General features: G+C 64.2%; 54 protein-coding genes and 2 pseudogenes (1 of these 56 running past the window's edge). 16 read left to right on the top strand and 40 right to left on the bottom strand.

What is annotated here, in order from left to right; all coding sequences use genetic code 11:
• Window positions 1-51: 51 nt before the first annotated feature.
• The 17 genes and pseudogenes from ACSFA3_RS02180 to dapC form a co-directional block, all read right to left on the bottom strand.
• Entirely contained in the window at window positions 52-249 is a 198-nt protein-coding gene (locus ACSFA3_RS02180; protein WP_435503764.1) for a DUF1508 domain-containing protein, read from the bottom strand.
• Window positions 250-382: 133 nt separating this feature from the next.
• Window positions 383-580 carry a hypothetical protein gene (locus ACSFA3_RS02175; RefSeq protein ID WP_435503763.1) on the bottom strand — a complete coding sequence of 66 codons (198 nt, stop codon included), beginning with the start codon at window positions 578-580 and terminating at the stop codon, window positions 383-385.
• 128 nt (window positions 581-708) lie between these two features.
• A complete protein-coding gene (locus ACSFA3_RS02170) occupies window positions 709-1,065 on the bottom strand; it encodes a VanZ family protein (RefSeq protein ID WP_435503762.1) in 357 nt (118 codons plus the stop codon).
• 161 nt (window positions 1,066-1,226) lie between these two features.
• Window positions 1,227-2,279 (bottom strand): acyltransferase family protein, encoded by a 1,053-nt coding sequence (locus ACSFA3_RS02165; protein WP_435503761.1) that lies wholly within the window; start codon window positions 2,277-2,279, stop codon window positions 1,227-1,229.
• A 678-nt stretch (window positions 2,280-2,957) separates the two neighbouring features.
• A complete protein-coding gene (locus tag ACSFA3_RS02160; protein WP_435503760.1) occupies window positions 2,958-3,173 on the bottom strand; it encodes a hypothetical protein in 216 nt (71 codons plus the stop codon).
• A gap of 254 nt (window positions 3,174-3,427) precedes the next feature.
• Window positions 3,428-3,916 (bottom strand): annotated as a pseudogene (locus tag ACSFA3_RS02155) (hypothetical protein); the annotation flags it as partial.
• Window positions 3,917-3,930: 14 nt separating this feature from the next.
• Window positions 3,931-5,964 (bottom strand): ABC-F family ATP-binding cassette domain-containing protein, encoded by a 2,034-nt coding sequence (locus ACSFA3_RS02150; protein WP_435503759.1) that lies wholly within the window; start codon window positions 5,962-5,964, stop codon window positions 3,931-3,933.
• A complete protein-coding gene (locus ACSFA3_RS02145; protein WP_435503758.1) occupies window positions 5,961-7,715 on the bottom strand; it encodes a M14 family zinc carboxypeptidase in 1,755 nt (584 codons plus the stop codon). Before ACSFA3_RS02145 ends, ACSFA3_RS02150 begins: the two co-directional genes overlap by 4 nt.
• A 2-nt stretch (window positions 7,716-7,717) precedes the next feature.
• Complete coding sequence (locus tag ACSFA3_RS02140; RefSeq protein WP_435503757.1) at window positions 7,718-8,566, bottom strand: ABC transporter permease; 849 nt, start codon at window positions 8,564-8,566, stop codon at window positions 7,718-7,720.
• A gap of 12 nt (window positions 8,567-8,578) precedes the next feature.
• Window positions 8,579-9,502 carry an ABC transporter permease gene (locus ACSFA3_RS02135; RefSeq protein WP_435503756.1) on the bottom strand — a complete coding sequence of 308 codons (924 nt, stop codon included), beginning with the start codon at window positions 9,500-9,502 and terminating at the stop codon, window positions 8,579-8,581.
• Window positions 9,503-9,505: 3 nt separating this feature from the next.
• On the bottom strand, window positions 9,506-11,038 hold the full coding sequence (locus tag ACSFA3_RS02130) for an ABC transporter substrate-binding protein (protein WP_435503755.1): 1,533 nt from the start codon (window positions 11,036-11,038) through the stop codon (window positions 9,506-9,508).
• A 44-nt stretch (window positions 11,039-11,082) separates the two neighbouring features.
• A complete protein-coding gene (locus ACSFA3_RS02125; RefSeq protein ID WP_435504931.1) occupies window positions 11,083-12,996 on the bottom strand; it encodes an ABC transporter ATP-binding protein in 1,914 nt (637 codons plus the stop codon).
• A 61-nt stretch (window positions 12,997-13,057) separates the two neighbouring features.
• Entirely contained in the window at window positions 13,058-13,957 is a 900-nt protein-coding gene (gene prmB / locus ACSFA3_RS02120; RefSeq protein WP_435503754.1) for a 50S ribosomal protein L3 N(5)-glutamine methyltransferase, read from the bottom strand.
• The gene (gene dapE / locus ACSFA3_RS02115; protein ID WP_435504930.1) at window positions 13,954-15,150 is read right to left on the bottom strand and encodes a succinyl-diaminopimelate desuccinylase; all 1,197 of its coding nucleotides are present in this window, start codon (window positions 15,148-15,150) and stop codon (window positions 13,954-13,956) included. Before dapE ends, prmB begins: the two co-directional genes overlap by 4 nt.
• A gap of 26 nt (window positions 15,151-15,176) precedes the next feature.
• Window positions 15,177-16,331 (bottom strand): PilT/PilU family type 4a pilus ATPase, encoded by a 1,155-nt coding sequence (locus ACSFA3_RS02110; protein WP_435503753.1) that lies wholly within the window; start codon window positions 16,329-16,331, stop codon window positions 15,177-15,179.
• A gap of 25 nt (window positions 16,332-16,356) precedes the next feature.
• Window positions 16,357-17,181: a 2,3,4,5-tetrahydropyridine-2,6-dicarboxylate N-succinyltransferase gene (gene dapD / locus ACSFA3_RS02105; RefSeq protein WP_435503752.1), complete on the bottom strand. Its 825-nt coding sequence runs from the start codon at window positions 17,179-17,181 to the stop codon at window positions 16,357-16,359.
• 31 nt (window positions 17,182-17,212) lie between these two features.
• Window positions 17,213-18,406, bottom strand: a complete 1,194-nt coding sequence (dapC, locus tag ACSFA3_RS02100; RefSeq protein WP_435503751.1) for a succinyldiaminopimelate transaminase — start codon at window positions 18,404-18,406, stop codon at window positions 17,213-17,215.
• Window positions 18,407-18,478: 72 nt separating this feature from the next.
• Between dapC and ACSFA3_RS02095 the strand changes: the two genes are divergently transcribed.
• Entirely contained in the window at window positions 18,479-19,294 is an 816-nt protein-coding gene (locus tag ACSFA3_RS02095) for a hypothetical protein (RefSeq protein WP_435503750.1), read from the top strand.
• Window positions 19,295-19,307: 13 nt separating this feature from the next.
• Here the strand turns inward: ACSFA3_RS02095 and ACSFA3_RS02090 are convergent, their stop codons facing one another.
• Complete coding sequence (locus tag ACSFA3_RS02090) at window positions 19,308-19,502, bottom strand: hypothetical protein (RefSeq protein WP_435503749.1); 195 nt, start codon at window positions 19,500-19,502, stop codon at window positions 19,308-19,310.
• A 188-nt stretch (window positions 19,503-19,690) separates the two neighbouring features.
• On the opposite strand from ACSFA3_RS02090, the gene ACSFA3_RS02085 reads away from it, so the two are divergent.
• Together ACSFA3_RS02085 and ACSFA3_RS02080 are read left to right on the top strand one after the other, a co-directional pair.
• Entirely contained in the window at window positions 19,691-19,846 is a 156-nt protein-coding gene (locus tag ACSFA3_RS02085) for a hypothetical protein (protein WP_435503748.1), read from the top strand.
• Complete coding sequence (locus tag ACSFA3_RS02080) at window positions 19,843-20,859, top strand: hypothetical protein (RefSeq protein WP_435503747.1); 1,017 nt, start codon at window positions 19,843-19,845, stop codon at window positions 20,857-20,859. The genes ACSFA3_RS02085 and ACSFA3_RS02080 overlap by 4 nt, the downstream gene beginning before the upstream one ends.
• A gap of 55 nt (window positions 20,860-20,914) precedes the next feature.
• Here ACSFA3_RS02080 and ACSFA3_RS02075 read toward each other — a convergent pair whose 3' ends face one another.
• Both ACSFA3_RS02075 and ACSFA3_RS02070 read right to left on the bottom strand, forming a co-directional pair.
• Window positions 20,915-22,204, bottom strand: coding sequence for an amidohydrolase family protein (locus ACSFA3_RS02075; RefSeq protein ID WP_435503746.1), 1,290 nt, complete (start codon window positions 22,202-22,204; stop codon window positions 20,915-20,917).
• A 64-nt stretch (window positions 22,205-22,268) separates the two neighbouring features.
• Window positions 22,269-23,177: a LysR family transcriptional regulator gene (locus tag ACSFA3_RS02070; RefSeq protein WP_435503745.1), complete on the bottom strand. Its 909-nt coding sequence runs from the start codon at window positions 23,175-23,177 to the stop codon at window positions 22,269-22,271.
• A gap of 86 nt (window positions 23,178-23,263) precedes the next feature.
• Here ACSFA3_RS02070 and ACSFA3_RS02065 point away from each other — a divergent pair, with 86 nt between their 5' ends.
• The 4 genes and pseudogenes from ACSFA3_RS02065 to ACSFA3_RS02050 all read left to right on the top strand — a co-directional run bounded on the left by ACSFA3_RS02065 (window position 23,264) and on the right by ACSFA3_RS02050 (window position 28,272).
• Entirely contained in the window at window positions 23,264-24,667 is a 1,404-nt protein-coding gene (locus tag ACSFA3_RS02065; RefSeq protein WP_435503744.1) for an acyclic terpene utilization AtuA family protein, read from the top strand.
• Window positions 24,664-25,026, top strand: a complete 363-nt coding sequence (locus ACSFA3_RS02060) for an AtuA-related protein (RefSeq protein WP_435503743.1) — start codon at window positions 24,664-24,666, stop codon at window positions 25,024-25,026. The genes ACSFA3_RS02065 and ACSFA3_RS02060 overlap by 4 nt, the downstream gene beginning before the upstream one ends.
• 45 nt (window positions 25,027-25,071) lie before the next feature.
• Window positions 25,072-26,055 (top strand): Bug family tripartite tricarboxylate transporter substrate binding protein, encoded by a 984-nt coding sequence (locus ACSFA3_RS02055; protein ID WP_435503742.1) that lies wholly within the window; start codon window positions 25,072-25,074, stop codon window positions 26,053-26,055.
• A gap of 59 nt (window positions 26,056-26,114) precedes the next feature.
• A pseudogene (locus tag ACSFA3_RS02050) lies at window positions 26,115-28,272 on the top strand (alpha/beta hydrolase domain-containing protein).
• Between the two features lie 110 nt (window positions 28,273-28,382).
• Here ACSFA3_RS02050 and ACSFA3_RS02045 read toward each other — a convergent pair.
• Entirely contained in the window at window positions 28,383-29,729 is a 1,347-nt protein-coding gene (locus tag ACSFA3_RS02045) for an MFS transporter (protein ID WP_435503741.1), read from the bottom strand.
• A 156-nt stretch (window positions 29,730-29,885) separates the two neighbouring features.
• Here ACSFA3_RS02045 and cyoA point away from each other — a divergent pair, with 156 nt between their 5' ends.
• The 7 genes from cyoA to ACSFA3_RS02010 are packed head-to-tail and all read left to right on the top strand — an operon-like array spanning window position 29,886 to window position 36,750.
• Window positions 29,886-30,911 (top strand): ubiquinol oxidase subunit II, encoded by a 1,026-nt coding sequence (cyoA, locus tag ACSFA3_RS02040; protein ID WP_435503740.1) that lies wholly within the window; start codon window positions 29,886-29,888, stop codon window positions 30,909-30,911.
• Between the two features lie 2 nt (window positions 30,912-30,913).
• Window positions 30,914-32,917: a cytochrome o ubiquinol oxidase subunit I gene (cyoB, locus tag ACSFA3_RS02035; protein WP_435503739.1), complete on the top strand. Its 2,004-nt coding sequence runs from the start codon at window positions 30,914-30,916 to the stop codon at window positions 32,915-32,917.
• Window positions 32,910-33,578 (top strand): cytochrome o ubiquinol oxidase subunit III, encoded by a 669-nt coding sequence (gene cyoC, locus ACSFA3_RS02030; RefSeq protein ID WP_435503738.1) that lies wholly within the window; start codon window positions 32,910-32,912, stop codon window positions 33,576-33,578. The genes cyoB and cyoC overlap by 8 nt, the downstream gene beginning before the upstream one ends.
• Window positions 33,575-34,015, top strand: a complete 441-nt coding sequence (gene cyoD, locus ACSFA3_RS02025; protein ID WP_435503737.1) for a cytochrome o ubiquinol oxidase subunit IV — start codon at window positions 33,575-33,577, stop codon at window positions 34,013-34,015. The genes cyoC and cyoD overlap by 4 nt, the downstream gene beginning before the upstream one ends.
• Before the next feature lie 26 nt (window positions 34,016-34,041).
• The gene (locus tag ACSFA3_RS02020; RefSeq protein WP_435503736.1) at window positions 34,042-34,872 is read left to right on the top strand and encodes an SURF1 family protein; all 831 of its coding nucleotides are present in this window, start codon (window positions 34,042-34,044) and stop codon (window positions 34,870-34,872) included.
• Window positions 34,856-36,172, top strand: a complete 1,317-nt coding sequence (locus tag ACSFA3_RS02015; protein ID WP_435504929.1) for an ATP-binding protein — start codon at window positions 34,856-34,858, stop codon at window positions 36,170-36,172. Before ACSFA3_RS02020 ends, ACSFA3_RS02015 begins: the two co-directional genes overlap by 17 nt.
• A gap of 38 nt (window positions 36,173-36,210) precedes the next feature.
• The gene (locus ACSFA3_RS02010) at window positions 36,211-36,750 is read left to right on the top strand and encodes a response regulator transcription factor (RefSeq protein WP_435503735.1); all 540 of its coding nucleotides are present in this window, start codon (window positions 36,211-36,213) and stop codon (window positions 36,748-36,750) included.
• A gap of 16 nt (window positions 36,751-36,766) precedes the next feature.
• Here ACSFA3_RS02010 and ACSFA3_RS02005 read toward each other — a convergent pair whose 3' ends face one another.
• From ACSFA3_RS02005 to lexA, 13 genes are all read right to left on the bottom strand, one after another.
• Window positions 36,767-37,468: a glutathione binding-like protein gene (locus ACSFA3_RS02005; protein WP_435503734.1), complete on the bottom strand. Its 702-nt coding sequence runs from the start codon at window positions 37,466-37,468 to the stop codon at window positions 36,767-36,769.
• A gap of 36 nt (window positions 37,469-37,504) precedes the next feature.
• On the bottom strand, window positions 37,505-37,861 hold the full coding sequence (locus ACSFA3_RS02000; RefSeq protein ID WP_435503733.1) for a chaperone modulator CbpM: 357 nt from the start codon (window positions 37,859-37,861) through the stop codon (window positions 37,505-37,507).
• Between the two features lie 4 nt (window positions 37,862-37,865).
• Window positions 37,866-38,855, bottom strand: a complete 990-nt coding sequence (locus ACSFA3_RS01995) for a DnaJ C-terminal domain-containing protein (protein ID WP_435503732.1) — start codon at window positions 38,853-38,855, stop codon at window positions 37,866-37,868.
• A 4-nt stretch (window positions 38,856-38,859) separates the two neighbouring features.
• The gene (locus ACSFA3_RS01990) at window positions 38,860-39,531 is read right to left on the bottom strand and encodes a histidine phosphatase family protein (protein ID WP_435503731.1); all 672 of its coding nucleotides are present in this window, start codon (window positions 39,529-39,531) and stop codon (window positions 38,860-38,862) included.
• A 2-nt stretch (window positions 39,532-39,533) separates the two neighbouring features.
• The gene (locus ACSFA3_RS01985; RefSeq protein WP_435503730.1) at window positions 39,534-40,175 is read right to left on the bottom strand and encodes a CDP-alcohol phosphatidyltransferase family protein; all 642 of its coding nucleotides are present in this window, start codon (window positions 40,173-40,175) and stop codon (window positions 39,534-39,536) included.
• An 86-nt stretch (window positions 40,176-40,261) separates the two neighbouring features.
• Entirely contained in the window at window positions 40,262-41,683 is a 1,422-nt protein-coding gene (locus tag ACSFA3_RS01980) for a diguanylate cyclase domain-containing protein (protein ID WP_435503729.1), read from the bottom strand.
• A complete protein-coding gene (locus ACSFA3_RS01975; protein WP_435503728.1) occupies window positions 41,680-43,074 on the bottom strand; it encodes a GTPase/DUF3482 domain-containing protein in 1,395 nt (464 codons plus the stop codon). Before ACSFA3_RS01975 ends, ACSFA3_RS01980 begins: the two co-directional genes overlap by 4 nt.
• Complete coding sequence (locus ACSFA3_RS01970; RefSeq protein ID WP_435503727.1) at window positions 43,071-44,513, bottom strand: DUF2868 domain-containing protein; 1,443 nt, start codon at window positions 44,511-44,513, stop codon at window positions 43,071-43,073. The genes ACSFA3_RS01975 and ACSFA3_RS01970 overlap by 4 nt, the downstream gene beginning before the upstream one ends.
• Window positions 44,514-44,661: 148 nt before the next feature.
• Window positions 44,662-44,841, bottom strand: a complete 180-nt coding sequence (locus tag ACSFA3_RS01965) for a hypothetical protein (RefSeq protein ID WP_435503726.1) — start codon at window positions 44,839-44,841, stop codon at window positions 44,662-44,664.
• Between the two features lie 12 nt (window positions 44,842-44,853).
• Window positions 44,854-46,539 carry an ABC transporter ATP-binding protein gene (locus tag ACSFA3_RS01960; RefSeq protein WP_435503725.1) on the bottom strand — a complete coding sequence of 562 codons (1,686 nt, stop codon included), beginning with the start codon at window positions 46,537-46,539 and terminating at the stop codon, window positions 44,854-44,856.
• Between the two features lie 169 nt (window positions 46,540-46,708).
• Window positions 46,709-47,716, bottom strand: a complete 1,008-nt coding sequence (locus ACSFA3_RS01955) for a D-2-hydroxyacid dehydrogenase family protein (RefSeq protein WP_435503724.1) — start codon at window positions 47,714-47,716, stop codon at window positions 46,709-46,711.
• A gap of 70 nt (window positions 47,717-47,786) precedes the next feature.
• Window positions 47,787-48,185, bottom strand: coding sequence for a hypothetical protein (locus ACSFA3_RS01950; protein ID WP_435503723.1), 399 nt, complete (start codon window positions 48,183-48,185; stop codon window positions 47,787-47,789).
• 112 nt (window positions 48,186-48,297) lie between these two features.
• A complete protein-coding gene (lexA, locus tag ACSFA3_RS01945) occupies window positions 48,298-48,972 on the bottom strand; it encodes a transcriptional repressor LexA (RefSeq protein WP_435503722.1) in 675 nt (224 codons plus the stop codon).
• 72 nt (window positions 48,973-49,044) lie between these two features.
• On the opposite strand from lexA, the gene ACSFA3_RS01940 reads away from it, so the two are divergent.
• A complete protein-coding gene (locus ACSFA3_RS01940; RefSeq protein ID WP_435503721.1) occupies window positions 49,045-50,046 on the top strand; it encodes an asparaginase in 1,002 nt (333 codons plus the stop codon).
• Window positions 50,047-50,050: 4 nt separating this feature from the next.
• On the opposite strand, the gene adk is transcribed toward ACSFA3_RS01940, so the two are convergent.
• From adk to ACSFA3_RS01910, 6 genes are all read right to left on the bottom strand, one after another.
• Window positions 50,051-50,707, bottom strand: a complete 657-nt coding sequence (gene adk / locus ACSFA3_RS01935; protein WP_435503720.1) for an adenylate kinase — start codon at window positions 50,705-50,707, stop codon at window positions 50,051-50,053.
• A 118-nt stretch (window positions 50,708-50,825) separates the two neighbouring features.
• Window positions 50,826-51,617: a 3-deoxy-manno-octulosonate cytidylyltransferase gene (gene kdsB / locus ACSFA3_RS01930; RefSeq protein ID WP_435503719.1), complete on the bottom strand. Its 792-nt coding sequence runs from the start codon at window positions 51,615-51,617 to the stop codon at window positions 50,826-50,828.
• Window positions 51,618-51,800 carry a Trm112 family protein gene (locus ACSFA3_RS01925; protein ID WP_435503718.1) on the bottom strand — a complete coding sequence of 61 codons (183 nt, stop codon included), beginning with the start codon at window positions 51,798-51,800 and terminating at the stop codon, window positions 51,618-51,620.
• Complete coding sequence (gene lpxK, locus ACSFA3_RS01920) at window positions 51,781-52,791, bottom strand: tetraacyldisaccharide 4'-kinase (protein WP_435503717.1); 1,011 nt, start codon at window positions 52,789-52,791, stop codon at window positions 51,781-51,783. The genes ACSFA3_RS01925 and lpxK overlap by 20 nt, the downstream gene beginning before the upstream one ends.
• 7 nt (window positions 52,792-52,798) lie before the next feature.
• Complete coding sequence (locus ACSFA3_RS01915; RefSeq protein ID WP_435503716.1) at window positions 52,799-53,263, bottom strand: ExbD/TolR family protein; 465 nt, start codon at window positions 53,261-53,263, stop codon at window positions 52,799-52,801.
• Window positions 53,264-53,300: 37 nt separating this feature from the next.
• The gene (locus tag ACSFA3_RS01910) at window positions 53,301-53,933 is read right to left on the bottom strand and encodes a MotA/TolQ/ExbB proton channel family protein (protein WP_435503715.1); all 633 of its coding nucleotides are present in this window, start codon (window positions 53,931-53,933) and stop codon (window positions 53,301-53,303) included.
• 308 nt (window positions 53,934-54,241) lie between these two features.
• On the opposite strand from ACSFA3_RS01910, the gene xseA reads away from it, so the two are divergent.
• Window positions 54,242-55,464: the 5' portion of an exodeoxyribonuclease VII large subunit gene (gene xseA / locus ACSFA3_RS01905; protein ID WP_435503714.1), read on the top strand. The gene runs 88 nt beyond the window's last position; the window shows 1,223 of its 1,311 coding nt (coding positions 1-1,223); the start codon lies at window positions 54,242-54,244; the stop codon falls past the right edge of the window.

Raw genomic sequence — 55,464 nt, 5'->3', positions numbered from 1 at the left:
CTGCAAGTTTGCTGTCGCGGAAAAGCACCGGAGCGGTTCGGCTGGCGCGCGTCAGTCGTCTTGAAGATAGTTGCCAGCTCGGTCCATGACTGGCGCATGGCTAAAGACGATTCTCAAGTCTCGAATCGCTTCCAGCACTTCGAACTTCGAGTTGTAGCCTACCGAAGTGATCGCCATGGCGCGCCCGTTGGCGCCTTGCAATTCCCAGTACCAGAACCCAGTAGCATCGATGGAGATGAGTATTTTCATCCGTGTAGCTATTCGTCTGAAGGGTTGCTCGCTCGATCGCAGACGCCAACCATTGATCGAGAGACCGCCATCTTGGACGCGACCGGGAGATGCCGCAAATTGACTGGATTCAGGTTGAGCCTGTCTAGCGAAATCACCATCGCTCCTTTCTGGTTGTCCAGCCTTTCGGCCGGGGGGGGCGAAGCTTATCGTCATGGCTCAAGATCCAAACCTCCTGCTCCTGCGCCGGCCATTCATCATCAACACGCTCGATAAAAGCTACTACGATCTTCTTCTCCCCGCTATAGATGATGCGCGCGTTGAAGACGGCTGCAAGCTGGTTTTCACCCATGCGCATGCGCGTAGTGGTGACGATAGTCCCAGGTCTTCCCAGGCCGAACTTTTCTCCTCCGCCTTCAGGCGGACACCTGCCCATACAAGTAGCTCTGTAAGCGGGTGGTCAAAATAAGGACGAGCCTGTCAACTCTCCAGCTTCGCAAGAACTGCCAACACTCTGGCTATACCTGCGCCTATCGCCAAGCCGACGCCGTCGGCGACTACGTCGGCCAGGTCTGCGCTGCGATCTGGCGTAAATGACTGAAGCACCTCGATCAGACATCCGTAGACGAGCAGCACGACCAGCGCTTTTACGGTTCGTCCGGGCCAAGCCCAGTGCGACAGAAAGGCGAGTGCCGAAAAGCCGAGCATGTGATTGCTCTTGTCCCATCCTGTGGAGGGCAATGGTTGCGATAACGGAAGCAAGGAGAGCACCGTGATTGCCGCCATGCAGATGGCAAGTGCAAGGCGCCACAACGTGAGTTTTGGGTTGCGCGTCATGTCTCTGTATTTGATCGGATTAGCAGGATCTTCAAGTTCTATAACGGGCAATTGGCGCACCCCGTTGGCGGGCGAGTACGAAGATGAAAAGTGACGCGAGGTGCGGCGGTACAGCTGGTGTGTTCAGCAAGCACGCAGGAATCCGTGACAGTAAATAGCTGTCAGCGCCTCCCGCGCCCTATCTTCACAAACGGCTTTTCAATCAGGACGTAGCTGATCACGGCCAGCAGCATGATCAATGCGATCGATACTGCGACCCCAGTCAAGCTAGTCAAACCCATCTGGTCGCGCACCCACAGCAGCACTGGAAAGTGACAGAGGTAGATCGCATAAGAGGTCTCGGAGATCAGAAAAACGAGCCGGCTGCGGATTGGCTGGCTGTTGAGTGCGGTCACAAGCAGCAGGGCGATGCTGATACCTGTGATGAACATCGGATTGAAAAGCAGGTAGTAAGGCTGAGCCAGGAAAACGAGAAGTGCCAGAACGAGCGCCAGAACCGGATTGATGTGGGCAACCGCGCGCCTGTTGAAATAGATCCAGGCGCCGAAGACGAAGAAGATGGCCTGGGCGAAAAAGTGATTGACCACGAAGAGATACGCGTAGCCGGGATTCGCGTCGCTGACGCCGGGATAGATGAAGTCGAGCGCGCCGGTGCTCGCCGTGTAGGCCCACGCTGTGGACACGAGGAGCGTGACCGCGACCGTCGGCCATCGCAGTACCCGGTTCCCGATGAGCAGCAGCGGGGCAAGCACGTACCAGAGCACCTCGATGGTCAACGTCCAGCTCACGTGCAGCACGTCGAACTTCAGCAGCGCCGATGGGAACAGATGCTGCATGAAAATGAGGTTGACCGCGAAGGCCCACGGGTCCGCGGCAATCGAGCCGACCGTGATCACCTTGTCTCCAATCCCGATCACCAGAAAGAACAAGAGATACGCCGGGGCAATTCGCAGGACCCGATGGATCACATAGTCCCGGAGGCCGTGCTTCTCGCAGCTCGCGCTGATCAGGTAGCCGCTGATGACGAAAAACAGCTGGACACCGAACCAGCCGCCGTTGGCACCGAAAAACGGGATGTTTCCGCCGAATACATGCTGACCGTGGTGAGCGCACACCGCCACGATCGCAAGTGCCCGCAGCAGATCGATGTTGTTCTGGCGAGTGTTGTCACCAAGGGCGTGCAGGTTCGCACGTAGATCAAACGGCGAAGCCATCGTGGCGCCTTGTGCGTTCCGGTTCGAGAGGCACGGATTGTCGGGGGAAAGTGTCAGGAGACCACTGACTATTGAGATCGAAAAATCTGCGCGTTGCGTGCGGATCGAAGATGCAAGGGCTGAGGCATATCCAGACTGTCAGATGTGGACATAACGCGCGGTCATACTGAAACTTTCAACGAAAGCAAATGACGATGACTGCGACAAATGTGAACAGTGAGCTGTACGTGGACGCCTGGAATGCAGCGCTGAGCGATGACCCGGGATGCGCCGGACTTTCTGTCGTCGCTGTCCCTCCGACTTCTGAGTGCCCATCGGGTGTGGCTTTCGATCCACCAACGGGACGTGAAGCAGACTTTCTGCGCGCAAAGGCAAAGATTGACGAGCACTTCGCTCAGGATTGAGAAGAGGCGATTTGAGATATTTGCTCTTGGTTCACGCGCGCACACATGCGCGCGTACTGGGGTTCCCCCTGTTTCCCGGACACATCGAATGACATGATGTGTTCAGGAGTGACGTCACGATCGGACTTTTAATCAGTTTGTCGTGTGTTCGACCCCCGCACAGTCCACCACCATTTGCCTTCGAGGCATGAAAAAAGCCTGCCGTCTCAATGACGGCAGGCTTTTTTGTATTGCTTTGCACATGCATGCGGGAACGCGTTGGCAACCCGGTTTCTCACTCGCCGAGCCCTGCGCGCGCCACGGCAGTCGCCGAGCTGACCAGCCCGATAGCGCTCGCGCGCAATATCTCCCGCTTAATCGCGATCTCGAGCTGCATGCGCGCCATGTCTGGTCGCTCATGCTCGTAATCGCCGTCAAGCTCGCAATGCAGGTAGTAATCGACCTTTTCCATCACGCGCTCGGTTGCGGTGGCAAGATCCGCATCGTTCATACGTGTGCTCCGACTTCAGTGGGTCCCAGGATCCAATTACTCATGGGTCCAGGGTAGCATGACAAATTTTGACGATCTAAAACAATTGTCAAGAATCGGGTTAAAAAGTCATCAACCAGCCCGTTCTGTCCAATGAATGTCCGTTATCTGGCTCGGCGATGCGTCAGTCGGGCAAAGAGACCCGGTTGCTCCCGGTCACTTGATGCAGGAATCGCATCGGCCGGCGTTTGGACCCTCTCGACGAGTTGAATCTCAGGTGCCGGCAGCAGATGCTGTGCGGCCTGTGCAACATTCACGCAATCCTTGATGTGCTGTTCGCCGAGCGCGCGAAGGGCAGCGTATCCCAGTGCCGCGGAAATCGCCTGTCCGGCAAGAGGCACGTACTTCGTCGCCTGCTTTGCACTGAGGCGCATGCCGGCATGTTTAGCCAGGGTGATGAGCAGATCGCGCGTGACCAGACGACCGACCAGCAGCGCGCCGACCGTGGTTGCAGCTTTCTGTATTCGCTCGCGCTTTTGCGGTGCCAGTTGATCGATCTGCGTCACCGACAGGCCGAACTCGCTGCTGATCTGCGGCACCAGCCGGGACAGCAGGGCCGCGTCCGCAGCCCAATCGATGCCCGGCAGCGGCACGGCGCTGGCGGCAGCAGCCAGCATCGCCTTGCGCGCAATCAGCTTGCGACTTCGCAACACGGCGGCGATCAGCGCGGGATCGCCTTTGGCTAATTCGATGGCTGACGGCATCGGCGGGAACTCCTTCAGGCTGCGAGCGACTCCAGTTGACTCGACACCGCCATCCAGCGTTCCTCGAGCCGCTCGATTTCATCATTCAGGGACTTCAGGCGCTTGCCGGCATCGGCAATCTCGGCGGCCGGGAGTGGTTTTGCGAGCCGCGCTTCGAGCGCTGCTTTCTCGACAGCGGCCGCAGCCAGTTTTTCATCGATCTGGACGATCTCGCGCTTGAGCGGTTTCTGCTGATCGCTGCGCTGCTGGCGACCTTGTGCGTCCTGCTTGCGCTGATCCGCTGAAGCGGGCGCAGGCGCGGCCACGGCAGGCGCAGGCGCAGCGACAACGGCTGCAACCACAACCGGCGCGGGCGCTTTCTTAAAAGCCTCCTTGGCTTCCTCCCGCTGACGCTTGGCTTCTTCCAGCAGGTAACGCTGGTAGTCGTCCAGGTCGCCGTCGAAATCGGTGACGGCGCCGCGACCGACCATCCAGAACTCGTCGCAGACCGAGCGCAGCAGCGCACGGTCGTGGCTGACCAGCATCAGCGTGCCTTCGAACTCGTTGAGCGCCATGGCCAGTGCTTCGCGGGTGGCGAGGTCCAGGTGATTGGTTGGCTCGTCCAGCAGCAGCAGGTTGGGGCGTTGCCAGACCATCATCGCCAGCACCAGCCGCGCCTTTTCGCCGCCGCTCATGGTGCCGACCGGCTGCTTGACCATGTCGCCGTTGAAATTGAAGCTGCCCAGGTAGCTGCGCAGATTCTGTTCGCCGGTGGGTTCCTTGGCGGCGGTGCCCATTTCCCGGGCCATGCGCACCATGTGTTCGAGCGGCGTGTCCTGCGGGCGCAGAACGTCGAGTTCCTGCTGCGCGAAGTAGCCGATGTTCAGGCCCTTGCCTTCGGTCACGGTGCCGGCGGTTGCGCCCATCTCGCGCGCGATCGTCTTCACCAGCGTCGATTTGCCCTGGCCGTTCGCGCCCAGGATGCCGATGCGCTGGCCGCCCTGCACCGAGCGGTTCACGCCTTGCAGGATCGTCCGCGTCACGGGTTCGGCCGCGCTGCCTTCTTCGGGCTGCATGACGTACCCGAAGCTCGCATTGCTGATCGACAGCATCGGGTTCGGGATGTTGCCTGGCTCCTTGAACTCGAAGGTGAAATCGGCTTCGGCCAGCAGCGGCGCGACCTTTTCCATGCGTTCCAGCGCCTTGACCCGGCTCTGCGCCTGCTTGGCCTTGCTGGCCTTCGCCTTGAAGCGATCGATGAACTTCTGCAGATGGGCGATCTTTTCCTGCTGCTTGCCGAAAGCGGCCTGTTGCTGCTCCATGTGCAGCGCGCGCATTTCCTCGAACTTGCTGTAGTTGCCGCCGTAGCGCGTGAGTTGCGCATTGACGATGTGCAGCGTGACGGTCGTCACCGCATCCAGGAATTCGCGGTCATGGCTGATGACGATCATCGTGCCGGCATAGCGCTGCAGCCATGCTTCGAGCCAGACCAGGGCGTCCAGGTCCAGGTGATTGGTGGGTTCGTCAAGCAGCAGCAGATCGCTCGGGCACATCAGCGCGCGCGCGAGCTGCAGGCGCATGCGCCAGCCGCCGGAGAAGCTGTTGACCGGCAGATCGAGCTCGTGCGTCTTGAAGCCCAGGCCGAGGATCAGCGCCTGCGCGCGCGGCACGGCGTCGTGTTCGCCGGCATCCGCCAGGTCGGTGTAGGCATGCGCCAGCGCCATGCCGATGTCGGCATCGTCGGGCGTGGCTTCGTAGCTGGCTTCGGTGACGGCCAATGCTTCGCGCAACTCGACCAGCTTGGTGTCGCCGCCGACCACGAAATCGGTGGCCGAATCGCTGGTCTCGGGCATGTTCTGCTCGACCTGCGCCATGCGCCACTGTTTTGGCTTGTAGAAGTCGCCGCCGTCCTCGTGCAGCGTGCCGTTGAAGAGCGCGAAGAGCGTCGATTTGCCGGCGCCATTGCGGCCGACCAGGCCGACGCGCTCGCCGGGGTTGATGGTGACGTTGGCGCCGTCCAGCAGGACTTTGGCGCTACGGCGCAGGACGACGTTCTTCAGATTGATCATGGGCTCGGCGGTAGGAAACTCAAGGCTTCGACCGCAGCCAGCACCGTCGCGGTCTGCGTGTCGTGGGCCAGGATGAAAGGATCACCGTGGACAGTCTCGTCGGGAAACTCGGTGATCAGGGTCAGGGCGGGTCCGGGGCGGTCGACCTCGCTGATGGTGCAGGCCGTGCCGTGGATCACTTCGAAAGGAAGCTCGCCGGCATGCCGATTGTAAGTGGCGAGCTGCGCGGCGTTGAAAGCCATGAGATCGGCCCTCTCGGCAAGCCGTCGGCAGACGTGTTCGGCAAGCTGTCGTGCCGGCCCGGACCAGCCGGGAAGATGCCGCAGGATCAGGAAAAAGCCCTTCGGCACGGTCCAGAGATCGAATCCGCGCGGAATGTAGCCGCTCAGCGGCCGCGTCCATTCATGCGCCGGATAGCCGTGCAGGTTGACGTGCAGCGTCGCACGCGAGAGTGCAAATGCCTGGTGACGCGCCTCGCGCTCGTAGAACGGCGGCTGTTCGCGGTATTCGAGGTCGTCGCCGAGCGCCGTGTATCGGGCGGCATGCTGCATGTGCTCCCGCTGCGCCGGGCCGTGCGCGCAGAGTTCGTGGCGCAGGGCGTAGCCGTCGGGGTTCTCGAGCGCGATCAGCGCGAAATTGGCATCCGCACGCGCAGCCAGCGTGTGCGCCGCACGCAGCGCGCCGACGACGCCGGACGTCTCGTTGGCATGCTGGCCTCCGCTGACGATCACCGCAGGAAGCGGCTTGCCGGTCGCGCGGTGGACGCCGAGCACCTGCCGACCTTGCCGGGTGAGCGCTTCGAAACGCACACCGCCGATCGCCGCCATCTCGCGTGCGATGCGTGCCGGCGACAGCGGCGAAACCACATCGGCGAGCGATGTGACGTCGATTCTTTCGATCGATTCGGTTTCTACGGCCGGTTTCGGATACGCACGCAGCGCTATCCGCACCGACACTCCGCCGTCGATGCTCGCCCGAACGTCCGGCACGATCTGGCCCGGCTGCAATCGTCGGTCTCCCAGCGGCCGTCCGCTGCGCTGCTGAAAGGTTTCGAGCAGCGAGAAGTAGAGGTCTTCGTGCATCGCCTCATGCAGATCGATCCAGGCGCTGCCGGGCGGACGCGGCGAATCCGGCAGGTCGACGCGGATGTCGAGCCGTTCGAAGTAGGGCTCGATTTTGGGCCAGTCGTGGTGGTGCAACGTGTGCATCGCAAGCTGGAAGATTTCTTCGTAATCGGTGCTTTTCTGCGCACCGTCGAACCAGCCGCAGGGCGACAGCATCGCGTTGCCGAGCAGGTCTTCATGGAAACGGTTCGGCGCGAAGACGGTGTCGATGCGATGCGCACCGTTGCGCCAGCGCAATTCGACTTCGTAGCGCGGCACGGCGTCGGATTCAGGCTTCGCTTGGAGTTGCAGCGTGACGCCGGCCAGCATGTCGGCCAGCGGATAGCTTTCGAGCGCGAAACGGCGCGGCGATGCGCCCGGATGCACGGGATATCGCACGACGACGCTGGCAAGCCCGTCGATGTCGACTTCTTCCTCGAAGTGGTGGACAAGCGGCTTGTAGGCGCTGCGAAAGCGAGCGCGGATGCCGGCGGCGGCAAGTCGCTTTTCGGCTGCCCGGCGGGCGATGGCGCCGTCGAACAGCCAGGCTTCGACCGATGGAGCGCCGGCGCCTTGCGCCGATAGTTCGGCCACCCACGCGTCCAGCGTGCGCGGCAGCTTCTTGTCCAGCAGCAGCGTCATCGTCATCGTCAAACCTTTCCGAGCGGGTCGAGCCGATCGCGCAGCCAGTCGCCGAGCAGGTTCAGCCCAAGCACCGTCAGCATGATCGCCAATCCCGGAAACACGCTGACCCACCACGCCGTCTGCAGATAGTTGCGCCCGTCGGCCAGCATGCCGCCCCAGGTCGGGATCTGCGGATCGACGCCGAGCCCGAGGAAGGTCAGGCTGCTTTCGAGCAGGATGTTTTCGGCGACGTTGAGCGTCATCAGGATCACCACCGGACCGAGCACGTTCGGCAGGATGTGGTGCCGCACCATCGACAGATCTCGCACGCCGAAAGCCCGCGCGGCCTGCACGAACTCGCGTTCGCGCAGCGACAGCACCAGCCCGCGAACGAGTCGCGCGTACTGCACCCACTGCGACAGGATCATGAACAGGATGATGTTGCCCAGCCCGCCGCCGAGGATCGAGATGAAGGTCAGCGCGATCAGGATGAAGGGCAGGGCGAGTTGCACGTCGACGCAGCGCATCAGGAACATGTCCCAGAAGCCGCGGTAGTAACCGGCGATCAGGCCGACGATGACGCCGACCGTCACCGATCCCGCCACCGAGACGAAGCCGACGAACAACGACACGCGCCCGCCGAGCAGCACGCGCTCGAGCACGTCGCGACCCAGCGGATCGGTGCCGAGCAGATGACGCCATTCGGTGAATGGCGCGGTAAGGCGCGCGGCCAGGTCCATGCGGGTGCCGAGGTCCGGGAAGAGCAGCGGCGAGATGATCGCCAGCGTCAGCATCGTGCCGACGAGCAGCACGCCGAGGATGAATTCGAGCGAGCGCAGATGGCGCCAGCGGTCTGGGAGGGTCGCGGTAGACATGGCGGTGCTTCCTCAACCGTTTCGAATTCGCGGATCGACCAGCCCATAGGCCACATCGACCAACAGGTTGGCGAACACCACCAGCAGCGCCAAAACTGTCACCGATCCTTGCAACACCGGATAGTCGCGTGCCGAGATCGCGTCGAAGGCCAGCGTGCCCATTCCTGGCCAGTTGAAGACCTTCTCGACCACCACCAGCCCGCCGATCATCTTTCCGAATTGCAGCCCGATGTAGGTGATCAGCGGAATCGCGCAGTTGCGCAGCGCGTGCTTGTAGAGCACGACGCTGTTCTTCAGCCCCTTGGCGCGCGCGACCATGATGTATTGCGCGCCGAGCGTTTCGAGCATCGAGGTGCGGACCAGCCGCACGTTGGTGGCCGAGAAGATGATCGCCATCGTCAGCGTCGGCATGATCAGGCTCATCGGTCCGTCCCAGCCCGACGGTGGGAGCAGCGGGAAGGTGATCGACAGCAGCAGCACCAGCATGATCGCCAGCCAGAAATTCGGGAACGACAGTCCGACCAGCGACCCGATGCGGATCGCCTGATCGATGCCGCGTCCCTGGTGCACGGCCGCCTGGATGCCGAGCGGAATCGAGATCAGCAACGAAAGCAGCAGCGAGGCGCCGGCCAGCGCCAGCGTCGCCGGCAGCGCATCGCCGATCAGCTGTGACACGGGCGTGCCGCCCAGGAAGCTGCGACCGAAATCGCCCACGACCATCCCCTTGAGAAATTCCGCGTACTGCACCGGGAAGGGCCGGTCCAGCCCGAGACCGGTGCGGATGTTTTGCAGGTCTTCCTCGGTCACGCTGCCGGCGCCTTGGGCCAGCATGATGGCCGGGTCGCCCGATAGCCGCACCGCATAGGACACGAACAGCGTGACCACCAGGATCACGAACGCGGCCTGCAGCAGCCGCTTGAACAGGAAACCCAGCATCGATCAGTCGACCGTGGCTTCGACGAAGCGGAAGCGTCCATCGGCCGGCAGCGCCAGGTTCTTCGCGCGCTTGTTGATGCCGTACACCGTGTTCAGGCTGTAGAGCGGCATTTCGAGCGCCTGGTCTGCCACATAACGGCCGATTTCCTGCAGCGTGACCTTGCGCGCCGCCTGGTCCCAGGTATTGCGCTGCGTGTGCAGCAGCGCGTTGAGCTTGGCATCGTCGTCGAACGGATTCCAGCGCTGCTTCGTGTAGTACATCGAATAGGCGGTGTTGTCGTAGTCGAATGTCCAGCCGCCCCACTGGTTCTGCCACATCTCGCCGGTCTTGCCGTTCGGGATGATGTCGTTGAGCAGCACGTTGGTCTCATACGGCTTCAGCGACACCTGCAGGCCCACGGCCGACAGATAAGCCGCCACGGCTTGCGACACCTCGCGGAAGTTGCTGTCCGGCCCACGGAAGTCGAGCTGGATCTGCGTGCCCGGCTTGACGCCGGCCTTCGCCAGCATCGCCTTGGCCTGCGTCGGGTTGAAGGGCAGCGGCTTCAGCGCCGGGTCGTAGCCGAAGGACAGTTCGCCCTGGAAGCTGGCGATCGGCTTGGCCTGGCCGAGCAGGATCGTCTTGATGATCGCGTCGCGGTCGACCGCCATCGTTAGCGCCTTGCGCACCTGCACGTCTTTCATGATGCCGCGCTGGGTGTTGTAGCGCAGCGCGAGCGCCACCGGGCCGCCCATGCTGACGACGTCCAGCTTGGTGTCTTTCTTCAACGTGTCGATCAGCGCCAGCGGCACCTGATTGGCGACGTCGATGCGGCCGGCCTGCAACTCGGCGGCCTGCGTGGCCGGCTCTGCGATAAAGCGGTAGACCAGCGCATCCACCTTCGGTGCGCCGCCCCAGTATTCGGCGTTCTTCGCGAACGTCAGGCTGACCTTCGGCTTGTAGTCGGTGAACCTGAACGGGCCGGTGCCGACCGGGTTCATGCCGAAGAACTGACTGCCTTTTTCCTTGATGTACTTCGGCGGCACGATCATCGCGCCGTAGCCGGCCAGCTTGGTCAGCAGCACCGGGTCTGGCGACTTCAGGAACATGTCGACGGTCAGCGGATTCACCACGACGATCTTGTCGATGGAAGCGTAGTTCGACTGCTGCGGTCCCTTCTTGCCTTCTTCGCCCAGCAGGCGGTCGAAGGTGAACTTGACGGCTTCGGCGTCGAACGGCTCGCCGTTGTGGAACTTGACGTTCGGGCGCAGCGTGAAGCGGATCTTGGTGTTGTTCTCCATGAACTCCCACTTGGTGGCGAGTCCCGGAACCAGCTTCATGTCCGGCGTCCGCATGATCAGGCCATCGAACACCTGGCCGCCGACCGCGCCCCAGGCGACGAGGAAGGTCGCGATCGGGTCCCAGTTGCCCGGGTCCTGGTGCAGGGCGACGGTCAGCGTGCCAGCGGCTTGCGCGTGTGTCATGGCCAGCGGACTGCAGAGTGCGGCCAGCGCGAGGCTGGAGGCGAGCAGGGTGCGCTTGAAGGTTCGGGTCATGTCGGCTCTTTCGGTGAGAAAAAAAGGATTGGAGAGATGTGGGCTCAGGCGACTTGCGCCGCGCGGTGATCGCGCGAAATCTCGATCAGTTCGAGGATTGCCGGCTCGTCACCGACAGCGCGCATGGGGCTCGGAATCTCGCCTTCGATCAGCGACAGGTCCTTGTGGCGCCCGGGCTCGGCCACCGGCACTGCAGCCAGCAGCTTGCGCGTGTACGGATGGGCCGGCGTCTCGAACACCGCCTGTCGCGTGCCGATCTCGACGATCTGCCCGAGGTACATCACCGCGACGCGATGGCTGATCTTCTCGACCACCGCCATGTCGTGCGTGATGAACAGGTAAGACAGCCCGCGCTCGGCCTGCAGCGCCATCAGCAGATCGATGATCTGCGCCTGGATCGACACGTCCAGCGCCGAAACCGATTCGTCCGCGATGATCAGTTTCGGGTTGCACGAAAGCGCACGCGCGATGCACACGCGCTGGCGCTGCCCGCCCGAGAACTCGTGCGGGAAGCGGTTCGCGTGCTCGGGCTTGAGGCCGACATCGACGAGCAGTTCGGCGACGCGGCGATCGATTTCCTTGTCGTCGGTCAGCAGGTTGTGCGTCCGTATCGGTTCCGCGATGCTGAAGCCGACGCGCTTGCGCGGATCGAGCGACGCGTACGGATCCTGGAAGATGTACTGGATGTCCTGCCGCAGCTTGCGGCGGCCGGCTGTGTCGAGCGTGTCGATGTCCTGCCCGTCGAAACGGATCGTGCCGCTGGTCGGTTCAACCAGCTGTTGCAGCGTCTTGCCGATGGTCGATTTGCCGCTGCCCGATTCGCCGACCAGCGCCAGCGTCTCGCCGGGATAGATCTCCAGGCTCACGCTTTCGACCGCATGCACGCGGTGCGTCGCGCGGCCGAGCCAGTTGCGCCTGACGTCGAAGCGCGTCGTCAGCTTCTCGACCTGCAGCAGCGGCGCGTCATAGCGCGCGGTCGACTGCACCTGCGTCGTGCCGACCGTGCGCCGCACGTCGCCGTCCAGCACTTCGAGCGGCATGCGCAACGGATGAGGCTGGCCGGTCAGGCTGCCGAGGCGCGGCACTGCAGCCAGCAATGTCTGCGTGTACGGATGCGCCGGCGCGTTGAAGATCTGCTCCACCGGCCCCTGCTCGACCTTGCGTCCGCGCCACATCACGACCACGTCGTCGGCCATCTCGGCGACGACGCCCATGTCGTGCGTGATGAAAACGACGGCCGTGCCGAAATCCCGCTGCAGTTCGCGGATGGTGTTCAGGATCTGCGCCTGGATCGTGACGTCCAGCGCGGTCGTCGGCTCGTCGGCGATCAGCAGCGTCGGCCGGCACGAGAGCGCCATCGCGATCATCGCGCGCTGGCGCATGCCGCCGGAAAGCTGGTGGGGATAGGCGTCGAGCAGGCGCTCGGCATCGGGCAGGCGCACCTTGCGCAGCAGCGCCAGCGCCTCGGCACGTGCTTCGCGCGCGCTCATTCCACGATGAAGCAGCAGCGCTTCGACGATCTGGTTGCCGACGGTGAACACCGGGTTCAGCGACGTCATCGGCTCCTGAAAGATCATCGATATCTCGTTGCCGCGCATGCGCAGCAGCGTCGCCGGCGCGGCCTGCGTCATGTCGAGCACGGTGCCGTCGCGCGACCGGAACATCACCTGTCCGCCGGCGATGCGGCCCCGGTTGTAGTCGGTGAGCCGCATGATCGCCATCGAGGTGACCGACTTGCCGGAACCCGATTCGCCGACGATGGCCAGCGTACGGCCGGCAGCCACGTCGAAGCTCAGGTCGTCGACCGCGCGGAAGACGCCTTGCGGCGTGTCGAATTCGACGCTGAGATTGCGGACGGACAACAGCGGGGCAGCCAGCGCATCGGAAGTGCCTGGGCTTTGAGGAAAACTGGATGGCAAAAAAGTGGTTCCTGTTTCGGTGCGCACATGTGTGCGCATGCGCGCGGATGCACGAATAGCGTGCAAGTCGCGTGCCATGGCACGCGAATCCGCCCGGACCTCAGACGCTTTCGGCTGCAGTCAGCGCTTCGCGCGTCACCAGTAAAACCTGATCTTCGCCCGCCGAGGTTTCCAGCCAGACGACCTCGAGCGTCGGAAACGCAGCCTCGAAATAATCGCGCTCGTTGCCGATTTCCAGCACCAGCACGCCGCGTTCGCTCATGGCGGCCGGCGCATCGCGAAGCAGCGCGCGGATGAAATCCATGCCGTCGCTGCCGCCGGCCAATGCCAGTTCGGGTTCGGCGCGGTATTCGGCAGGCAGCGCGGACATGCTCTGCGAATTCACATACGGCGGATTGCAGAGGATCAGGTCGTACGGGCCGCGAACATCTTTCAGGCCGTCGGAAGTCAGGAGCGTGATGCGCGCATCGAGTTCGTGGCGCGTCACGTTGATGGCCGCGACTTCCAGCGCCGTCGTCGACAGGTCCGCCGCATCGATGGCGATGTCCGGATACGTCATCGCTGCCAGCACGGCCAGGCTGCCGTTGCCGGTGCATAGATCGAGCACGCGCTGGGTGTGTTCGCCGAGCCAGTAGTCGACGCTGCCGTCGATCAGCAGTTCGGCGATGAAACTGCGCGGCACGATGGCGCGCTCGTCGACGTAGAAGGGCACGCCCTGCAGCCACGCTTCTTTCGTGAGGTACGCAGCGGGCTTGCGGCTGGCGATTCGCTCGGCGATCAGCGCATCGACGCGGGAAGCGTCGGCCGGCGAAACCGCCCGCTCGGCGACTTCGTCGATCGCGTCGATCGGCAGCTTGAGTTGCCATAGCACCAGCCACGCCGCTTCGTCGAAGGCGTTTTCCGTTCCGTGACCGAAGGCGACACCGGCTTCGGTCAGCCGTGCGGCGCCGGTCTCGATCAGTTCGATGACGGTGCGTTTCGGAGCGTCGACCGCGTTCATGCGCCTGCCTGCGCTGCCGGCTGGATCGCTTCCAACCGCTCCAGCGTGCGCCGATACAGGTTCTTCAGCGTCTCGATGTCGGCTACCGCGATGTGCTCGTCGATCTTGTGGATGCTGGCGTTGACCGGTCCGAGCTCGATGGTCTGCTTGCAGATCTTCGAGATGAAGCGCGCATCGCTGGTGCCGCCGCTGGTCGACAGCGTCGTTTCGATGCTGGTTTCGTCGCGGATCGCCTGCTGTACGGCGGCGACCAGCTCGCCCGGTTGCGTGAGGAAAGGCAGGCCGCCGACGGTCCAGGCGAGCGTGTACTCGACGCCGTGCGAATCGAGCACCTGCCGCACGCGCTGCTGCAGCGATTCGGGCGTCGATTCGGTGCAGAAGCGGAAATTGAAATCGACCACCGCCGCGCCGGGAATCACGTTGCCGGCGCCGGTGCCGGCGTGGATGTTGCTGATCTGCCAGCTGGTCGGCTGGAAGTGTTCGTTGCCCGCATCCCAGCCGCCGGCCGCATTGATGGCGACCATCTCGGCCAGCGCAGGCGCGAACGCATGGACCGGGTTTTTGGCGAGGTGCGGATAGGCGATGTGGCCCTGCACGCCGACGACAGTGAGTTTGCCGCTCATGGTGCCGCGTCGGCCGTTCTTGATCATGTCGCCGCAACGCTCGACCGATGTGGGTTCGCCGACGATGCAGTAGTCGATCGCCTCGCCGCGCGCGGCCAGCTTGTCGCAAACGACGACCGTGCCGTCGACGCCGGGACCTTCCTCGTCGCTGGTGAGCAGGAGCGCGAGCGTCAGGCTCGGATCGGGGTTCTGTGCGACGAATTCCTCGATCGCCACGACGAACGCGGCAATCGACGTCTTCATGTCGCAGGCGCCGCGTCCGTACAGATTGCCGTCGCGGTGCGTCGGCGAGAACGGATGGCTGGTCCATTGCGCGACCGGGCCGGTCGGCACCACGTCGGTGTGGCCGGCAAAGGCGATGGTTCGGGAGGCATTGCCGGAGCTGCCGTTGCCTGCGCGCACGGCCCAGAGATTGGTGACGCGGAAATCATCCGGTCCGCTTTCGATGGTTTCCAGCGTGAAGCCGAGCGGCGTCAGGCGTTCGCCGAGAAGTTGCTGGCAGCCGGCGTCGTCGGGCGTGACGGAGGGGCGGGAAATCAGTTGCTCTGCGAGCTGCAGCGTGCGGGACATCGGAAGCATCGGAAACTGGGGCTTTCTCAGAATTTCACGTCGAGCGTGATATCGGTGAACGTGGGTATGTCGTCGAGCAGGTTTTGGCGCATTTCGTCGGTGGCGCTCGCGCTCGGCGGCGCCTGGCGGTTCTGCAGCCGCCACATCAGGTTGGTCGGCGAATCGGCGTTGGCGAGACCTTCCTCGCGCGTCACGACGTCGTCGCTGATCATGCGGGCGATGTCTTCCTCGAAGGTCTGCGAGCCTTCGGCCATCGACTGCACCATCGCCTCCTTGACGGCGGTGAAGTCCGACTTCTCGATCATCTCCGCGATCAGCGCGGTGTTGAGCATGACTTCGACCGCCGGAATCCGCGCGCCCTGCGGCGTGCGCAACAGGCGCTGCGCCACGATGGCGCGCAGCGCGCTGGCCAGGTCGCCGAGCAATGTCGGCCGCACTTCGACCGGATAGAAACTCAGGATGCGGTTGAGCGCGCGGTAGCTGTTGTTCGCATGCAGCGTGGCGACGCAGAGATGACCCGACTGCGCATAGGCGATGGCCGCCGTCATGGTTTCGCGGTCGCGGATTTCGCCGATCTGGATCACGTCCGGTGCCTGGCGAAGCGCGTTCTTGAGCGCGATCTGCAGCGACTGCGTGTCGCTGCCGACATCGCGCTGGTTCACCATCGACTTCTTGTTCGTGTAGGTGAACTCGATCGGCTCCTCGACCGTGAGGATGTGGCCGGACGCGTTCTCGTTGCGGTAATCGAGCATCGATGCCAGCGTGGTCGACTTGCCGGCGCCGGTCGCGCCGACCATCAGGATCAGCCCGCGCTTCTCCATGATCAGCGTTTTGAGCACGTCCGGCAGCTGCAGGTCGGCGAACGACGGAATCCTGAGCGCGATGTGCCGCACCACCACGGCGTAGCTACCGCGCTGGCGCATGGCGCTGATTCGGTAGTTGCCGGCGCCCGGCAACTGGATCGCCATGTTCAGCTCGCCGGTGCGCTGGAGCTCCTCGATGCGGGTCGAATGGACGACTTCGCTCAGCAGCTTCAGCGGCGCCTCCGCCGGCAGGACCTGCGCATTGATCGGCACGCAGGTGCCGTTGATGCGGATCAGCGCCGGAGAATCGGCCGAGAGGTAGATGTCGGAGCCCTTGCGCTCCGCCATCATGCGAAGGATGCGTTCCATCGTGTTCATCGGCTTGCTCCGGTGAGGCGGTGGATCAGTCGCGCAGCAGGTCGTTCAGGCTGGTGGTCGAACGGGTCTTTGCGTCGACCTTCTTCACGATGATCGCGGCGTACATGCTGTAGCGGCCGTTGTCCTTCGGCAGGCTGCCGCTGACGACGACCGAGCCGGCGGGCACGCGGCCATAAGTGGTTTCGCCGGTGGCGCGGTCGTAGATCGGCGTGCTCTGGCCGATGTAGACGCCCATCGACAGCACCGAGTTCTCCTCGACGATCACGCCTTCGACGACTTCCGAACGGGCGCCGATGAAGCAGTTGTCTTCGATGATGGTCGGGCCGGCCTGCAGCGGCTCCAGCACGCCGCCGATGCCGACGCCGCCTGACAGGTGGACGTTGGCGCCGATCTGCGCGCACGAACCGACGGTGGCCCAGGTATCGACCATCGTGCCTTCGCCGACGTAGGCGCCGATGTTCACATACGACGGCATCAGGATCGCGCCCCTGGCGATGTAGCTGCCGCGACGCGCGACGGCCGGCGGCACGATGCGGACACCGGCTTCCTTGAGTTCGGCAGCCGACAGGTGCGAGAACTTGGTCTGAACCTTGTCGTAGAAGCCGAGCGAGCCGGCCTGCATCTGCTCGTTGTCCTTCAGGCGGAACGACAGCAGCACGGCCTTCTTGATCCACTGGTGCACGGTCCACTGGCCGACCGATTCGCGGGTCGCGACACGCAGTTTGCCGTTGTTCAGTTCGGAAATCACGTGCTCGACGGCTTCGCGGACTTCGGCTGGCGCCTGGGCAGGCGAAAGGTTGGCGCGGTCTTCCCACGCTGCGTCGATGGTCTGCTGGAGTTGTTGGGTCATTTGATTGGCTGAATTTCGGGAGGACTTTGAATCAGTTCTTGATGAAATCGACGATGCGTTGAGCGGCTTCCACGCATTCCTGGGTGTCGGCGACCAGCGCCATGCGGATGCGGCCCTTGCCGGGATTCACGCCGTCGACTTCGCGCGCCAGGAAGCTTCCCGGCAGCACGGTCACATTGTATTGAGCGTAAAGCGAGCGGGCGAAGGCCGCGTCGTCGCCTTTCCAGGATTCGGGTATGCCGGCCCAGAGATAGAAACCGGCGTCGGGCAACTGAACGTCGAGCACCTTGGCCAGCATCGGCGTCACCGTCGCGAACTTGGCCCGGTACATCGCCCGGTTCTCTACCACATGCGATTCGTCGCCCCACGCGGCAATGCTTGCGGCCGCAACCGCGCCGCCCATCGCGCTGCCGTGGTACGTGCGGTAGAGCAGGAACGCCTTCACGATGGCCGCATCGCCGGCCACGAAGCCGCTTCGCAGGCCCGGCACGTTGCTGCGCTTGGACAGCGACGTGAGCGCGATCAGGTTGCGGAAGTCGGTGCGGCCGAGGCGCTGCGCCGCTTCGAGCCCGCCCAGCGGCGGCTCGTCGCGGAAATAGATCTCGCTGTAGCACTCGTCGGCCGCGATCGTGAAACCGTAGCGGTCCGACAGCGCGAACAGCATCTGCCATTCGTCGAGCGACATCACCGCGCCTGTCGGATTGCCGGGCGAGCAGACGAAGACGAGTTGCGTGCGCGCCCAGACCTCGTCCGGCACGCTGGCCCAGTCGACCGCGAAGTTGCGGTCCGCCATGCTCGGCACGTAATGGACCTGCGCGCCGGCCAGCAGTGCCGCGCCTTCGTAGATTTGATAGAACGGATTCGGCGAAAGAACGACCGGTTTGCGCGCCGGATCGATCACCGTTTGCGTCAGCGCGAAGAGCGCCTCGCGCGACCCGTTCACCGGCAGCACCTGCGTCGCGGGATCGAGCGACAGCCGGTAGCGCTTCTGCATCCAGGCCGTGAAGGACTGCCGCAGCTTCAGGTCGCCGGCGGTCGACGGGTAGGCGGCCAGTCCGTCAAGACCGGCGGTGAGCGCGTCGCGGATGAATTGCGGCGTCGGATGCTTGGGTTCGCCGATGCCCAGGCTGATCGGGCGATGGGCGGGCGAGGGCGTGATGCCGGCAAAAAGTTGTCGCAGCCGTTCGAAGGGGTAGGGCTGGAGCTTCGAGAGCAATGGATTCATAGGTCGAAATTATCCGCCACGCGCCAGTGTGGTGCAGTGTGAATCTAGGAATAGTCTGAACGCCAGCACGGCGTGCCGAATTTACGCTTCTCGCTTACCGCCTCGGTCAATCGACTTCGCGGTCAATTCACAGGCGAAAAGATGAGAAATATAGATTCCTCGCTGAGTTCGAGGCCCATCGGGCTTCTGCCAAGGGATGGTGCGCGGCCGAAAGGATATTCGGCAAACCCGGCACCCTATGCGCCCGCAGGCATGGTTCCTGAATACCGTCCTTCGTGGCTGGCGCCAAGAGACTGGCATGAGAATTCGCTGGCGGTGCTCAATATGCAGGAATTCGAGCAGCGGGTCCAATTGCGAAATCGAATCGAGCAGAATTGGCAATCGCATCAACAGATGAATGCGCCCTGGCAATCGCCACCATTGCACCAGCCACATAATTTGCAGTGGCAGCAGGCCTATCAAGCGCCTGAGCCAATGCTTCCCAATCCAGTCCGGCAACCGTTGAAACGTGCCGAACCCGACGTGGTGCATTACGTTTCCAATTTGCTGCGAATCTCGACCGCCGATGCCCGGCTGAGCGTCAATTTCGACGAGCACGCGGAAGGCTTTCCCATGGATGGAAGAACGCTGAACGTCGATTTGTCCAGTTCGGAGGAATTGAGTCGCGCATATGCATCACTTGCGAATTTGAGGCAGTCGATGACGCTGCGAAATGGCGAGACGGTCAGGATCGAATCCCGCGTGCCGAGAGCGCTGATGCCTGGAGGTTCTCACGCCGAGATCGATCTGTACGTTCTCCGTGACAACGATTTGCCCGGATGCCTCACCGTTTCGCTGAGGAACCAAAATCCTCTGGCTCGCCGTGACCCGGGTGTTTTCTACCGCTGAATCAGCAATAAGCTCAAAAAAATCGTGGATGGCATGCGCGCAAGTCGCGTGCAGCGTTCCACTTCTTCATCGAACCAAAATCCGGGAAACAAATGAAATTCAATTCAGTGCAACCAATGGAGCAGGTCAGTGCCGCAAAGGCGCGGATTTCTGCGTCTGCGTGCCCGCCAGCCAGAATGGGCGGGATGTCGCCGAATGCTCCGGCCATCGATCGGCAATTTGTTCGCGAACATCTGCCTCAGAACGTAATGCACCATATGTTTCACCATGCGCAGCAATTGCACGCGCATCAGATGATCCAAATGAATCGGCGACAGCCGCAAATGCAGTGGGTGCAGCAACCTCAGCAAGTCGCGCGAATGCCCGTGTATCAATTCCATCCGGCACCCGTGCAACATGGGCAACATCGGCATAAGCCTGTTGCTGCGCAGCCAGGCCTACCGCATCGGCATCAGCCGCACCGACATCAGCCGCAGCAAATCCGGCCGCAGCGGTTTCTACCGCAACAGCAACAGCAGCACCATCAGCCCGCATTGTTTCCTGCTCCCATGACGCCGAACCAGATCCAGAGGCAATTGGCAAGACAGCAGCAGCTGGAGCAGTATCAGTTTCAACAGTTTCAACAGCTTCAATTGCAGCAGCAGCAGCAGCAGCAAATGATGCAGCAGCAATTCAATATGCAGCAGCAGACTCCGGTGCTTCAAAGTCAGCAACCGCTGCAACTCCAGCCGCAACAGCCGTATCCGCGTCAGATGTCGGTCCCCGCACGGACGGAGTTCCCGGCACAAAACAACGGCTTCGCACCACAACCCCTGCCACCTCATCCGCAGATGCCATCGGTCATGCAGCGTGGACCGCAACAGCAGGCAGTTCAGCAGAATCGCTTTGCTCGGTCACCTATTGCCTCACATCAATTCGGGCCGCAAAACCCTCCCGCTCCGGCATTGCTTCCATCGCAAATGGAACGTAGCGTTACTCGCGTCCAGCCGAATGGAATCGCGTGGCCATTGGAGATCAATGGCGAAGCTGAAGCGGCAGACCATATCGTCGACAAGCTGAACGCTATTGGGGTCGATGCATACATCAGAGGGAACGTCAATGAACAAGTCGGCGGTCCAGCAAGTTTCCCAAAACGGCTTGACATCCACGTTGGTTCACCGGAAGACATGGCCATGGCTTACGCGTCTCTGGCTGCGATGAACAAGCCGGTAAAGCTGCGCGGCGGCGAAGTTGCCAATCTCAGAACTGTTTCTGCAACGCCTCTAACGCCTGGTCAAACTGCCCAAATCAATCTTCAGTTGATGGTTGCCAACGGTTCATATCGCGAGATCGCAGTGGCACTGTCGAACGCTGGGGCGATGTCTTCACAAGCTGGGCAGTCCGGTTTCGGGCCGAACCCAGTTCCGCAGGGCAACGGGCCCCGGTCGATCCTCACGCGTGGTACGACCGGAGCATCGGGCGTCGCGGCGCAAAGCAACCAGCACGTTCAATGGACTCCCTATGTGCATACCCAGACGCCTCTCCCGCGCGAATACGTCGTCGCTTCGGAACCCATGAGCAGATGACCTGACTCAAAAACAATCAGGCGCAATCCTGCGGACTCTCATTTGCGGACTCTGATTACCCAGGCGCAGCGCGCCAGTCGCACGCTGAAGGTCGCCCGTTCAGATGCAGCCTCGCGGTCGCCGGCGGCGTTTCTGCGAGCAGAACGCCTCGGCGTAACACCTTGAGCCGCGTCGCGCGCAGACGTATCGCCTCGATCGGGTCTTTCGCCTGCAGCAGCACGAAGCTCGCATCGCAGCCCGGCTCTAGCCCGTAGCTGTCCAGCCCGAAAACCTTCGCCGCATTCGTCGTCACCGCATCGAAGCAGCGCCGGATGCCGGCCTGGCTCGTCATCTGCGCGACATGCAGGCCCATGTGCGCGACTTCCAGCATGTCGCCCGAACCCATGCCGTACCACGGGTCCATCACGCAGTCGTGGCCGAAGGCGACGTTCACGCCGGCGGCCATCAGCTCCGGCACGCGCGTCATGCCACGGCGTTTGGGGTAGGTGTCGTGCCGGCCCTGCAGCGTGATGTTGATCAGCGGATTGGCGATCACGCTGACGCCGCTTTCGGCAATCAGTGGAAGCAGCTTGCTGACGTAATAGTTGTCCATCGAATGCATCGACGTGCAGTGCGATCCGGTCACGCGGCCGTGCAGCCCGAGTCGTTGCGACTCGGCGGCCAGCGTCTCGATGTGCCGCGACATCGGGTCGTCCGATTCGTCGCAATGCATGTCGACGCGTTTTCCTCGTTCGGCCGCGATTTCGCAAAGCAGCTTCACGCTCGCCGCACCGTCGGCCATCGTGCGTTCGAAATGCGGAATGCCACCGACGACGTCGACGCCCCGGTCGAGCGCGCGCTTCAGGTTCTCGACACCGCCGGGCGAGCGCAGCACGCCGTCCTGCGGAAACGCAACCAGTTGCAGATCGATGTACGGCGCGACCAGGCGCTTGACTTCCAGCAACGCATCGACCGCCAGCATGCTCGGGTCGCTGGTGTCGACATGCGTGCGGATCGCGAGCAGTCCCTTCGCCACGGCCCAGTCGCAATAGGCGAGCGCGCGCTCGATCAGCGCTTCCTGCTTCAGCAGCGGCTTCAGCTCGCCCCACAGCGCGATGCCTTCGAGCAGCGTGCCGCTCTGGTTGACGCGCGGCAGGCCGTAGCTCAGCGTGGCGTCCATGTGGAAATGCGAATCGATGAAATGCGGCGCAACGAGCTGGCCTTGCGCGTCGAGCGTCTCGAGCGCCGGCGCATGCGCTTCGGAAAGGCCGGCCGTGACTTCGACGATCCGGCCGTCCTGAACGGCGATCGACATGCCGGTCCGGCCGTCGGGGAGGGTGGCGTTGCGCACGAGAAGGTTGAGCATGGCGTGGGCTGTCCGGGATGATCGTGTGAAGTGAAATTATGTGGTTTGACTGCGCGATTGCAGATCAGTCGAGGTTCAGATTGCCCAGACGCGCCACCACCAGGTCATGCAAGGTCTGCGCCGCCACCGACAGGCTGCCCTCCCGCCGCTGCACGATGTTGACGGTGCGCGTGAGCCCGGCCACCGGCAACGGCCGCGTCACCAGCGTGTCGCGCCTGAAATGGAACAGCGTCAGCGCCGGCACCACGCTGATGCCCAGTCCGGCTTCGACCAGGCCCATGACCGTCGCCAGATGCTCGACCTCGAACACGGCGTTCATCCGCAGCGGATGCAGCGCGGCATCCAGCGACTGCCGCACGCTGCTGTGTCGCGCCATCTGGATGAACGGCCACGGCGCCAGCTTGCGGGCGGTCAGCTTCGGCTCGCTCGCCAATGGATGGTCTGCGCGGCAAACGAGGTGAAAGCGGTCGCTGCACAGTTTCCGGCTCAGCAGGTCGGCGTCGGCGGCCGTGCCGTCGCCGGACGATGCAAGCGCGAAATCCGCCGCGCCGCTGCGCACGCGCGCGATGCAGGCGTCGGAGAGCGCGTCGTCCAGATCGACGCGGATACCGGGCCAGGTCGCCATGAATTCCGCCAGCACCGTCGGCAGCCAGCCCGCGGCCAGCGAGGGCAGCGCGGCTATGCGCACACGGCCTTTTCTCCGCTCGACGTGATCTGCCAGATCGGCGATGGCGCCGTTCATGTCGTCGAGCAGCCGCTGCGCCGCCGTCTCGAACAGCCGGCCCTCCGGCGTGAGCTGCACGCTGCGGGTGTCGCGGTCGAACAGCCGGGTGCCAAGCGCGTCCTCGAGCGTGCGGATGACGGCGCTGAAGGCCGGTTGCGATAGATGAGAGAGGTTGGCCGCGCGCGTGAAATTGCGTTGTTCGGCCAGTGTCAGGAATGCGCGCAGTTGGCGGGAAGAGAGTTCGGTCATCTGGAATTCCGATCAATCGATCTGGACTTTCGATTTTACGGATGGTCGAAGGCACCCTACATTGCCTCCACAAAGAGAAAAGAGACATGACGAAACCTGCCGGAATTCCCTCGTCCCTGCTGATCGGCTGCGCCGCCGGCTTTTCCGGCGACCGCACCGACGCCGCCGGACCGGTGGTCGATACGCTCATCGCGCGCCTTGCCCGAGACGGTTCGGGCCCTTCGAGCCAGCGCGCCTTCCTGATCTTCGAAACCCTGGCCGAGCGCACGCTGGCCCTGGCGCAGCTTCGCCGCCGTGCCGATCCGGAATCCGGCTACGAGCCGCTGCTCGACGACATGCTGCGGCCGGTGCTGGCGCGCTGCCTGCAGCACGGCATCCGCATCGTCAGCAATTTCGGCGCCGCGAATCCGCGTGCGGCGGCGCGGCACATCGCCCGGATGGCACGCGAGCTTGGGCTGGCTGTGCCGGCGATCGCGGTGGTGGAGGGCGACGATCTCTCCTCGCCGGAGCACATGGCGCTCTTGCGCGCCGAACTCGGCGCTGCGCTCGACGGTCTGCGCATCGTCAGCGCCAACGCCTACATCGGCGCCGAGCCGATCGCTGCCGCGCTCGATGCCGGCGCGCAGATCGTGGTCTGCGGACGCGTGGCCGATCCCTCGCTCGCGGTCGGGCCGGCGATGTCGCACTTCGGCTGGGCGCAGGACGACTGGGACACGCTGGGCCGCGCGACGATGGCAGGGCATCTGCTGGAATGCGGCGCGCAGGTCTGCGGCGGCTACTTCGCCGATCCGGGCTACAAGGATGTGCCGGGTCTGGAGAACGTCGGCTTCCCCATCGCGGAAATCGAGGCCGACGGGCGCTGCACGATCGGCAAGTCGGAGGGCACCGGCGGCTACGTGAGCGTGGCGACGGTCAAGGAACAACTGCTCTACGAAGTCCACGATCCTGCGGCTTACCTGACGCCGGACGTGGTGGCCGACATTTCCGAAGCAGAGGTCGGCGTGGTGAGCGGCGCTGGCCCCGACCGCGTCGCGCTCTCGGGCGTGCGCGGTCATGCGAGGCCGACGCACTACAAGGTCAACGTCTGCCACGAAGGCGGCTGGCTGGCCGAGGGCGAGATTTCCTATGCCGGTCCGCGTGCCGAGGCGCGCGCGCGGCTGGCGGCCGATGTGCTGCGCAAGCGTCTGCCGGAGTTGACGTTGCGTGTCGACCTGATCGGCGCGATCAGCATCCTCGCGGACGACGATGGCCGGGCGCTGGCCGCAACCGCCGACACGGGTGCGCGAGATGTCCGGCTGCGTGTCGCTGCGACCCATGCCGACCGCTCCATCGCCGAGCGTCTGGGTCGCGAAGTCACCGCGCTCTACACCTGCGGGCCGGCCGGCGGCGGCGGCGTTCGGACGACGCTCACGCCGCGGCTCAACACGCTCTCCTGCCTGCTGCCGCGCGACGCGGTGCCGGTGCGTTTCGAAATGGTGGAGGGCGCATGAACACTTCGACATTCCCGCTCTACCGCGCTGCCCATGGCCGAACCGGCGACAAGGGCGACCGCTCCAACATCAGCGTGATCGCGTGGCATCCGGCGCTATGGCCGCTGCTTGTCGATCAGGTGACGCCAGAAGCGGTCGCGGCGCAATTCGTTCACCGCGCGCCGAGCGGCGTCCAGCGCTTCCTGCTGCCGAAGCTGCAGGCGATGAATTTTGTGCTCGACGCGGTGCTCGACGGTGGCGTCAACGACGCGCTGAACCTCGACACGCACGGCAAATCGCTTTCTTTCCTGCTGCTGGACATGCGCATCGAAGTGCCGGTCGAGTTGCAGCAATTTCTGAACGGCCCGTCCGAAGGCTGAACTTTTCCCCGGCCACCGGCCGACTTCCATCTGGAGACAACAACCATGCAGCGCTTCCGTTTCTTTGTCCTTTCCGCCGCAGCGGCAACTGTCGCATCCGCATCGATGATGCCGATGCTGGCACAGGCCCAGGTCTTTCCGGAGAAGGCCATCACCTTCGTCGTCCCTTTCGCGGCCGGAACGGCGACCGACCAGATCGCCCGCGCCATCGGCAACGCCATCACGGCCGAAACCAAGCAGCCGGTGATCATTGACAACAAGGCCGGCGCCAGCGGTTTCATCGCCTCGCAGAACGTGGCCAAGGCGCCGGCCGACGGCTACACCGTGCTCATCACGACCAATACCACGCACGCCGCGAACGAGCATCTGTTCAAGAAACTGCCGTACGACCCGGTGAAGGATTACGTGCCGATCACCGCGCTCGGCAAGGGTGGCCAGATCATGGTCGTGAGCCCGACGTTTCCGGCCAAGACGGTGATGGAATTCGTCGCGCTGGCGAAGCAGCAACCGGGCAAGTACAGCTTCGGCAGCGGCAGCTCCTCCAGCCGCATGGCCGGCGAATTGCTGCAGCAGATGGCGGACATCAAGCTGCTGCACGTTCCGTACAAGAGCAACACGCTGGCCGTCACCGACCTGCTCGGCAACCAGATCGACATGATGATCACCGACACCGCGACCGGTCTGCCGCAGGTGAAGGCCGGCAAGCTGCGGGCCATCGGCGTGTCGGGCGCCACGCGTTCGCCGCTTGCGCCCGAGGTGCCGACGATCGCGGAAGCCGGCGTGAAGGGCTACGAGATGGGGTACTGGTTCGCGGCCTATGCGCCTGCGAAGACGCCGCCTGCCGTCGTCAAACGTCTCAACGAATTGATGGTGAAAGCCGCGCGTAGCGAGACGGCCAGGGTGGCCTTCTACGAGCCGACCGGCACCGAAGTCTTCACGACGTCGCCCGAGGAAATGGCGATATTCCAGGGCGGCGAGTCTTTGAAATGGGGCCGCATCGTGAAGGCAGCGGGGATCGAGGCGGAGTAACCGCTTTCGAATCCAGACAGATCAATAAGCAGGAGACAGAAATGAAGAATTGCAATGAAATGCGCGCATCGCGCAGGTGGAGCCGCGCGAGTCTTGCGGCTGGGTTCGCGGCAGTCGCACTGACCGCGTGCGGCGGAAGCGATCACGACGATGCAGCCACTCCCGTTCCGACGACGCCCGTCGCCGTGACGCCGCAGCTGAAGCTCACGATCACGGCGACGACCGATTTTCCCGGCACCTTCGGCGCCGTCGGTGCGTACGAGCAGGTCAGCGGCACGCTGTCCGGCGAGGTCGATCCGAAAGACGCGCACAACGCGATCATCCAGGACCTCGAACTCGCTCCGGTGAACGCGCGCGGCATGGTCGAGTACAGCGCCGATTTCACAATGCTCAAGCCCAAGGACATGAGCAAGGCGAGCGGCGTGCTGCGCTATGACGCGCCGAATCGCGGCAACATCCTCACCGCGCCCAACCTCGCTGCCAATCCCGGCGACGCGGTCTATTTCGAGCGCGGTTTCGTCTGGCTGTTTTCGGCGTGGCAAGGCGATGTGCCCAAGAGTTCGGCGCAGCGCCTGACGGTGACCGTACCGGTCGCGAAGAACAGGGACGGTTCGTCGATCACCGGCCCGTACACGGCCGAGCTGCTGACCGGTGCCGCATCGCCGTCGCTCACGCTGCCGGGCGGCGTGTTCAACGCGACCATGATTCCCTACGCACCCGAAAGTCTCGACAACACCAAGTCCGGCTACCTGCTGACGCGCAGGGTCAACGAGTCCGATCCTCGCATCCCGATCGCTCCGTCCGACTGGAAGTTCGCCAGCTGCAACGCGACCGACAAGCCGTTTCCCGGCACCGCCGATCCGGCGTCCGTATGCCTGAAAGGCGGATTCCAGCCCAACACGCTCTACGAAGTGAGCTACGTCGCGAAGGATCCCCGCGTGATGGGCGTCGGCCTCGCCGCGCTTCGCGACACGGTCGACTTCTTCAGGAACGCGAAGGCCGATACGGCCGGCACACCGAATCCTTTGGCGGGACGGATCACCGCGACGATCGGGCAGGGCACTTCCCAATCGGGCAATGCGCTCAAGACTTTCCTGCATCTGGGCTTCAACCAGACCTTGGCCGGCGGAAAGGTGTTCGACGGCATGTACCACCCACGTGGCCGCACGCCAGACAAACATCAACACGCGCTTCGCCGTGCCGGGCGGCGGCGGTGGACTGCGTACCGATCACCGTGCCTTCGGCCAGACCGCGCCGCGCGGCCTCGCAGCCGGCTACCGGGACGATGTCGCGGGCCGCACCGGCGGCGTCATGGCGCGCTGCCAGGCCACGACCACCTGCCCGAAATACTTCCTGGGTCTGTCGGGTACCGAGTTCTGGCAGTTGCAGGGCTCGCCGGTTCTCACCGACGCCTGGGGCTTCACCGACCTGACGCAGCCGTCCAACGCACGTGTCTATTACTACGCTGCGACGCAACACGGCGGCGGTACGGGCAGCCTGGAAACCGGAATCGCCTACACGCCGGCGGCAGCCGTTTACCCGCGCGGCAACATGGTCGATTTCGCCGATACCTTCCGCGCCCTGTTCGTCCAGCTGACCGACTGGGTCACGGTCGACAGGCCGCCGTCGCCGAGCCAGACGCCGAAGCTCGCCGACGGCTCGCTGGTGCGTCCCGAGCAGTTGCGGTTTCCGGTGATGAAGGGAAACAGTTTCCCGAGCAGCGGTGGCGTCGCGTTGCCGGATTTCAGCTACAGGGGGCTCTATAACGACTTTGCGTTGCTCGACTTCGGACCGCTCTACAAGCCGCAGGACGAATCCGGAATCGCAACTATCCTGCCGCCCGCCAACCTCGGCCGCAGCTACGCGATCCTGGTGCCGAACGTAGACGCCTCGACCGGCTTGCCGACCGCCGGAATCCGCAATGTCGACGTGCAGGCGCCGCTCGGTACCAGCATCGAGTTCAACTATGTCTCGACGCCGGGAATCGTCGATCTGGTCAACCTCACCGGTTCGTACATTCCCTTTCATAAGACAGAAGCGGCGCGGCTGGCTTCCGGCGATGCGCGGCCATCGCTCGAATCGCTGTACGGCACGCAGGCCGGTTACGTTTCGGCGGTAACGACTGCGGCAAATGCGCTGGTCTCCCAGGGATTCCTGCTGCGCGCCGATGCCGACCGCCGGATCGCCAGAGCGCAATCGACGACGGTTCTCCCGTGAATGCTGCCGGTCCAGACCGGCGGCAATGAAATTACGAAATGACCAAATGACGAAATGAGAAAAGCCCGCCAGACGCAAGCCTGGCGGGCTTTTTCAATACACCGAAGCGACTAGTCGCGCGCTTCGAGCCGGCGATTGATCGTCAGGGCGATCAGCGTCGCGGCACAACCCGACAGCAGATAGGCGCTCATGTAGCCGAGGCCGAAATGCGCGGACAGTCCCAGCGCGGTCAGCGGCGCAAAAGCGGCGCCGATCAGCCAGGCCACGTCGGCCGTCAGCGCGGCGCCGGTGTAGCGGTATTTGCCGGAGAAGTTCGAGGTCACCGTACCGGATGCCTGGCCGTACGAAAGGCCCAGCAGCACGAAGCCGACCAGGATAAACGTGTCCTGGCCCACTGCGCCGCCGTCGAGCAGCTTCGGCGCGAACAGGCTGAAGATGCCGATGAGCACGGCCAGAACGCCCAGTGTATTGCGGCGTCCGAACTTGTCGGCGATGGCGCCCGAAGCGATCGTTCCGACGGCCGCAAGGCAGGCGCCGATGATCTGCACCACGAGGAACTCGCTGATCGACTGATCCGAATACAACGTGATCCACGAGAGGGGGAAGATCGTCACGAGGTGGAACAGCGCATAGCTTGCCAGGGCTGCAAACGCTCCGATCAGGATGTTGCCACCCTGTGCGCGGCTGATCTCGATGAAGCCGGTCGGCTCCAGCTCGCGCTCGTCCAGAAGCTTCGAATACGCCGTTGCGGCGACGAGACGCAAGCGCGCGAAAAGCGCCACCACGTTGATCGCGAATGCAACGTAGAACGGATAGCGCCATCCCCACGAAAGGAAGTCTTCGCTCGTCAGGCTAGAGACGAGGTAGGCGAAAAGCGAGGCGGCGATGATGAAGCCGAGCGGCGCGCCGAGCTGGCCGAGCATCGCGTACCAGCCGCGGCGACCCTTGGGTGCATTCAGCGCCAACAGCGACGGCAGGCCGTCCCAGGAACCGCCGAGCGCGATGCCCTGGAGGACGCGGAAGACTGCCAGAAGCACGATCGACGCAATGCCCAGGCTTGCATAACCGGGCAGGAAAGCGATGACCGCCGTCGAGGTGCCGAGAAGGAAGAGCGCGGTCGACAGTTTTGCCTCGCGTCCGTATCGCCGCTGTATCGCCATGGATATGGCGGTGCCGAACGGACGTGCAATGAACGCCAGCGAGAAAATCGCGAACGAGTAGAGCGTGCCCTGGAGCCTGTCGGCGAAAGGAAAGAAGATGCTCGGGAACACGAGCGCCGAGGCGATTCCGTAAACGAAAAAGTCGAAATATTCGGAAGCGCGACCGATGATCACGCCGACGGCGATTTCGCCGGGATTGACCTGTGCATGGTCGTCGGCGCCGACGGCTTTGCCGAGTTCGCTGCCGGGCGTCTGGTCGCTGCTGTGCTGACCGATGTTGGACGTGGACGTCGTCATTGAGGGTACGGAATTTCCGGTAAGGTTGCGGCTGAGCCGTGAGCGTCTCACCAATGGGTTTTTTTTGCCATAGGACAAAACGTCCACTGCCAATTTTCTCCCATCCGCCGTAAATTCGCTCCCATCCCGCGCTCACATGCGCTCAATCTTTCCGGCATGCTCCACCTAAAGAAACTCCGCGGTCTGTTGCTGCTACCTGCTTTCCTGCTGGCAGGCTGCAACACCGTGTTGATGAATCCTTCTGGCGATATCGCCAATCAGCAGGGGCGTCTCATCGTCATTTCGACGGTGCTGATGCTCATCATCATCATCCCGGTGATTGCGCTGACTGTCTACTTTGCCTGGCGATACCGCCACTACAGCAAGGAAGCGAAAGCCGAATACGCTCCCAACTGGGACCATTCGACGCTGCTCGAGCTCGCGATCTGGGCGGCGCCGCTGCTGATCATCATCGCCCTCGGCGCGGTGACCTGGATCAGCACGCACACGCTCGACCCTTACCGTGCGCTGAGCCGGATCGATGCCAAGCGTCCGATTCCGCCGAACACGCAGCCGCTGGTCGTCGAAGTGGTCGCGCTGGACTGGAAGTGGCTCTTCATCTACCCTGAGCAGGGGATTGCTCTGGTGAACGAGCTGGCCGCACCGGTCGATCGCCCGATCCAGTTCAAGATCACGTCGACCACGGTGATGAATTCCTTCTTCATCCCGGCGCTCGCAGGCCAGATCTACGCGATGCCCGGCATGGAGACGAAGCTGCACGCGGTGATCAACGAGCCCGGCGTGTTCGACGGTTTCTCGGCGAACTACAGCGGCGCGGGCTTCTCCGGCATGCGCTTCAAGTTCCACGGCATGTCGAACGACGACTTCGGTCGCTGGGTCGCCCGCACCAAGGCAGGCGGCGGCATGCTCGATCGCCCGACCTACACGAATCTGGAAAAACCGAGTGAGCGCGTACCGGTTCAGCGCTTCGCCACGGTGGCTCCCGACCTCTACGACGCCATCCTCAACCGATGTGTCGACAGCAGCAAGATGTGCATGAAGGACATGATGGCCATCGATGCGAACGGCGGCCTCGGCCGGCCCGGCGCCTACAACGTCACCGCGAAACCGTGGCGTCCTGACAACAACAACGAATCCTCGACGCGCACTTATGTCGCGGCGATGTGCACTCCACGAGATTGATCATGCTCGACCGAATCGATTTGACGAAGCTGCTCTTCGGGCGCCTGACATGGGATGCGATTCCCCTGCACGACCCGATCCTGCTGATGACTTTCATTGCCGTGGTGCTTGGCGGCACGGCAGTCGTCGCCGGCCTGACCTACTTCAAGGTGTGGGGCACCCTGTGGCGCGACTGGATCACCAGCATCGACCACAAGAAGATCGGCATCATGTACATCATCCTGGGCCTGGTGATGCTGCTGCGCGGCTTTGCCGACGCCATCATGATGCGGGCGCATCAGGCGTTTGCCTTCGGGGACAACGCCGGCTTCCTGCCGCCGCACCACTACGACCAGATCTTCACTGCCCACGGCGTGATCATGATCTTCTTCGTCGCGATGCCGCTGGTGACCGGTCTCATGAACTTCGTGGTGCCGCTGCAGATCGGAGCGCGCGACGTTGCGTTTCCGTTCCTGAACAACTTCAGCTTCTGGATGACGACCTTCGGCGCCGGCCTCGTGATGGCTTCGCTATTCGTCGGTGAATTCGCACGCACGGGCTGGCTGGCGTATCCGCCGCTGTCAGGCATTGCCTTCAGTCCGGACGTGGGGGTGGATTACTACATCTGGTCGCTGCAGATAGCGGGCGTCGGAACCTTGCTGTCGGGCATCAATCTGCTCGCCACCATCGTGAAGATGCGCGCACCCGGCATGACCATGATGAAGATGCCGATCTTCACCTGGACCGCTCTCTGCACCAACGTGCTGATTGTTGCCGCCTTCCCGGTTCTGACCGCCGTGCTCGGCCTGCTGTCGCTCGACCGCTACGTCGGCACGAACTTCTTCACGAACGATCTTGGCGGCAACTCCATGATGTACGTGAACCTGATCTGGATCTGGGGTCACCCTGAGGTCTACATCCTGATCCTGCCGGCTTTCGGCATCTTCTCGGAAGTGGTTTCGACCTTCTCCAGCAAGCGCCTGTTCGGTTACGCGTCGATGGTCTACGCCACGGTCGTGATCACGATCCTCTCCTACCTTGTCTGGCTGCATCACTTCTTCACGATGGGCTCCGGCGCGAGCGTGAATTCGTTCTTCGGCATCACGACGATGATCATCTCGATCCCGACCGGGGCGAAGATCTTCAACTGGCTGTTCACCATGTACAAGGGCCGCATCCGCTACGAGCTGCCCATGCTGTGGACCATCGGATTCATGATCACCTTCGTGATTGGCGGCATGACGGGCGTGCTGCTTGCCGTGCCACCGGCCGACTTCGTGCTGCACAACAGCCTGTTCCTGGTCGCCCACTTCCACAACGTGATCATCGGCGGCGTGCTGTTCGGCATGCTGGCGGGCATCACCTATTGGTTCCCGAAGGCGTTCGGCTACAAGCTCGACGAGTTCTGGGGCAAGCTGTCGTTCTGGTTCTGGATCGTCGGCTTCTGGATGGCCTTCATGCCTCTGTACGTGCTCGGCCTGATGGGCGTGACGCGTCGCATGAGCCACTTCGAGGACATGTCGCTCCAGATCTGGTTCCAGATCGCAGCCTTCGGCGCGTTCCTGATCGCCTGCGGCATTGCATGTTTCCTGATCCAGCTGGTGGTGAGCTTCATTCGCCGCGAATCGCTTCGCGACGTCACGGGCGATCCGTGGAACGGTCGTACGCTGGAATGGTCGACCTCGTCGCCGCCGCCGGCCTACAACTTCGCGTTCACGCCGCAGATCCATGACAACGACGCCTGGTCGGACATGAAGGCTCGCAACTACCAGCGTCCGCAGCAGGGTTTCCTGCCGATCCACATGCCCAAGAACACCTGGGCCGGTTTCGTGATCGCGGCGCTGTCTGCGGCATCTGCCTTCGGCCTGATCTGGCATATGTGGCTCGTGGCCGGTGGCGCATTCCTCGTGATGCTCGCCGTCATCATCGTCCATACCTTCAACTACAAGCGCGATTACTACATCTCCGCCGACGACGTCGTCTCGGTAGAGGGTGATCGCACCCGTCTCCTGGCTGCACATGTCTGAGTCCGCTGTCCTTTCCCACCCCGGCCACGCAGGTATCCCGGGACACTCCGGTGACATCAACGCGCCGGACAACCAGCGCTTCTACGTTCCCGGCGAACACCATGTAGAGAACAGCACGTTGCTGGGCTTCTGGCTCTACCTGATGAGCGACTGTCTCATCTTCGCTTGCCTGTTCGCCATCTACGGCGTGCTGGGACGCAGCTATGCGGCCGGCCCGTCCGGCGCCGATCTGTTCGACCTGAAACTGGTGGCGCTGAATACGTCGCTGCTGCTTCTGTCGTCGATCACGTACGGCTTCGCGATGCTCGAGATGCAGCGGAAGCGTCTGAAGCCGACGATGGCGTGGCTCGCGGTGACCGGCCTGCTGGGCGCGGGCTTCATCGGCCTGGAACTGTATGAGTTCGCTCACCTGATCCATGAAGGCGCCGTACCGCAACGCAGTGCTTTCCTGTCTGCGTTCTTCGTGCTCGTCGGTACGCACGGCCTGCACGTCTTCTTCGGCCTGATCTGGCTGGTGGTCCTGATGGTGCAGCTCGGCCAGGGCGGCCTGATTGCTGAAAACCGTCGGCGCCTGATGTGTCTTTCGATGTTCTGGCACTTTCTGGACGTGGTCTGGATCGGCGTCTTCACCTTCGTGTATCTGATGGGAGTGCTGCCATGAGCGCGGTTCAAGCGAACGACCACGGTCACGGCCATGGTCACGACCACGGCGGCGACCACAACGAAGGCGCAGCCCACAGCACGCTGAAGGGCTATGTCACCGGTTTCGTGCTGGCTGTGATCCTGACCGCGATCCCGTTCTGGATCGTGATGGGCAATGTGTTCGAGAAATCGAGTACGACGGCACTGGTGGTGCTCGGTTTTGCGGCCGTGCAGATCGTGGGCCACATGATCTATTTTCTGCACATGAACACCAAGTCCGAAGGCGGATGGACCATGCTGGCGCTGGTCTTCACGGTGGTTCTCGTCGTCATCACGCTCGCAGGGTCGCTGTGGGTGATGTACCACCTGAACAGCAACATGATGCCGGGCTCGATGCACGAGACGCACGGCACGATCACGCAGCCGACCGAGTCGGCGAAACCGTCCACGCCTTGACGACCGCAGCGCCGCGTAGGCGCTCCATGGCGGCTCGCATTGCGCGGCTGTTGTTCCTGCTGCTCGCGCTGGGCGCATTCATCGGTTTCGTTGCGCTCGGTACCTGGCAGGTCGAGCGCCGTACGTGGAAGCTTGCACTGATCGAGCGCGTAACGCAGCGCGTGATCGGCGCTCCCGCAGTGCTTCCCGGTCGCGATCGCTGGTCTCGGATCGATGCCGCCGAAGACGAATACCGTCGCGTACGGCTGAACGGCGTTTTCCTGAACGATCGCGAGACGCTGGTCCAGGCGAGCACCGATTACGGCAGCGGTTTCTGGGTCATGACGCCGATGCAGCTGTCGGACGGCAGCATCGTGCTGGTAAATCGCGGCTTCGTTTCTCCTGAAAAGCGGGTCCGGAGCAGCCGCAACGACGGCTCTTCGGAGCCCCGGACGCCACGCGACGTCGTCGGCCTGCTTCGTCTGACCCAACCGGGCGGCAGCTTTCTCCGGCACAACGATCCGGCCGCCGAGCGCTGGTACTCGCGCGACGTCCAGGCGATCGCGCAGGCGCGCGGACTGGCGGAGGTCGCGCCGTATTTCGTCGACGCTCAGGCGAATGCGCAATCCGGCGCCAGATACACAGCCGGTGGTGGCGGCAATGCCGGTGAAATCATCCCCGGTACCATTCCGTCACGCTGGCCCGTCGCCGGACTCACCGTGATCGATTTCCACAACAACCATCTCGCCTACGCCATCACCTGGTACGCACTCGCGCTGATGATCGCGCTGGCGGTCGGGTATGTGCTTCGCGAGGAGCGGCGCGATCGGCGTTCGCGGGCTGCTGCTGGCCAGCCAGGCCATGCCGACATCGATTGAAACCCGGCGCGACGACGCGACCGGGCTGGACAACCTGCAGCAGCTGATCCAGCTGCGCTGGATCGCCGTCGTCGGGCAGATCGTCACCATCGAAGTGGTGCACTACGGCTTCCAGATCCGGCTTCCGCTGGACCAGATGCTCGCGATCATCGGCTGCCTGGTGCTGTTCAACCTGCTCAGCCTGTGGCGCTGGCGCACCGGTCGCGAAGTGACCAACACCGAGCTGTTCGTCACCTTGCTGGTCGATGTCGGCATGCTGACCCTGCAGCTCTACCTGAGCGGTGGCGTCACCAATCCTTTCGTCTACCTGTTCCTGCTGCAGGTGATCCTGAGCGCGGTGCTGCTGGAAAGCTGGTCGAGCACGGTGATGGTGGTGGTGACCACGACCTGTCTCGCCATACTTGCGCTGTTCTCGCGTCCGCTGTCGTTGCCGCTCGATCACGCGCGTGGATTGGCCAGCCCCTATATCCAGGGAATGGTCGTGTGCTTCGCGCTCAACGCGGCACTGCTGCTGATCTTCATCACGCGCATCAATGGAAACCTGCGCGCGCGAGATGCCCGGCTGGCCGGTTTGCGACAGCGTGCGGCCGAAGAAGAACATATCGTTCGAATGGGCCTGCTCGCATCGGGCGCCGCGCATGAGCTCGGTACGCCGCTCGCAACGCTTTCCGTCATCCTGGGCGACTGGCGACGCATGCCCGAATTCAGCGCCAACCCCGATCTTTTGCAGGAAGTGGGGGAGATGCAGGTCCAGCTGCAGCGATGCAAGGCGATCGTCAGCGGCATTCTTCTGTCGGCGGGAGAGGCGCGTGGCGAGTCGTCGGCTGCGACGACCGTCGTCACTTTCCTGGACGAACTGGCGGCCGAGTGGCGCGCGACGCGGCAGGTCCTTTCGTTCAGCTACACCAATCATTTCGGCGACGATCTGCCGATGGTGTCCGACTCGGCCATCAAGCAGACCGTCTGCAACGTCCTGGACAACGCGCTGGAAGCTTCGCCGTACCGCGTGGAACTCCAGGTGACGCGCGTCGACGAGTCGATGGTGCTCACGGTGACCGATGACGGCCCTGGCTTTGCGCCGGCCATGCTGGCGCAGCTCGGCAAGCCGTATCAGTCGAGCAAGGGGCGGCCCGGCGGCGGATTGGGCCTTTTCCTGGTGGTGAATGTGGTCCGGACGCTCGGTGGCAGCGTATCAGCAGCGAACCGGCTCGAAGGCGGCGCGGCCGTGACGATCAGGCTGCCGCTTGCGGCCATCACTCTGGAACTCGACGAAGCCGACGAAACGGACGATTTCGATTAGGTCGACCAGATCGCGTAGATCGACTGTCCCGAATATTCATGGAAAACCAGCGCCACCTACTGATCGTCGAAGACGACGCCGCCTTTGCCCGCACGCTCGGACGTTCTTTCGAGCGGCGCGGCTACTCGGTGATGCTGGCCGCAAGCCTCGACGAAGTCGTGAAGGTTCTCGCGTCGTCGCCGTCACCGAGCTACGCCGTTGTCGACCTGAAGCTCAGTGGCGAGGCCTCGGGCCTGGCCTGCGTCCAGGTGCTGAACGCGCATGACCCCGAAATGCTGATCGTCGTGCTGACCGGCTTCGCCAGCATCGCGACCGCTGTCGAGGCGATCAAGCTGGGCGCGAGCCATTACCTGGCGAAACCTTCGAATACGGACGACATCGAAGCGGCTTTCGGCCGCGCCGAAGGCTCGATCGAGGTGGAACTGACCAATCGCTCGACCTCGATCAAGACGCTCGAATGGGAGCGCATCCACGAAATGCTGGCCGAAACCGGCTTCAACATCTCCGAGACAGCGCGCCGGCTCGGCATGCACCGGCGGACGCTTGCGCGAAAGCTCGGCAAGCAGCAGGTCAAGTAACTGGTCAGGTAAGTTGTCAGGTGGAAGGAATCGTCAGGCCGCGTTGCACCGCAGGGCGGGCGACGAACGCTTCCAGCACGCGCTTGACTTCCTTAAAATTCTCGAAGCCGACCAGCTCGCCGGCTTCATAGAACCCGATCAGGTTGCGCACCCACGGAAAGATCGCAATGTCGGCGATGGAGTAGTCGTCGCCCATGATCCAGGCGCGGCCTGCGAGGCGCCGATCAAGCACGCCGAGCAGGCGCTTCGTCTCGTCGACATAACGGTCGCGGGGCCGCTTGTCTTCGTAATCCTTGCCGGCGAATTTGTTGAAGAACCCGAGCTGGCCGAACATCGGGCCGATGCCGCCCATCTGGAACATCAGCCACTGAATGGTTTCGTAGCGTCCGGCTGCATCGGTCGGCATGAACTTGCCGGTTTTCTCCGCCAGATAGATCAGGATCGCGCCGGATTCGAACAGCGCCAGCGGCTTGCCGCCCGGGCCGTCGGGGTCGAGGATCGCCGGAATCTTGTTGTTCGGGCTGACCGACAGAAACTCCGGCGTCATCTGGTCCTGCTTGTCGAAAGCGACGCGGTGCGGCTCGTACGGCAGCCCGCATTCCTCCAGCATGATCGCGGCCTTCACGCCGTTCGGCGTCGGCAGCGAGTACAGCTGCAATTGCTCGGGATGCTTGGCTGGCCACTTCTTCGTGACTGGAAAGGTGGAGATGTCGGTCATGGTTCGGTGCGTTGGTTTGTAAAGAATCGGCGGAGATCAGATGTCGTCCAGCCCGCGCGTGCGCAAGACGGCGCGCAGGTGCCGCACCTCACGCTGCAGGTCGAGGATCAACGCGGCGGCATCGAGCCCGACACCGAAATCGCGCTGCAGCCGTCGTGCTTCAAGTGCGCGCTGCAGGTCGGCGCTCTGGAAACGCCAGCTGTCGGGCTGCGCTTCGCGTCGCGAAACCTCGACGATGCCGACATCGACCAGTTGCGCGACCCATTCGATTTCGGCACCGCACGCGTGTGCGATCTCGTCGGCGGCCAGCGGATGTGCCGCGCTCAACGCAGTCACCGTGGTCGAAAAGGAACCGGACGAGACGGTCGATGTGATTCTGGAAAGACGGGCCATGTCATCACACTCCCAGATGGCGGCGCGGGTTGAAGGAAGACGCCGATTTCGCGAGCTGCTCATAGGCTTCGCGGACGGCATCGCTATCGGCGGGCGGAAGGGCGATGTCGAGCAGAAGGTACACGTCGCCGGCTGTCGGATTGCCGGGGAAGCCGCGACCCTTGAGCCTCAGCTTCATGCCGTTGCGTGCCTTCGCCGGCACGGTGACTTCGACCGTGCCGCCGCCCGGAACCGGCACTTCGACCTGCGCGCCGAGCGCGGCCTCGGTTGGCGTGACCGGCAGCGTCAGATAGATGTCTCGGCCTTCGATGCGGTAGAGCTTGTGCGGTGCGATACGGACTTCGAGATACAGGTCGCCCGGCGCCTCGCCACCATGGCCGGGCATGCCTTGCTTCGCGAGCCGGATGAACTGGCCGGGATGCACGCCGGCCGGGATCTTCACGCTCAGCGTGCGCGTCTTCCAGTCGGGTTCGCCGTTGGCGCCGGTCTCCATGGCGCGCAGGGAAATCTCGCGCTCCGATCCGTTGAGCGCGTCTTCCAGCGAAATCTCGATGGCCGCGTGATGGTCCTCGCCGCGGGCGCGATGGTTCTGGCGCGCAGCACTGCGGTGTTCGGACTCGCCGAAGAGAGAGGAGAAGAAGTCGCTGAAATCCGCCTGGTCGGCCGGGCCGGCCCGATTCGCGGAACCCGGTGCGCCACGGGCGCCGCGGTGGAATTCATAGCCTTCATCCCAGCCTGGCGGCGGCCGGAAGTCGCCGTCCGGCGAACCGCCGCGCGCGACGCGGTCTGCAAGTGCGTCGTAGGCAGCGCGCTTTTCCTTGTCGCGCAATACGTCGTTGGCTTCGTTCACATCGCGCATCTTCACTTCGGCATCGGCTTCCTTGCTGACGTCCGGATGGTACTTGCGCGCCAGCTTGCGGTAGGCCTTGCGCACATCGTCTTCGGTGGCGCTGCGCTCGACGCCAAGTACCTTGTAGTAGTCCTTGAAGTCCACGGCGTCAGGCCAGCGCCGCAGCGTCGCTGGTACGTGCGAGCAGCGGGTCGATTCGCCAGATCGTCTGGCCTAGCTTTTCGATGCGCCGGAATCTCAGCGGCTGCGCGTTGCCGAGCACGTCGGGTTCGATCGTCACGCCGAGCAGCGCTGCCAGCACGTAGAGCGTGCCGCCATGTGCCACGACGAGAACCGGCGCCGGCGTGGCGTCGAGCGCCAGGGTCAGCGCCGCGCGCTTGCGGTCGACGAACTGGGCCAGCGTCTCGCCGCCATCGGGCGAGCAGGCCCAATCGAGATTGACCGACGAGGTGCCGATCAGCGCGCCGAAGTGGCGCTCGCGCAGGTCGTCGCGTGCGGTGGGAACCAGTCGCAGTCCGGTCGCCACGGCATTTGCCGTGTCGAATGCGCGACGCGCGTCGCTGCAGACGATGGTTCGGATCGGCTCGCCGGCCAGGCGCTCCGCGGCCCTGGCGGCCTGCTGCAGTCCGAGTTCGCTCAGCGGCTCGTCGACATCCTGGAAGATTCGTGAAGCATTTCGGCCGGTCTGGCCGTGCCGCAGGAAATAGAAGTGGTCGCAGGACGGCACGATCGGCTGTGCCGATGCAAGCCGGACGAGTTCGTCGAAGCCGGCGGGATGCTTCTGCGTGAAGTGCGGAGGCTGGATTGTTTGATCGGTCATGGTCAGAACTTCGGAATGCGGAGCGTCTTGCTGATCATCAGCGTACCGGACAAACCGAACATCAGCGACAGCGGATGCAGCGTCCACGGTCCGATCGCGAGGGCGCCGCCCCAGACCGCATCGCCCAGCCGGCCTTGCCAGGCCGCGATCGCCAGTACGCCGACGAGCACGACGCTGGTCGGAATCGGCGTGCCTTCGAAGAACCTGACCTTATCCGCGCCTTCGGACAGCGCCTCGGCGGTGACGTTGTAGCGCGCCAGCCGGCTCACGCCGCAGCCGACGAAGTAGATCAGGATCGCGCAGTCCCAGCCGCCGTTCAGTCCGGCTGCGAAGGCCAGTGCGGCCGGTGCGACGCCGAAGGAGATGATGTCGGCCAGGGAATCCAGTTCGCGTCCCAGAGCCGAATGTGTCTGGCGCCAGCGCGCGATGCGTCCGTCGAACACGTCGAAGATGAACGCGGCCGGTGCGAGCGCGGCGGCCCAGAGGAAGTGCGTGAGCGACTGGCTCGCCATGTAGGCCATCGCGAGGAAGACGCCGCCGACGCCGCAGGCCGCATTGCCGAGGGTGAAGACGTCGGCCAGATGGAAGCCGCGAATCATCGAGAAGTGCTTGCGTACCGGCGCGCCGGAGTTCGGAAGAGGCATTTGGAAGATCCTGGAAATGTTGTCCTGACATTAGCGCAATCGCGCAGGTGCTCTTGTAGGCACAGACAGGCACAGTCCGCAGCCGGTCAGCACCTCAAGGCTGCGCGATTGCCGCCTTCCTTCTTCGCGGTGTACATGGCTTCGTCGGCATGGCGGATGAGTTGCTTGTAGTCGTCGCCGTGCTGCGGATAGAGCGCAATGCCGATGCTCGGCGAGACGCGCAGCGGCTGGTCGGCCGGCTCGGCCAGAAGGAACGGCGTGCTCAGTGCGAGGCGGATGTCCTCGGCAATGGCGAGCGGGTCGGCAGCGGCCACGCGGTCCTCGATCAGAACCAGGAATTCGTCGCCGCCGATGCGTCCGACGACGCCCGCGCTGCCGACGCATTCGCGCAGCCGACGCGCGGTCTCCTGCAGCAGCAGATCACCGGTCGCATGGCCGAACCGGTCGTTCACCTGCTTGAACATGTCCAGGTCGAGATACATCACGGCGAGGCGCGCGCCGTCCGTGCGTGCGAGAACCAGTGCCGCCTGCAGGCGGTCGTGCACCAGCGCGCGGCTCGGGAGGTCGGTGAGCGGATCGTGGCGCGCGATGTGGCGCAGCCAGGCGTCGCGCTGCTTGCGCTCGATGGCGGTCGCGATCTGCGTCGAGACGAACTGCAGCAGTTCGAGATCCTTGGTGGTGTAGCGCACATCGCCGGAGTAGCTCTGCACCACCAGTGCGCCGATGGTGGATCTGGTGGTGCGCAGCGGCACGCCGAGCCAATCCTGCGCATTCAGGCCGACATCGAATTTCACGGCGGCCGGCAACGCGATTTCGGTCACGGGGTTGTCGGCGCAGATCAGCAGTGCCTGGCCGCTGCGGATGACTTCGGCGCTCAGCGTGCGCGAATCGAGCTTGCGTGGCGCCGGCGGTGCCTGGTGCGTATCGACGAAATACGGAAAGCTCAGTTCGTCGGTGGCCTCGTCGTACAGCGCCACGAAGAAATTGATCGCCGGCAGCAGCCCGCCGACGATCCCGTGGACCTGGCGAAACAGCGCCAGCAGGTCTTCGGCGTTGTGGGCGGCCTCCGAAACGGCATAGAGCGCCGCCTGGATCGACTCGGCCCGCCGCCGCTCGGTCACGTCGCGCGCAACCGCCACGCGAAGCTGCCGCGACTCCGACCAGTGCGCAGACCAGTTGATGTGGACCAGCGTGCCGTCCTTGCGCACGTAGCGGTTCTCGAAGTGCGGATGCGGCTCGCCGGCGACGATCTCGTCGACCCGGCCGAGCGTTCGCTCGCGGTCCTCGGCACACACGAAATCGATCATCGGCCGCCCGAGCATTTCTTCCTGCGTGTAGCCGAAGATGCGTCGGCCGGCGGCGCTGACGAACAGGAACACGCCATCTGCATCCACCACGCACACGGCGTCGACCATCAGCGCCATCACGCTCGAAAGAAAGTCGTCGCCCTCCGTGCTGAGTGTCGGAACGACGGCTTCGAGCGATTCGAGGTTTTCGAGAGGGATCACGGGACCGAAGCGTTGGAAAAAGCCATTGAAACACTTGTTGCTACATTGTGTACAAGTGTCATTCTCTGCGCTCCTCGTCCATTGCTCTCCCACTCGGGATGGCTTCGTGCCGGACGCAGTTCGCGAACCACGTCGGCAAGACGTGCGGCCGGCCAGCGAGAACCCGACTCCGAAGCGTCCAGCGCCAGCCGCTGCGTTGCCGCATGGCCACGGTTCTCGAGCGCACACAGCAGGTCGAGCTGCCAGGCCAGCAGCACCATCAGCACCGGATCCTCGACGCTGAGTTCGCGTACATCGCGCAACCGGTTCGCCAGTTTTCGGCCCAGCGGCCCCCAGCCCTGCATCACTGCGCCGCCGAGCGTGCCGCCCAGCGCGGCGCCGGCGCCGAGAGAAAGGCCGCCGAGGGCGACGTCCGCCATCACGCCCAGCGCTGCGCCGACCGCGGCGCCTTGTCCGAGCCGGACGCCGGCATCCTTCATGGCTTCCGGGCTGAAGAAGTCCATCGACCACCGGCCCTCCAGCGCCGGCAAGGGCGACTCGCTGGCATCGTTCTCGCGAAACCCATAGAGCGCCAGGAGATCGGAGGCGCAGCGCTGCGCCTTGTCTGCGATGGCCTGTCGAAGCGCGGCGACCGCCGGCTCCCGGCGTGCCGGATCGGCGAAGTCGCTCGCCGCGACGGTACGGCGGGTCGCTGCCGCGTCGATCAGCAGTTCGGCGATGCGCGTGCACGCGTCCCGACGACGCCCGGCAACTTCGTTGTCAAGGAAAGCCGCGATCTCGCCAAGTTCGGCGCGGCGCTCGCGCAGCAGGGTGACGAGGTCCTGGTAAAGATCGCGTTCGGCGCCGACAAACGGCGCGGCTGCATCGAAGCGCACCACGGCATGCAGGCCGTAGGCTGCCAGCAAAGCGCGCCATTCGGCCTCGCGGCTGCGCGCGTCGCGCACGAAATTGAGCACCGGCAACACCGGACGCGCGCAGGAGCCGATCAGCTCGATCTCGTCGCGGAACTTCGGCAGCACCGGCTCGCGCGCGTCGATCACGAGAAAGGCCGCATCGGCATCGAGGAGCGTCCTCAGCACCTTGGCCTCCTGCTCGAAGCTGCCGTGCGCTTCCGGGCCTTCGAGGAATCGGCGAATCCGGTCGGGAGGCGTCGACACCTGATCGATGCGCGCGATGTGTTCCCGTAGGCTGACCGCATCTTCCAGCCCCGGCGTGTCGAAGAAACGCACGGCAACACGCCCCTGAATCCGCAGATCGACACGCTCCACATGGCGCGTCGTGCCGGGGCGCTGCGATACCTCGCCGAAGTCGACACGGCGCGTGAGCGTGCGCAGAAGCGATGTCTTGCCCGCGTTGGTGTGGCCGACCACGGCGATGCGGATCGGGTTCATCGACGCCGGCCTCCGAGCGCATCGGCCAGCCGGTCGTGCGCGACGATCGGCCCCAGGCGGGTATCGGTAAGCCAGCGCTGCCAGCGGTCGCGCGCGATGCCGTCGTCCGGAGTGGCTTCGTCGCCAAGCAACCAGAGCCGGCATTCGCCGCAATGCGCAAGCAGCTCGCGCAGCAGCCTCTCGGTGCCCCGGTCGGGGCTCGACGCTGCACGGCAGGCGATCAGCAGCAGGTGGGGCCGCAGTCGGGCCGTCGTGTCGAGCAGTTCGCGGCGGCTCCGGGCGCTGCCGTCGATGTCGAGCAGCGTCGGTTCGGCGTCCGGGGGCATGGCATCCATCCAGTCCCGGAGTTCGGGCGCAGGCCAGGCGTGACCGGGCGCCAGCTCGAAGGCCGCCACGACCAGCGCGACGCCGAGCGGTCCGGCCGGACGCGGTGCCGTGCCCGTGCGGATATCCGTCGGCACGGCGCCTTCCGGGTCGACGATCTCGGTCGGCGCCATGGCGTCGAAGCGCGACAGCAGCTTCCTGTAATACGGCAGCGACAGATCCGGTCTCAACCGGCTCTCGCGCGCTTTCCATACGGCGATGCAGGCGATCAGCGCGATCACTCTCGGGACGAGACCGTAGACGGCGATGCAACCGGTCAGCCACAACGCCCAGGTTCGCTGCATCTGCGGCGCCACGACCGCGGTCGCATCCGTGGCCATTACCGCCGCCGCATCGGGCACCGGGAAGCCGAACCACGCCGGCACGCGGCCCAGCGCCTGCACGAAAGCGAGAAAGAACTGCGGATCGAGGATCGTCGTCTCCCAGCCCAGCGTGTAGCGATGGAACGCCAGCGCGAACAGAACGGCGCCGAGCACGACGACGAACGACAGCGCCCAGATCGCATGGCTTGCGATACCGAACGCCCACGGCAGGAGCCTCGCCTGCGTCAGCAGGCGCGTGGTGGCGCGCAGCATCACGGGCGCCTGCCCATGCCGACCGCCTGCGACACGTGCCGTCAGCGTCATCCAGAGCCAGCCGAGCGATACGCGCGGCACTTTCTGGAATCGCGACGGCAGCAACAGTCCGGCGAGCCAGAGCGCCATCGTGATCGCGTGGACGCCGAGCAGGCTCGACAGCGCAGCCACGACGTTGATCCGTCTTTCGGCATTTCCGGTGACGCTGCCCGCCAGCGCCAGGCCGGCTAGAACGATCGTCACCACGATGGCTGCGCCGATCCATGGGGAACCGCTGCGTGCGTGGGAGAGGGTGGTTTGCAGTCCGACGCGGTGGCCAAGCTCCGCGGCTCGCCTAGAGATCTGCGCCTCGCGGCCGGCTAGCGAGGCTGCGGTACGCATGGCGGCTGCATCGTCGAGCGGCCCGTTTTCCTCGATCAGCCTGATGGATTCGGTGATCACCGCATCGGAGAGGGCGGGCGGAGAAGAGGAGGGTTTCAAGCGTGAAATTATGCCGTTGTCAAAACGCGCGACACCGCGCCAAAGGGCACCTGAGAGCGCAAAACCATGCGCACCAACGACAACGGGGCCGCAGTTGCGGCCCCGTGGCGGGATTGAATCCGACGCTTCGCGTGCGCCAGCCGTTCGGTCAGCGCAGGCCGAAGAACGACAGCACTGCGACCACGACGACGACCAGACCGACGATATAGATGATGGAATTCACGCGTTGCTCCTCTTGTGTTGACGATGTGGCTACATTGCTCGCTCGGGCCGAAAGACCCTGTCGGCGGCTGGCGGCGTGTGCTGTAGGACTTGCCTCGTTTTCCATCATTTGGATTTGTCAAACTTCGCCGAGAAAACCCCCGCTCTGGTGGGCCCAAAGGCGCGCATAGAGCCCGTTCTGCGCCATCAGCGTCTTGTGATCGCCTTCTTCGACGATGCGGCCTTCGTCCAGCACGATCAGCCGGTCCATCGCGGCGATGGTCGAAAGCCGATGCGCGATGGCGATCACGGTCTTTCCTTCCATCAGGCGGTAGAGGCTGGCCTGGATCGCGGATTCGACCTCCGAGTCGAGCGCGCTGGTCGCCTCGTCGAGCAACAGGATCGGCGCGTCCTTCAGCATCACCCGTGCGATCGCGATCCGCTGCCGCTGGCCGCCAGACAGCTTCACGCCGCGCTCGCCGACATGCGCCTCGAAGCCGTGCCGGCCCTTCGCATCGCTCAGCGTTCGGATGAAGCCCGAGGCCTCGGCCCGCTCGGCAGCGGCTAGCACCGCGGCTTCGTCGGCATCCGGGCGGCCGTAGCTGATGTTGTCGGCGACCGAGCGGTGCATCAGCGAGGTATCTTGCGTGACCATGCCGATGTGCTTGCGCAGCGAATCCTGCGTGACGCCAGCGATGTCCTGGCCGTCGATCAGGATCTGGCCGCTTTCCAGGTCATGGAAGCGCAGCAGCAGATTGACCATCGTCGACTTGCCCGCGCCGGAGCGACCGACCAGACCGATCTTCTCGCCAGGGCGGACCGTGAAATCGAGATCGTCGATCACGCGGCGGCCGTCTTTGCCGTAGTTGAAGCTCGCATGCGAGAAGCGCACTTCGCCATGCGGCACCTGCAACGCCTTCGCGCCCGGCGCATCGATCACCGTGCGCGGCAGCGACAGCGTCTTCATGCCGTCCTGCACCGTACCGACGTTCTCGAACAGGCTCGTCATCTCCCACATGATCCAGTGCGACATGCCCTGCAGCCGCAGCGCCATGGCCGTCGCCGCGGCCACGGCGCCCACGCCGACCGACCCCTTGGACCAGAGCCACAGAGACATGCCCGCCATGCCGGCGGTCAGGCCCATGCTCAGCGTGTGATTCACGATCTCGAAGGCGCTGACCAAGCGCATCTGCGCATGCCCGGTCGCCTGGAACTCCTTCATGGCATCGCGCGCGAAGCCGGCCTCGCGCTGCGTGTGCGAGAACAGCTTGACGGTCGCGATGTTGGTATAGGCGTCGGTGATGCGCCCGGTCATCAGCGAGCGCGCATCGGCCTGCGACTTGCCGACCTTGCCGAGCCGCGGCACGAAGAACGTCAGCGCACATATATAGAGCAGCAGCCAGATCGCGAAAGGAATCATCAGCCGGGTGTCGAGCACCGCGGCCAGCACGATCATGGTCGAGACGTAGATGCCCATCGCGACCATGACGTCGGCCAGCACGAAGACGGTGTCGCGCACGGCCAGTGCCGTCTGCATCACCTTGGCCGTGATGCGGCCCGCGAATTCGTCCTGGTAGAACGCCATGCTCTGGCCGAGCATCAGCCGGTGGAAATTCCATCGCAGCCGCATCGGCAGGTTGATGGCCAGCGTCTGATGTTTGACGATGGTCTGCAGCGCCACCACCGCGATGCTGGCGACGAGTGCGACGCCGAGCCAGATCAGCGTGGTGCCGCGGTCCTGCCAGAGCTGCGCCGGAACCTGGCCGCCGAGCCAGTCGACGATCCGGCCGAGCATCGCGAAAAGCAGTGCTTCGAAGACGGACATCGCCACCGTGAGCAATGCCATCGCTGCGATGGCACCCCGGAGTCCGCGGGTGCAGGACCAGACGAAGGAAACAAATCCGGAGGGCGGCGGTGAAGGCTCGGCGATCGGGTACGGATGAAGCAGTCTCTCGAAGAAGCGGAACAAGACAGGTAATCTCTAGATGAAGCGTTCAGCGTCGAACCTGAAGCGCGCCCGGGTTCACGATGTTGGTCGGATTTCCCCTGATGAAGCTCACGACGTTGTCGAAGGCCTGGCCGAAATACGATTCGTAGCTTTCCTGCTCTACGTAACCGATGTGCGGGGTGCAGATGCAATTCTCGAGACGGAGCAGGGCGTGACCCTGGAGCGGCGGCTCGCTTTCGAAGACGTCGATCGCCGCCATGCCCGGCTTGCCGCGATTCAGCGCCGCGAGCAGGGCGTCCGGTTCGACGAGTTCGGCTCGCGACGTGTTGACGAACAGCGCGGTCGGCTTCATGCGCGAGAGATCTTCCAGCGTCACGATGCCGCGCGTTTCTTCGTTCAGACGCAGATGAACGGTGACGACGTCGGAAGCCTGGAAAAAGGCCTCGCGACTCGGCGCCACCTGAAAGCCGTCCGATCGCGCCTGTTCGCGGCTGCCTTCGCGTCCCCAGATCACCACCTGCATGCCGAAAGCCTGTCCGTAGCGCGCCACCAGTTGTCCGATACGGCCATAGCCCCAGATGCCCAGCGTCTTGCCCTTCAGTACGGTTCCGAGCCCGAAATTGGGTGGCATCGAACCCGACTTGAGGCCCGACTGCTGCCATGCGCCGTGTTTCAGGTTGCTGATGTACTGCGGCAGCCTGCGCATCGCAGCCATGATCAGCGCCCAAGTGAGCTCTGCTGGTGCGAGCGGCGAGCCGCTGCCTTCCGCAACGGCCACGCCGTGTTCGCTGCAGGCCGTCACGTCGATGTGGCCCGCGACACGACCGGTCTGCGAAATCAGTTTGAGGCGGGGAAGCTTTTCGATCAGCTGACGAGAGATCTGCGTTCTTTCGCGGATCAGCACGATCACGTCGGCGTCCTTGAGGCGGACCGAAAGCTGGCCGATGCCTTTCACGGTGTTGGTGTACACCTTCGCCGCGTAGGCATCGAGCCTGGAAGCACAGCGCAGCTTGCGCACTGCGTCCTGGTAGTCGTCGAGAATCACAATGTTCATGGCGTCCCATTGTGCCTCGTCCCGCCTCATCGCTGCCTTAGCGACAGTTCAGCGACGGCTCAGCGACGGTTCAGTGCAGAACGCGCACTCCGTGTGAGATCTCGGCTGCTTCCAGCGCCGCGAGCCGGTCGAGTTCGGCGCATACGTCGACGAGACGCCCGGACAGGATGACGCGTCCGGTTCTTCGCTGGGTCTGTCCGGCCTGATGGGCGTCGACGGTTCGCACCACGCGCAACGGTCGTGCAGCCGGTCGTCCCGCAGCCGCGACGGCCGCCGGTGCATTCGACTCGTGCGAGACGGTCTCTGCGCTGCCGGTGGCACTGCGCGCCGTGCAGGCCGGACGAACCGAGACATAGCGCAGTCCCGCCGAGCGGTCGGTCGGACCCATGTCCTTTTTCGGCATCCAGCGGCAAGCCAGCGACTGCAGCGGTGCGAGCAGGTCCACGAAAGTAAGCAAAGCGATTCCCATGCGATCTCCAAATCAGAGGTTGAACACAGGCAGGATTGCATTCACAAAGGCTGGGAGAGGGTGATGGCCACACGCCATACGCCCGCCACCTCTCGCAGCGCGTGTGCTCAGGTCACATGAGCATCGTGTTGCGGATCAGACCGACGGCAAGGCCCTCGATCTCGAACGGCTCGCCCGGCTGGACGACGATGGTCGGGTAGTCGGGATTTTCGGCATGCAGCTCGATCACCTGCTCGTTGCGTTGAAGACGCTTCACCGTGACCTCGTCGCCGAGACGTGCGACGACGATCTGGCCATTGCGCGCATCCTTGGTGGACTGCACGGCCAGCAGGTCACCGTCCATGATGCCGATGTCGCGCATCGACATGCCGCGCACCTTGAGGAGATAGTCCGGCTGGTGCTGGAACAGCGTGTTCTCCAGGTAATAGGTCTGCTCGACGTGTTCCTGCGCCAGGATGGGCGAACCGGCAGCCACGCGACCGACGAGCGGCAGGGCGAGCTGCGACATGCCGGGCAGCGAGAGCGAAAACTGGTTGTTGCGCGACTCGTTGAGCGAGCGAAGCGCGTCTCCCTTGAGGCGAATGCCTCGGGATGTGCCGCTCACGAGCTCGATCACGCCCTTGCGTGCCAGGGCTTGAAGATGTTCTTCCGCTGCATTGGCGGACTTGAAACCGAGTTCTGCCGCAATCTCGGCACGCGTCGGTGGCGCGCCGGTGCGGGCGATGGTGCTGCGGATGAGATCGAGAATCTGCTGCTGACGGGCTGTAAGCTTGACGGCGAACTGCATGGGAACTCCTTGCGCTACTGTCTGGATATCCAGTACCTGTATTTTTAACCAGTTTTCTGGAGTTTGCAAGCAATGGACAACAAAAGTGCGCGTCAGCGACGCGTCGTCGTCATCGGCACGGGTGGAACGATCGCCGGACGTGCGTCGAGCGCGCTCGACAACATCGGATACAGCGCGGCAGAAGTCGGAGTGGCCGAACTGGTCGAGGATCTCGCGCCCGACGGTGTCACGCTCCTGACCGAGCAGGTCGCCCAACTCGACAGCAAGGACATGGATTTCGGTGTGTGGCAGTCGCTTGCCGACCGCTGCGCCGAGTGGCTGGCGCTACCGGACATCGACGGCATCGTCGTCACGCACGGCACCGACACGATCGAGGAGACCGCGTACTTCCTGCAACGGGTGCTCGCGCCGGAGAAGCCGGTCGTCCTGACCTGCGCCATGCGTCCCACAACGGCACTGGCGCCGGACGGTCCGCAGAACATGCGCGACGCCGTCTGCATCGCGAGCGGCACTCCGGACCCGTCGGCGTGCGGCGTCTCCGTCGTTTGCGCCGGACGTGTTCACAGTGCGCTAGACGTGCAGAAAGTGCATACCTACCGGCTGGATGCCTTCGATTCGGGCGATGCCGGTCCGATCGGCCACATGGAGGAGGGTGCGCTGCGTCGCGTACGAGAGTGGCCCGGTGGCGACCCGGCGGGCGCAGCGCAATCTCTGGAGCGTGTCCGCGCGCTTCCGGCAGACTGCTGGCCGCGTGTCGAGATCGTCGCCAGCCACGCGGGCGCCACTGGCCGGACGATCGATGCGCTGTGCGCAAACGCGACTGCGGGAGATGCGCTCGACGGACTCGTCATCGCTGCAACCGGCAACGGAAGCATCCATCGAAGCATCGAAGCTGCGGCACTGCGCGCTCGGGAGGCTGGCGTCGCGGTGGTTCGGGCGACGAAGTGCGCGCAGGGACGAATCCTGCCGATCGCTCACGCCACCTTGCGCGACGCGGGCAACCTTTCGCCGGTGAAGGCGCGAATCTCGCTGATGCTGGAATTGATGGGACCGAACGCCCACGCTTCCCGCTGACGGATCAGGCGCTGAGCGCTTCGAGTGCCCGCTTCGTGATCTCGTCGACCGAACCCACGCCGCTGATGGCGCGGTACTTCGGCGCTGCATCCGGCTCGGTCTTGGCCCATGCGGCGTAGTAATCCACCAATGGACGCGTCTGCTGGCTGTAGACATCGAGCCGCTTGCGCACGGTTTCTTCCTTGTCGTCGTCTCGCTGCACCAGCGCTTCGCCGGTCAGGTCGTCGACGCCTTCGGCCTTCGGCGGATTGAATGCGATGTGGTAGATCCGGCCCGACGCCGGATGCGAGCGCCGACCGCTCATGCGCTCGATGATGTCGCTGAACGGCACGTCGATTTCAAGGACGTAATCGAGCTTCACGCCGGCCGCACGCAGCGCGTCGGCCTGTGGCAGCGTGCGCGGGAAGCCGTCGAAAAGGAAGCCGCCGGCGCAGTCCGGCAGCGCGATGCGCTCCTTGACCAGATTGATGATGAGATCGTCGCTCACCAGTGCGCCGGAAGCCATGACGGCTTCGGCCTCAAGGCCCAGGGGAGTGCCCGCCTTGACCGCGGCGCGAAGCATGTCGCCGGTCGAGATCTGTGGGATGGAAAACTTGCGGCAGATGAATGCCGCCTGCGTGCCCTTGCCTGCCCCGGGGGCGCCCAACAAAATCAGTCTCATGGTGTCCTCGCACTTTTCTTGAATTTTTTGTCACGCCTTGGGGTCAATGCGCCGGGCGGAATTGCGTCGAGGATAGCATGCGGTTCCGTGCGAAATTCCCCTTGCGGAAGGTCCGGCGTCAGGTGCGGGACAGCAATTCGCGGACCCTGGCCAGGTCGTCCGGCGTGTCGATGCCGGGACCGGGACGCAGCGGGCTCACATGCACCGCGATCCGGTGTCCGTGCCAGAGCGCACGGAGCTGCTCCAGCGCCTCGGTGCTTTCGATCGGAGCCGGCGGCAACGCAGGAAATTCGCGTACGAAACCGGCTCGATAGCCATAGATGCCGATGTGCCGAAGCGCTTCCGGCAACAGCGGAAGCTGGCGCAGCCCGTCGGCTGAAACGCCGCCGTCGCGCCACCACGGAATCGGCGCTCGACTGAAGTACATCGCGTTGCCGCGCGCGTCGAGCACCGCCTTGACGACATTCGGATTCGCGTAATCCTCCGGCGAATCGATGGCGTGTGCCGCAGTGCTCATGGCGGCATCGTCGTGCGCTGCCAGCATGGCCGCGACGGCGTCGATCAGCGCGGGATCGATCAGCGGTTCGTCGCCCTGCACGTTGACCACGATCGTCGCGTCGTCGAGTCCGAGCAGCGTGCACGCCTCGGCCAGCCGGTCGCTGCCGCTGGCATGGTCGGTGCGGGTCAGCAGCGCCTCGACGCCGTGCGCGCTGCAGGCATCGACAATCCTGAGGTCGTCGGCGGCCACCACCACCCGCGAAGCGCTAGATGCGCTGGCCCGTTGCGCGACGCGCACAATCATCGGCAGGCCGGCGATGTCCGCCAGCGGCTTGTCGGGAAGACGGGTGGAGGCGAGTCGGGCGGGTATGAGGACGACGAATTTCGGGGGCGTCGGCACGACGGCGGTCATTCAGATGCCGAGTTCTTCATCGGAAAGTACGCGGGCCTCGTTCTCTAGCAGCACCGGAATGCCGTCGCGCACCGGATAGGCCAGACGCGCGCTGCGCGAAGCCAGTTCCTGTTTTTCGACGTTCCAGGTGAGCGGCCCCTTGGTGACGGGGCAGACGAGCAATTCAAGCAGCTTGGTGTCCATCGAGCGATGATAACTTTGCATCGAGCGCCTCGAAAAAGCGCGGCTCCGGTTCGAACAGCAACGGTATCGCGAGCGCTTCCGGAAAAGAACGCCACAGCTTGACCGCGTCCTTCTCGGTGCAAAGCACCACCGGCGCGACGCCGTCGACAGCTGGCAATGCCTGCCAGTCGCTGAAATCGTGGTGATCGGGCAGCGCGATGGTCCGGGTCAGCCGCAGTCCCCGGCATCGCAGCATCGAAAAGAAGGCCTCCGGCCGGGCGATCGCTGCGACGGCGACCAGTGGCCGGTTACCAGCAACGCCGAGTCCGTCGAGTGCGACGCGTTCGCCGTTTCGACGCAACGCGTAGTCGGCCAGTGCGCGCGTCGCCGCGAATCCGCCGCCGAATGCAGCGCGGGCGCCGGTGTGCAGCACCAGATCGCAGTGGCGCGGCCAGGGCTCGCGCAGCATGCCGGCCGGCAGCAGCCAGCCGTTTCCGATCCCGCGTTCGTCGAACACGCAGATCTCCACGTCGCGCCGCATGGCGAGATGCTGCAATCCGTCGTCGCTGACGATCAGCTGCACGCCGGGATGCCTCGCCAGCAGCGCGCGTGCGGCCTCGATCCGTCTGCTCGCGACGAACACCGGCGCGCCGGTCGCATGGCGCAGCAGCGCCGGCTCGTCGCCGACGTCGCGCGGATCGCTGTCGGCCAGCACTTCGCGACAGTCATGCGTGCGCCGGCCGTAGCCTCGCGAAACGACGCCGACCGAGAACCCGCGCATCTGCAGGTGACGCACGATGGCGATCACCACCGGCGTCTTTCCGGCGCCGCCCGCGACCACGTTGCCGACCACGACGATCGGAACCGGCACCCGGTCGCTCTTCGACCAGCCGGCGGCATAAAGCCAGCGGCGAACGGCGGTCAGGGCGCGATAGATCTGCGAGAGCGGCCAGAGCAATCGCGCTGTCGTTCCGCGACGCAGCCACGCTTCGGGCAATCCGGAGAACGCCAAGACCGGCCTAGCGCCGCGGCGACGGGTTCGACGGGCTGGCCGACGTCGATGGGGACGTGGACGTGGACGTCGACTGCGTCGCGAAGGTGATCTGCGACAGCCCGGCGCGGCGCGCGGCCTCCATCACGGTGATGACCGACTGGTGCGTGCTGTTGGCATCGGCACTGATGATCACCACGCTGTCCTTGCCGTCGACGGCGGCGCCGAGTGCGGCGGCCACGGCATCGACGCTCCGCTCGGTCACGACTGCCCTGTTCACCACATAGCGGCCGTCGGAAGAGATCGACACGATCACTTCCTTCGGACGGTCGCGCTGCGCATCCACGTCGGCGACCGGCAGGCGCAACTGCATCTCCGTGAACTTGCTGTAGGTTGTCGACAGCATCAGGAAGATGAGCACGACCAGCAGCACGTCGATGAACGGGATCAGGTTGATCTCCGGTTCGTCGCGCGAACCGCGCCGGAAGGACATGCGACCGCGCTTCATTGCATCGCTTTCATCGCTTCCGTCACTTCCGGAGGGCGTTCAGGTGACGGGCGAAGCGCTCGCCGGCCAGCTCGAGATTCAGCAGGTACTCGTCGACCCGGGTGCGGAAATAGCGCCAGAAGATCAACGTGGGAATCGCGACGATCAGGCCGAAGGCCGTGTTGTAGAGCGCGATCGAGATGCCGTGCGCAAGCTGTGCCGGATTGCCGGCGCCGGTTGCGTTTCCCGTGGGTGCTTGCGAACCGAAGATCTCGATCATCCCGATGACGGTGCCCAGAAGGCCCAGAAGCGGCGCTGCGGAGGCGATGGTTGCCAGCGCAGGCAGCCACCGCTCGAGGCGATGCGCCACCGCGCGGCCGGCGCCTTCCATCGCGGCATGCAGGTCTTCGTCGCTGCAGCGCGGATCGGCGTTCAGGGCACGAAAGCCGGAGGCCAGCACTTCGCCGAGTGCGGAGTTGTGTTCCAGCTTGGTGACCACGTCCACGCCTGGAATGGCCGTACGGGAGACGGCGATCGCCTCGCCGAGGAGCTTCGGCGGCAGGACGCGATCGGTCCTGAGGCTCACGAAGCGCTCGATGACCAGAGCCACCGCTAGCACCGAACACGCAAGCAACGGCCATATCGGCCAACCCGCTGCAACTATGATTGAAAACACGAAACCTCCCGCCTTGGACCGCTGAGCGAGGCGATTATCACCGAGGCACGAGACCGGTCCGCCGAACACGCAGCGACGCACAGAATCTGTGGATAACTTTGTGAGTAACTACGTTGGGAAGTCGTCCAAACCCGCATGGGCCGTGCCCTGCAACAGTTCGATTGAATTTTGAGCAGCTATTTATTCAATGAAATCAATGGGTTACACGGTAACTCGTGCGTCGAGGGCCGCTTGAACATGCACCAAAGGCATGCACTGCGCGCCTGTGGAAGAGTTTGCTACCACAACCCGCGCGAAGCGCAATCCGCATGAGCGCGCGCCCACCGGTTTCCGTCTCGGGAATGCGCGTCTGGGACGTCGGCGCGCTGTGTCATGCCGTTGCCGAGACGCTCGATGCACGCTTCAATCCAGTGTCGGTCCGCGGCGAGATTTCCGGCTTTTCGCGGGCTGCGAGCGGGCATTGCTATTTCTCGCTGAAGGACGGCAGCGGCCAGTTGCGCTGTGCGATGTTCCGGCGCGCGGCCGGCATGCTGGACTTCTCGCCGCGCGAGGGCGACCAGGTCGAAGTACGCGGTCGCCTGGCCGTGTACGAGCCGCGCGGCGATCTCCAGCTGGTCGTCGAAAGCCTTTCGCGCGCGGGGCAGGGCGCGCTCTTCGAGCAATTCCTGCAACGCAAGGCGCGGCTGGAGGCCGAGGGGCTTTTCGATCCGGCACGCAAACGGTCGCTGCCCGTGATGCCGCGGACCATCGGCGTCGTGACCTCGCTGGGCGCCGCGGCACTGCACGACGTCGCGACCGCCCTGCAGCGCCGCGTTCCGCATCTGTCGGTGGTGCTTGCGCCGTCGGCGGTCCAGGGTGCGAATGCGCCGGCCGAACTGGTCCGCGCGCTCGAATCGCTCTACGCGCTGCAGCCGGCCGTCGACGCAATCCTGCTGGTGCGCGGTGGCGGATCGATCGAAGACCTGTGGGCTTTCAACGACGAGACGCTGGCGCGCGCCATCGCGCGCAGTCCGGTTCCGGTGGTCAGCGGCGTGGGACACGAGACGGATTTCACGATCGCGGATTTCGTCGCCGATCTGCGCGCGCCGACGCCGACCGCCGCGGCCGAGCTGATCGCCGCACCGCGCGATGTCTGGCTCAACGCGCTGTCGCAACTGGAAGACCAGCTGACGGCCGCCATCGGCAGCCGGCTCGACACGCTTTCGCAGCGGCTCGATCTGGCCGCCGGACGTCTAGGCCGGCCATCGAACGCGGTGGCGAGACAGCGGTTGTCGCTTGCGCACGATGCGCAGCGGCTGCGCTATGCCGTCGCTTCCCAGAAAGAACGACTCGCGACGCGGCAGCGCGCAGCCGAGGCTGCGCTTCTGCCGGCATTGGCAGGCTACGTCCGTCAACGCAGCGAACGACTGGATCGCCACGCAGCGCATCTGCGCCTGCTCGATCCCGCGCTGGTGCTGCAGCGCGGTTATGCGTGGCTCACCGATGCGCAGGGCCGTGCCGTCACGAGCGCCCGCCAGGCGACCGAAGGCGA

It is taken from the genome of Variovorax glucosi (assembly GCF_051216695.1).
GTDB lineage: Bacteria > Pseudomonadota > Gammaproteobacteria > Burkholderiales > Burkholderiaceae_C > Variovorax.
The sequence above is the reverse complement of the archived record's forward strand: the minus strand, read 5'-3'. Positions and strand labels throughout refer to the sequence as shown.

What these genes read in the sequence shown, in the direction of transcription:
- ACSFA3_RS02180 (WP_435503764.1), bottom strand. Translation starts at nt 249, where the DNA reads ATGAAAATACTCATCTCCATCGATGCTACTGGGTTCTGGTACTGGGAA.
- ACSFA3_RS02175 (WP_435503763.1), bottom strand. Translation starts at nt 580, where the DNA reads ATGGGTGAAAACCAGCTTGCAGCCGTCTTCAACGCGCGCATCATCTAT.
- ACSFA3_RS02170 (WP_435503762.1), bottom strand. Translation starts at nt 1,065, where the DNA reads ATGACGCGCAACCCAAAACTCACGTTGTGGCGCCTTGCACTTGCCATC.
- ACSFA3_RS02165 (WP_435503761.1), bottom strand. Translation starts at nt 2,279, where the DNA reads ATGGCTTCGCCGTTTGATCTACGTGCGAACCTGCACGCCCTTGGTGAC.
- ACSFA3_RS02160 (WP_435503760.1), bottom strand. Translation starts at nt 3,173, where the DNA reads ATGAACGATGCGGATCTTGCCACCGCAACCGAGCGCGTGATGGAAAAG.
- ACSFA3_RS02150 (WP_435503759.1), bottom strand. Translation starts at nt 5,964, where the DNA reads ATGATCAATCTGAAGAACGTCGTCCTGCGCCGTAGCGCCAAAGTCCTG.
- ACSFA3_RS02145 (WP_435503758.1), bottom strand. Translation starts at nt 7,715, where the DNA reads ATGACGATGACGCTGCTGCTGGACAAGAAGCTGCCGCGCACGCTGGAC.
- ACSFA3_RS02140 (WP_435503757.1), bottom strand. Translation starts at nt 8,566, where the DNA reads ATGTCTACCGCGACCCTCCCAGACCGCTGGCGCCATCTGCGCTCGCTC.
- ACSFA3_RS02135 (WP_435503756.1), bottom strand. Translation starts at nt 9,502, where the DNA reads ATGCTGGGTTTCCTGTTCAAGCGGCTGCTGCAGGCCGCGTTCGTGATC.
- ACSFA3_RS02130 (WP_435503755.1), bottom strand. Translation starts at nt 11,038, where the DNA reads ATGACCCGAACCTTCAAGCGCACCCTGCTCGCCTCCAGCCTCGCGCTG.
- ACSFA3_RS02125 (WP_435504931.1), bottom strand. Translation starts at nt 12,996, where the DNA reads ATGCGCACACATGTGCGCACCGAAACAGGAACCACTTTTTTGCCATCC.
- prmB (WP_435503754.1), bottom strand. Translation starts at nt 13,957, where the DNA reads ATGAACGCGGTCGACGCTCCGAAACGCACCGTCATCGAACTGATCGAG.
- dapE (WP_435504930.1), bottom strand. Translation starts at nt 15,150, where the DNA reads ATGTCCCGCACGCTGCAGCTCGCAGAGCAACTGATTTCCCGCCCCTCC.
- ACSFA3_RS02110 (WP_435503753.1), bottom strand. Translation starts at nt 16,331, where the DNA reads ATGAACACGATGGAACGCATCCTTCGCATGATGGCGGAGCGCAAGGGC.
- dapD (WP_435503752.1), bottom strand. Translation starts at nt 17,181, where the DNA reads ATGACCCAACAACTCCAGCAGACCATCGACGCAGCGTGGGAAGACCGC.
- dapC (WP_435503751.1), bottom strand. Translation starts at nt 18,406, where the DNA reads ATGAATCCATTGCTCTCGAAGCTCCAGCCCTACCCCTTCGAACGGCTG.
- ACSFA3_RS02090 (WP_435503749.1), bottom strand. Translation starts at nt 19,502, where the DNA reads ATGGCCGGAGCATTCGGCGACATCCCGCCCATTCTGGCTGGCGGGCAC.
- ACSFA3_RS02085 (WP_435503748.1), top strand. Translation starts at nt 19,691, where the DNA reads ATGGGCAACATCGGCATAAGCCTGTTGCTGCGCAGCCAGGCCTACCGC.
- ACSFA3_RS02080 (WP_435503747.1), top strand. Translation starts at nt 19,843, where the DNA reads ATGACGCCGAACCAGATCCAGAGGCAATTGGCAAGACAGCAGCAGCTG.
- ACSFA3_RS02075 (WP_435503746.1), bottom strand. Translation starts at nt 22,204, where the DNA reads ATGCTCAACCTTCTCGTGCGCAACGCCACCCTCCCCGACGGCCGGACC.
- ACSFA3_RS02070 (WP_435503745.1), bottom strand. Translation starts at nt 23,177, where the DNA reads ATGACCGAACTCTCTTCCCGCCAACTGCGCGCATTCCTGACACTGGCC.
- ACSFA3_RS02065 (WP_435503744.1), top strand. Translation starts at nt 23,264, where the DNA reads ATGACGAAACCTGCCGGAATTCCCTCGTCCCTGCTGATCGGCTGCGCC.
- ACSFA3_RS02060 (WP_435503743.1), top strand. Translation starts at nt 24,664, where the DNA reads ATGAACACTTCGACATTCCCGCTCTACCGCGCTGCCCATGGCCGAACC.
- ACSFA3_RS02055 (WP_435503742.1), top strand. Translation starts at nt 25,072, where the DNA reads ATGCAGCGCTTCCGTTTCTTTGTCCTTTCCGCCGCAGCGGCAACTGTC.
- ACSFA3_RS02045 (WP_435503741.1), bottom strand. Translation starts at nt 29,729, where the DNA reads ATGACGACGTCCACGTCCAACATCGGTCAGCACAGCAGCGACCAGACG.
- cyoA (WP_435503740.1), top strand. Translation starts at nt 29,886, where the DNA reads ATGCTCCACCTAAAGAAACTCCGCGGTCTGTTGCTGCTACCTGCTTTC.
- cyoB (WP_435503739.1), top strand. Translation starts at nt 30,914, where the DNA reads ATGCTCGACCGAATCGATTTGACGAAGCTGCTCTTCGGGCGCCTGACA.
- cyoC (WP_435503738.1), top strand. Translation starts at nt 32,910, where the DNA reads ATGTCTGAGTCCGCTGTCCTTTCCCACCCCGGCCACGCAGGTATCCCG.
- cyoD (WP_435503737.1), top strand. Translation starts at nt 33,575, where the DNA reads ATGAGCGCGGTTCAAGCGAACGACCACGGTCACGGCCATGGTCACGAC.
- ACSFA3_RS02020 (WP_435503736.1), top strand. Translation starts at nt 34,042, where the DNA reads ATGGCGGCTCGCATTGCGCGGCTGTTGTTCCTGCTGCTCGCGCTGGGC.
- ACSFA3_RS02015 (WP_435504929.1), top strand. Translation starts at nt 34,856, where the DNA reads ATGCCGACATCGATTGAAACCCGGCGCGACGACGCGACCGGGCTGGAC.
- ACSFA3_RS02010 (WP_435503735.1), top strand. Translation starts at nt 36,211, where the DNA reads ATGGAAAACCAGCGCCACCTACTGATCGTCGAAGACGACGCCGCCTTT.
- ACSFA3_RS02005 (WP_435503734.1), bottom strand. Translation starts at nt 37,468, where the DNA reads ATGACCGACATCTCCACCTTTCCAGTCACGAAGAAGTGGCCAGCCAAG.
- ACSFA3_RS02000 (WP_435503733.1), bottom strand. Translation starts at nt 37,861, where the DNA reads ATGGCCCGTCTTTCCAGAATCACATCGACCGTCTCGTCCGGTTCCTTT.
- ACSFA3_RS01990 (WP_435503731.1), bottom strand. Translation starts at nt 39,531, where the DNA reads ATGACCGATCAAACAATCCAGCCTCCGCACTTCACGCAGAAGCATCCC.
- ACSFA3_RS01985 (WP_435503730.1), bottom strand. Translation starts at nt 40,175, where the DNA reads ATGCCTCTTCCGAACTCCGGCGCGCCGGTACGCAAGCACTTCTCGATG.
- ACSFA3_RS01975 (WP_435503728.1), bottom strand. Translation starts at nt 43,074, where the DNA reads ATGAACCCGATCCGCATCGCCGTGGTCGGCCACACCAACGCGGGCAAG.
- ACSFA3_RS01965 (WP_435503726.1), bottom strand. Translation starts at nt 44,841, where the DNA reads ATGGAAAACGAGGCAAGTCCTACAGCACACGCCGCCAGCCGCCGACAG.
- ACSFA3_RS01960 (WP_435503725.1), bottom strand. Translation starts at nt 46,539, where the DNA reads ATGTCCGTCTTCGAAGCACTGCTTTTCGCGATGCTCGGCCGGATCGTC.
- ACSFA3_RS01955 (WP_435503724.1), bottom strand. Translation starts at nt 47,716, where the DNA reads ATGAACATTGTGATTCTCGACGACTACCAGGACGCAGTGCGCAAGCTG.
- ACSFA3_RS01950 (WP_435503723.1), bottom strand. Translation starts at nt 48,185, where the DNA reads ATGGGAATCGCTTTGCTTACTTTCGTGGACCTGCTCGCACCGCTGCAG.
- lexA (WP_435503722.1), bottom strand. Translation starts at nt 48,972, where the DNA reads ATGCAGTTCGCCGTCAAGCTTACAGCCCGTCAGCAGCAGATTCTCGAT.
- ACSFA3_RS01940 (WP_435503721.1), top strand. Translation starts at nt 49,045, where the DNA reads ATGGACAACAAAAGTGCGCGTCAGCGACGCGTCGTCGTCATCGGCACG.
- adk (WP_435503720.1), bottom strand. Translation starts at nt 50,707, where the DNA reads ATGAGACTGATTTTGTTGGGCGCCCCCGGGGCAGGCAAGGGCACGCAG.
- kdsB (WP_435503719.1), bottom strand. Translation starts at nt 51,617, where the DNA reads ATGACCGCCGTCGTGCCGACGCCCCCGAAATTCGTCGTCCTCATACCC.
- ACSFA3_RS01925 (WP_435503718.1), bottom strand. Translation starts at nt 51,800, where the DNA reads ATGGACACCAAGCTGCTTGAATTGCTCGTCTGCCCCGTCACCAAGGGG.
- ACSFA3_RS01915 (WP_435503716.1), bottom strand. Translation starts at nt 53,263, where the DNA reads ATGTCCTTCCGGCGCGGTTCGCGCGACGAACCGGAGATCAACCTGATC.